The 57,671-nt window shown below is 37.1% G+C and carries 61 protein-coding genes and 1 riboswitch (1 of these 62 running past the window's edge); of the genes, 12 read left to right on the plus strand and 49 right to left on the minus strand.

Annotated elements, in window-relative coordinates; translation table 11 throughout:
• Window positions 1-485 (plus strand): hypothetical protein (locus ACFCYJ_RS02930; RefSeq protein WP_376070442.1); only part of this gene is annotated, 485 nt, incomplete at its 5' end.
• 306 nt (window positions 486-791) lie between these two features.
• On the opposite strand, the gene metA is transcribed toward ACFCYJ_RS02930, so the two are convergent.
• Entirely contained in the window at window positions 792-1,727 is a 936-nt protein-coding gene (gene metA / locus ACFCYJ_RS02935; RefSeq protein ID WP_376070445.1) for a homoserine O-acetyltransferase MetA, read from the minus strand.
• A 150-nt stretch (window positions 1,728-1,877) separates the two neighbouring features.
• Window positions 1,878-1,988, minus strand: a riboswitch (SAM riboswitch).
• 194 nt (window positions 1,989-2,182) lie between these two features.
• Between metA and ACFCYJ_RS02940 the strand changes: the two genes are divergently transcribed.
• Window positions 2,183-2,554 (plus strand): nucleotide excision repair endonuclease, encoded by a 372-nt coding sequence (locus tag ACFCYJ_RS02940; RefSeq protein ID WP_370044156.1) that lies wholly within the window; start codon window positions 2,183-2,185, stop codon window positions 2,552-2,554.
• 84 nt (window positions 2,555-2,638) lie between these two features.
• Here the strand turns inward: ACFCYJ_RS02940 and ACFCYJ_RS02945 are convergent, their stop codons facing one another.
• Window positions 2,639-3,421: a TrmB family transcriptional regulator gene (locus ACFCYJ_RS02945; RefSeq protein ID WP_376070448.1), complete on the minus strand. Its 783-nt coding sequence runs from the start codon at window positions 3,419-3,421 to the stop codon at window positions 2,639-2,641.
• A 126-nt stretch (window positions 3,422-3,547) separates the two neighbouring features.
• Here ACFCYJ_RS02945 and ACFCYJ_RS02950 point away from each other — a divergent pair, with 126 nt between their 5' ends.
• A complete protein-coding gene (locus ACFCYJ_RS02950; protein WP_376070450.1) occupies window positions 3,548-4,330 on the plus strand; it encodes a TSUP family transporter in 783 nt (260 codons plus the stop codon).
• A 231-nt stretch (window positions 4,331-4,561) separates the two neighbouring features.
• Here the strand turns inward: ACFCYJ_RS02950 and ACFCYJ_RS02955 are convergent, their stop codons facing one another.
• From ACFCYJ_RS02955 to ACFCYJ_RS03055, 21 genes are all read right to left on the minus strand, one after another.
• The gene (locus tag ACFCYJ_RS02955; protein ID WP_376070453.1) at window positions 4,562-4,684 is read right to left on the minus strand and encodes a hypothetical protein; all 123 of its coding nucleotides are present in this window, start codon (window positions 4,682-4,684) and stop codon (window positions 4,562-4,564) included.
• A gap of 390 nt (window positions 4,685-5,074) precedes the next feature.
• Window positions 5,075-5,218 (minus strand): hypothetical protein, encoded by a 144-nt coding sequence (locus ACFCYJ_RS02960; RefSeq protein WP_376070455.1) that lies wholly within the window; start codon window positions 5,216-5,218, stop codon window positions 5,075-5,077.
• A 77-nt stretch (window positions 5,219-5,295) separates the two neighbouring features.
• Window positions 5,296-6,741 carry a sodium/pantothenate symporter gene (gene panF, locus ACFCYJ_RS02965; protein ID WP_376070458.1) on the minus strand — a complete coding sequence of 482 codons (1,446 nt, stop codon included), beginning with the start codon at window positions 6,739-6,741 and terminating at the stop codon, window positions 5,296-5,298.
• Complete coding sequence (locus ACFCYJ_RS02970; protein ID WP_376070460.1) at window positions 6,741-7,004, minus strand: YhdT family protein; 264 nt, start codon at window positions 7,002-7,004, stop codon at window positions 6,741-6,743. The genes panF and ACFCYJ_RS02970 overlap by 1 nt, the downstream gene beginning before the upstream one ends.
• A 160-nt stretch (window positions 7,005-7,164) precedes the next feature.
• A complete protein-coding gene (locus tag ACFCYJ_RS02975) occupies window positions 7,165-7,506 on the minus strand; it encodes a GyrI-like domain-containing protein (RefSeq protein ID WP_376070626.1) in 342 nt (113 codons plus the stop codon).
• Window positions 7,507-7,641 (minus strand): hypothetical protein, encoded by a 135-nt coding sequence (locus ACFCYJ_RS02980; RefSeq protein ID WP_376070462.1) that lies wholly within the window; start codon window positions 7,639-7,641, stop codon window positions 7,507-7,509.
• 235 nt (window positions 7,642-7,876) lie between these two features.
• Window positions 7,877-8,401, minus strand: coding sequence for a P-loop nucleotide/nucleoside kinase family protein (locus ACFCYJ_RS02985; protein WP_376070465.1), 525 nt, complete (start codon window positions 8,399-8,401; stop codon window positions 7,877-7,879).
• A 265-nt stretch (window positions 8,402-8,666) separates the two neighbouring features.
• The gene (locus ACFCYJ_RS02990; RefSeq protein ID WP_376070468.1) at window positions 8,667-9,137 is read right to left on the minus strand and encodes a GNAT family N-acetyltransferase; all 471 of its coding nucleotides are present in this window, start codon (window positions 9,135-9,137) and stop codon (window positions 8,667-8,669) included.
• Between the two features lie 22 nt (window positions 9,138-9,159).
• On the minus strand, window positions 9,160-9,402 hold the full coding sequence (locus tag ACFCYJ_RS02995; protein ID WP_376070471.1) for a hypothetical protein: 243 nt from the start codon (window positions 9,400-9,402) through the stop codon (window positions 9,160-9,162).
• Between the two features lie 404 nt (window positions 9,403-9,806).
• Window positions 9,807-11,573 carry a methyl-accepting chemotaxis protein gene (locus ACFCYJ_RS03000; RefSeq protein WP_376070474.1) on the minus strand — a complete coding sequence of 589 codons (1,767 nt, stop codon included), beginning with the start codon at window positions 11,571-11,573 and terminating at the stop codon, window positions 9,807-9,809.
• Window positions 11,574-11,635: 62 nt separating this feature from the next.
• Window positions 11,636-11,803 carry a hypothetical protein gene (locus ACFCYJ_RS03005; protein WP_376070476.1) on the minus strand — a complete coding sequence of 56 codons (168 nt, stop codon included), beginning with the start codon at window positions 11,801-11,803 and terminating at the stop codon, window positions 11,636-11,638.
• Window positions 11,804-12,033: 230 nt separating this feature from the next.
• Window positions 12,034-12,396 carry a hypothetical protein gene (locus tag ACFCYJ_RS03010; RefSeq protein ID WP_376070479.1) on the minus strand — a complete coding sequence of 121 codons (363 nt, stop codon included), beginning with the start codon at window positions 12,394-12,396 and terminating at the stop codon, window positions 12,034-12,036.
• Window positions 12,397-12,636: 240 nt separating this feature from the next.
• Entirely contained in the window at window positions 12,637-14,103 is a 1,467-nt protein-coding gene (locus tag ACFCYJ_RS03015; RefSeq protein WP_376070482.1) for a class I adenylate-forming enzyme family protein, read from the minus strand.
• Window positions 14,104-14,119: 16 nt separating this feature from the next.
• Complete coding sequence (gene fabG / locus ACFCYJ_RS03020) at window positions 14,120-14,851, minus strand: 3-oxoacyl-ACP reductase FabG (protein ID WP_376070485.1); 732 nt, start codon at window positions 14,849-14,851, stop codon at window positions 14,120-14,122.
• Window positions 14,835-15,746, minus strand: coding sequence for an intracellular short-chain-length polyhydroxyalkanoate depolymerase (phaZ, locus tag ACFCYJ_RS03025; RefSeq protein ID WP_376070488.1), 912 nt, complete (start codon window positions 15,744-15,746; stop codon window positions 14,835-14,837). Before phaZ ends, fabG begins: the two co-directional genes overlap by 17 nt.
• A 12-nt stretch (window positions 15,747-15,758) precedes the next feature.
• Window positions 15,759-16,763: a 3-oxoacyl-ACP synthase gene (locus tag ACFCYJ_RS03030; RefSeq protein ID WP_376070490.1), complete on the minus strand. Its 1,005-nt coding sequence runs from the start codon at window positions 16,761-16,763 to the stop codon at window positions 15,759-15,761.
• 5 nt (window positions 16,764-16,768) lie between these two features.
• Window positions 16,769-17,779: a branched-chain amino acid ABC transporter permease gene (locus ACFCYJ_RS03035; protein WP_376070492.1), complete on the minus strand. Its 1,011-nt coding sequence runs from the start codon at window positions 17,777-17,779 to the stop codon at window positions 16,769-16,771.
• A complete protein-coding gene (locus ACFCYJ_RS03040; protein ID WP_376070495.1) occupies window positions 17,776-18,648 on the minus strand; it encodes a branched-chain amino acid ABC transporter permease in 873 nt (290 codons plus the stop codon). The genes ACFCYJ_RS03035 and ACFCYJ_RS03040 overlap by 4 nt, the downstream gene beginning before the upstream one ends.
• 15 nt (window positions 18,649-18,663) lie before the next feature.
• Window positions 18,664-19,371: an ABC transporter ATP-binding protein gene (locus tag ACFCYJ_RS03045; RefSeq protein WP_376070498.1), complete on the minus strand. Its 708-nt coding sequence runs from the start codon at window positions 19,369-19,371 to the stop codon at window positions 18,664-18,666.
• On the minus strand, window positions 19,346-20,122 hold the full coding sequence (locus tag ACFCYJ_RS03050; protein ID WP_376070500.1) for an ABC transporter ATP-binding protein: 777 nt from the start codon (window positions 20,120-20,122) through the stop codon (window positions 19,346-19,348). Before ACFCYJ_RS03050 ends, ACFCYJ_RS03045 begins: the two co-directional genes overlap by 26 nt.
• A gap of 91 nt (window positions 20,123-20,213) precedes the next feature.
• Window positions 20,214-21,455, minus strand: coding sequence for a substrate-binding domain-containing protein (locus ACFCYJ_RS03055; RefSeq protein WP_376070503.1), 1,242 nt, complete (start codon window positions 21,453-21,455; stop codon window positions 20,214-20,216).
• A 577-nt stretch (window positions 21,456-22,032) separates the two neighbouring features.
• On the opposite strand from ACFCYJ_RS03055, the gene ACFCYJ_RS03060 reads away from it, so the two are divergent.
• Window positions 22,033-23,022: an aldo/keto reductase family protein gene (locus tag ACFCYJ_RS03060; RefSeq protein ID WP_376070628.1), complete on the plus strand. Its 990-nt coding sequence runs from the start codon at window positions 22,033-22,035 to the stop codon at window positions 23,020-23,022.
• A gap of 36 nt (window positions 23,023-23,058) precedes the next feature.
• On the opposite strand, the gene ACFCYJ_RS03065 is transcribed toward ACFCYJ_RS03060, so the two are convergent.
• On the minus strand, window positions 23,059-23,958 hold the full coding sequence (locus ACFCYJ_RS03065; protein WP_376070631.1) for a LysR substrate-binding domain-containing protein: 900 nt from the start codon (window positions 23,956-23,958) through the stop codon (window positions 23,059-23,061).
• A gap of 697 nt (window positions 23,959-24,655) precedes the next feature.
• Here ACFCYJ_RS03065 and ACFCYJ_RS03070 point away from each other — a divergent pair.
• Together ACFCYJ_RS03070 and ACFCYJ_RS03075 are read left to right on the plus strand one after the other, a co-directional pair.
• Window positions 24,656-25,207, plus strand: a complete 552-nt coding sequence (locus tag ACFCYJ_RS03070; RefSeq protein WP_376070506.1) for a sigma-70 family RNA polymerase sigma factor — start codon at window positions 24,656-24,658, stop codon at window positions 25,205-25,207.
• Window positions 25,204-25,785 carry a hypothetical protein gene (locus ACFCYJ_RS03075; RefSeq protein ID WP_376070509.1) on the plus strand — a complete coding sequence of 194 codons (582 nt, stop codon included), beginning with the start codon at window positions 25,204-25,206 and terminating at the stop codon, window positions 25,783-25,785. The genes ACFCYJ_RS03070 and ACFCYJ_RS03075 overlap by 4 nt, the downstream gene beginning before the upstream one ends.
• A 94-nt stretch (window positions 25,786-25,879) precedes the next feature.
• Here ACFCYJ_RS03075 and ACFCYJ_RS03080 read toward each other — a convergent pair whose 3' ends face one another.
• From ACFCYJ_RS03080 to ACFCYJ_RS03110, 7 genes are all read right to left on the minus strand, one after another.
• The gene (locus tag ACFCYJ_RS03080; RefSeq protein ID WP_376070512.1) at window positions 25,880-26,698 is read right to left on the minus strand and encodes an alpha/beta fold hydrolase; all 819 of its coding nucleotides are present in this window, start codon (window positions 26,696-26,698) and stop codon (window positions 25,880-25,882) included.
• A 566-nt stretch (window positions 26,699-27,264) separates the two neighbouring features.
• Window positions 27,265-30,456 (minus strand): BTAD domain-containing putative transcriptional regulator, encoded by a 3,192-nt coding sequence (locus ACFCYJ_RS03085; protein ID WP_376070515.1) that lies wholly within the window; start codon window positions 30,454-30,456, stop codon window positions 27,265-27,267.
• Between the two features lie 255 nt (window positions 30,457-30,711).
• Window positions 30,712-30,993, minus strand: coding sequence for a GrpB family protein (locus ACFCYJ_RS03090; RefSeq protein WP_376070517.1), 282 nt, complete (start codon window positions 30,991-30,993; stop codon window positions 30,712-30,714).
• Between the two features lie 294 nt (window positions 30,994-31,287).
• A complete protein-coding gene (locus tag ACFCYJ_RS03095; RefSeq protein WP_376070520.1) occupies window positions 31,288-31,419 on the minus strand; it encodes a hypothetical protein in 132 nt (43 codons plus the stop codon).
• A gap of 213 nt (window positions 31,420-31,632) precedes the next feature.
• Window positions 31,633-32,568: an alpha/beta fold hydrolase gene (locus tag ACFCYJ_RS03100; protein WP_376070522.1), complete on the minus strand. Its 936-nt coding sequence runs from the start codon at window positions 32,566-32,568 to the stop codon at window positions 31,633-31,635.
• A gap of 195 nt (window positions 32,569-32,763) precedes the next feature.
• Window positions 32,764-33,726, minus strand: a complete 963-nt coding sequence (locus ACFCYJ_RS03105) for a hypothetical protein (RefSeq protein WP_376070524.1) — start codon at window positions 33,724-33,726, stop codon at window positions 32,764-32,766.
• Window positions 33,727-34,061: 335 nt separating this feature from the next.
• Window positions 34,062-35,042 carry a diaminopimelate dehydrogenase gene (locus ACFCYJ_RS03110; RefSeq protein WP_376070526.1) on the minus strand — a complete coding sequence of 327 codons (981 nt, stop codon included), beginning with the start codon at window positions 35,040-35,042 and terminating at the stop codon, window positions 34,062-34,064.
• A 473-nt stretch (window positions 35,043-35,515) separates the two neighbouring features.
• On the opposite strand from ACFCYJ_RS03110, the gene ACFCYJ_RS03115 reads away from it, so the two are divergent.
• The gene (locus ACFCYJ_RS03115; protein ID WP_376070529.1) at window positions 35,516-35,854 is read left to right on the plus strand and encodes a hypothetical protein; all 339 of its coding nucleotides are present in this window, start codon (window positions 35,516-35,518) and stop codon (window positions 35,852-35,854) included.
• On the opposite strand, the gene yeiL is transcribed toward ACFCYJ_RS03115, so the two are convergent.
• A complete protein-coding gene (gene yeiL / locus ACFCYJ_RS03120; RefSeq protein ID WP_376070532.1) occupies window positions 35,808-36,470 on the minus strand; it encodes a transcriptional regulator YeiL in 663 nt (220 codons plus the stop codon). The two genes, ACFCYJ_RS03115 and yeiL, sit on opposite strands and share 47 nt — an antisense overlap.
• A gap of 100 nt (window positions 36,471-36,570) precedes the next feature.
• Between yeiL and ACFCYJ_RS03125 the strand changes: the two genes are divergently transcribed.
• The gene (locus ACFCYJ_RS03125; RefSeq protein WP_376070535.1) at window positions 36,571-37,722 is read left to right on the plus strand and encodes an MFS transporter; all 1,152 of its coding nucleotides are present in this window, start codon (window positions 36,571-36,573) and stop codon (window positions 37,720-37,722) included.
• A 41-nt stretch (window positions 37,723-37,763) separates the two neighbouring features.
• Here the strand turns inward: ACFCYJ_RS03125 and ACFCYJ_RS03130 are convergent, their stop codons facing one another.
• A complete protein-coding gene (locus tag ACFCYJ_RS03130) occupies window positions 37,764-38,939 on the minus strand; it encodes an oxalate decarboxylase family bicupin (protein ID WP_376070634.1) in 1,176 nt (391 codons plus the stop codon).
• 175 nt (window positions 38,940-39,114) lie between these two features.
• On the opposite strand from ACFCYJ_RS03130, the gene ACFCYJ_RS03135 reads away from it, so the two are divergent.
• On the plus strand, window positions 39,115-39,723 hold the full coding sequence (locus tag ACFCYJ_RS03135) for a transglutaminase-like domain-containing protein (protein ID WP_376070538.1): 609 nt from the start codon (window positions 39,115-39,117) through the stop codon (window positions 39,721-39,723).
• Between the two features lie 262 nt (window positions 39,724-39,985).
• Here the strand turns inward: ACFCYJ_RS03135 and ACFCYJ_RS03140 are convergent, their stop codons facing one another.
• The 5 genes from ACFCYJ_RS03140 to ACFCYJ_RS03160 form a co-directional block, all read right to left on the minus strand.
• Window positions 39,986-40,267 carry a hypothetical protein gene (locus tag ACFCYJ_RS03140; protein ID WP_376070540.1) on the minus strand — a complete coding sequence of 94 codons (282 nt, stop codon included), beginning with the start codon at window positions 40,265-40,267 and terminating at the stop codon, window positions 39,986-39,988.
• A gap of 6 nt (window positions 40,268-40,273) precedes the next feature.
• Window positions 40,274-40,654, minus strand: a complete 381-nt coding sequence (locus ACFCYJ_RS03145; protein WP_376070543.1) for an SHOCT-like domain-containing protein — start codon at window positions 40,652-40,654, stop codon at window positions 40,274-40,276.
• Between the two features lie 13 nt (window positions 40,655-40,667).
• A complete protein-coding gene (locus tag ACFCYJ_RS03150) occupies window positions 40,668-41,033 on the minus strand; it encodes a DUF2089 domain-containing protein (protein WP_375350493.1) in 366 nt (121 codons plus the stop codon).
• 419 nt (window positions 41,034-41,452) lie between these two features.
• Complete coding sequence (locus ACFCYJ_RS03155) at window positions 41,453-42,139, minus strand: hypothetical protein (protein ID WP_376070545.1); 687 nt, start codon at window positions 42,137-42,139, stop codon at window positions 41,453-41,455.
• An 18-nt stretch (window positions 42,140-42,157) separates the two neighbouring features.
• Window positions 42,158-43,357 carry an MFS transporter gene (locus ACFCYJ_RS03160; RefSeq protein WP_376070547.1) on the minus strand — a complete coding sequence of 400 codons (1,200 nt, stop codon included), beginning with the start codon at window positions 43,355-43,357 and terminating at the stop codon, window positions 42,158-42,160.
• A gap of 152 nt (window positions 43,358-43,509) precedes the next feature.
• Here ACFCYJ_RS03160 and ACFCYJ_RS03165 point away from each other — a divergent pair, with 152 nt between their 5' ends.
• On the plus strand, window positions 43,510-43,851 hold the full coding sequence (locus tag ACFCYJ_RS03165) for a MerR family transcriptional regulator (protein ID WP_376070550.1): 342 nt from the start codon (window positions 43,510-43,512) through the stop codon (window positions 43,849-43,851).
• 286 nt (window positions 43,852-44,137) lie between these two features.
• Here the strand turns inward: ACFCYJ_RS03165 and ACFCYJ_RS03170 are convergent, their stop codons facing one another.
• From ACFCYJ_RS03170 to ACFCYJ_RS03220, 11 genes are all read right to left on the minus strand, one after another.
• Window positions 44,138-45,064, minus strand: coding sequence for a hydroxymethylglutaryl-CoA lyase (locus ACFCYJ_RS03170; protein WP_376070553.1), 927 nt, complete (start codon window positions 45,062-45,064; stop codon window positions 44,138-44,140).
• 14 nt (window positions 45,065-45,078) lie between these two features.
• On the minus strand, window positions 45,079-46,275 hold the full coding sequence (locus ACFCYJ_RS03175) for a CaiB/BaiF CoA transferase family protein (RefSeq protein WP_376070555.1): 1,197 nt from the start codon (window positions 46,273-46,275) through the stop codon (window positions 45,079-45,081).
• 540 nt (window positions 46,276-46,815) lie between these two features.
• Complete coding sequence (locus ACFCYJ_RS03180) at window positions 46,816-47,532, minus strand: IclR family transcriptional regulator (protein WP_376070557.1); 717 nt, start codon at window positions 47,530-47,532, stop codon at window positions 46,816-46,818.
• A 46-nt stretch (window positions 47,533-47,578) separates the two neighbouring features.
• On the minus strand, window positions 47,579-48,289 hold the full coding sequence (locus ACFCYJ_RS03185) for an ABC transporter ATP-binding protein (protein WP_376070559.1): 711 nt from the start codon (window positions 48,287-48,289) through the stop codon (window positions 47,579-47,581).
• Window positions 48,282-49,010 (minus strand): ABC transporter ATP-binding protein, encoded by a 729-nt coding sequence (locus tag ACFCYJ_RS03190; RefSeq protein WP_376070562.1) that lies wholly within the window; start codon window positions 49,008-49,010, stop codon window positions 48,282-48,284. The genes ACFCYJ_RS03185 and ACFCYJ_RS03190 overlap by 8 nt, the downstream gene beginning before the upstream one ends.
• On the minus strand, window positions 48,991-49,980 hold the full coding sequence (locus ACFCYJ_RS03195; protein ID WP_376070564.1) for a branched-chain amino acid ABC transporter permease: 990 nt from the start codon (window positions 49,978-49,980) through the stop codon (window positions 48,991-48,993). The genes ACFCYJ_RS03190 and ACFCYJ_RS03195 overlap by 20 nt, the downstream gene beginning before the upstream one ends.
• Window positions 49,977-50,849, minus strand: a complete 873-nt coding sequence (locus tag ACFCYJ_RS03200; RefSeq protein WP_376070567.1) for a branched-chain amino acid ABC transporter permease — start codon at window positions 50,847-50,849, stop codon at window positions 49,977-49,979. Before ACFCYJ_RS03200 ends, ACFCYJ_RS03195 begins: the two co-directional genes overlap by 4 nt.
• Window positions 50,850-50,948: 99 nt before the next feature.
• Entirely contained in the window at window positions 50,949-52,169 is a 1,221-nt protein-coding gene (locus ACFCYJ_RS03205; protein WP_376070569.1) for an ABC transporter substrate-binding protein, read from the minus strand.
• A gap of 30 nt (window positions 52,170-52,199) precedes the next feature.
• Window positions 52,200-53,579 (minus strand): dihydroorotase, encoded by a 1,380-nt coding sequence (locus ACFCYJ_RS03210; protein ID WP_376070572.1) that lies wholly within the window; start codon window positions 53,577-53,579, stop codon window positions 52,200-52,202.
• A 23-nt stretch (window positions 53,580-53,602) separates the two neighbouring features.
• Entirely contained in the window at window positions 53,603-54,286 is a 684-nt protein-coding gene (locus ACFCYJ_RS03215) for an isochorismatase family protein (RefSeq protein WP_376070575.1), read from the minus strand.
• Window positions 54,283-55,671 (minus strand): FAD-dependent oxidoreductase, encoded by a 1,389-nt coding sequence (locus ACFCYJ_RS03220; RefSeq protein WP_376070578.1) that lies wholly within the window; start codon window positions 55,669-55,671, stop codon window positions 54,283-54,285. The genes ACFCYJ_RS03215 and ACFCYJ_RS03220 overlap by 4 nt, the downstream gene beginning before the upstream one ends.
• A 457-nt stretch (window positions 55,672-56,128) precedes the next feature.
• On the opposite strand from ACFCYJ_RS03220, the gene ACFCYJ_RS03225 reads away from it, so the two are divergent.
• Together ACFCYJ_RS03225 and ACFCYJ_RS03230 are read left to right on the plus strand one after the other, a co-directional pair.
• On the plus strand, window positions 56,129-57,367 hold the full coding sequence (locus tag ACFCYJ_RS03225) for a 3-isopropylmalate dehydratase large subunit (RefSeq protein WP_376070580.1): 1,239 nt from the start codon (window positions 56,129-56,131) through the stop codon (window positions 57,365-57,367).
• Window positions 57,368-57,372: 5 nt separating this feature from the next.
• Window positions 57,373-57,671, plus strand: the 5' portion of a protein-coding gene (locus ACFCYJ_RS03230; protein ID WP_376070583.1) for a 3-isopropylmalate dehydratase small subunit. It continues 190 nt past the right edge of the window; the window shows 299 of its 489 coding nt (coding positions 1-299); the start codon lies at window positions 57,373-57,375; its stop codon lies beyond the right edge, outside the window.

Raw genomic sequence — 57,671 nt, forward strand, 5'->3', positions numbered from 1 at the left:
GTAGCAATGGCCAAAATTCTTCTCAGAGTCAAAATAGCATCAATGGTGGTAATGCTTCTCAAAATGAAAGTAGTAACAATGGCCAAAATTCTTCTCAGAGTCAACATAATAGCAGCAATGGTGGCAACGATTCTCAGAGTGATAGTTGTAGCAATGGCCAAAATTCTTCTCAGAGTCAAAATAGCAGCAATGGTGGTAATGCTTCTCAAAATGAAAGTAGTAACAATGGCCAAAATTCTTCTCAGGGTCAACATAGCAGTAATAGCGGAAATGCTTCTCAAAGTGAAAGTAACAATAACGAAAACGCTGTTCAAAATGAAAGTAGCAGTAATGCCGAAAAGCCTACACAAAGTGAAAATAGCAACAATGGCGGAAATGCTCCTAAAAGTATGAGTGACAACGATACCGGTAATACTACACAGAATGACAGCGATACCGGCAATACTCCAAATAGTGATAAGAATGGAAAATCGCCAGACAATTAACAGCAGTGTGGTTCATCACCAAAAGTTGTGCATGACATTTGTTGATTAGAGTGGAGACTGGGCGACTCCTCAGGGATCAGCGTCACGCGTCACAGATAAGACCCTGTAGCGAAGCGGAGCGGCTCATCGGACGCCCCAGGAAAGCGCCCAGTCGGAACATAGTAAAGTAAAAAATGATGACCCTAAAATATCAAGGTCATCATTTTTAATTGCTATTGAACATTAATCAATTATGCCTCGGCATAATTGCGTACGGAGTGCTAACGCAGCGGCAGCAACGGATGTTTGGACACCCACTGAAAGAAGTTAAATATGATATTCAATTTGATCAACGAAATCCCATTCGTATGGTGTTTCTTGGTAAACATAGTAGTTCAGCCAATTTGAGAATAATAAATGTGTATGGGCACGCCACGTATTAATCGGTTCATTTCCTGGATCATCATTTGGGAAGTAATTCACGGGTACCTCAATATCTAATCCTTTCGCAACATCACGACTATATTCATCCGCTAAAGTTGTCGCATCATATTCAAGATGGCCAGTAATCATAATGTTTTTATTATCCTTAGATTGCACAATGAAAACACCAGCATCTTCTGAATAAGATAGTAATCGTAAATCAGGATGGTTAAGTACTTCATCAATTGATACGGATGTATAACGTGAATGTGGTGCCGTAAATGAATCACTAAAGCCACGTACTAAATCCACCGTTAAATCCGTAATGACATGAGAGTATACACCTGAGCATTTAGCAGGAAGCTCAATTTTACCGATATCGTAATGATGGTATAACGCTGCCTGAGCACCCCAACATATATGTAAGACTGATGTTACGTTTGTTTTGGACCAATCCATAATTTCTGAAATTTCCTGCCAGTAGTTCACTTCTTCAAATGCCATTTTTTCTACTGGTGCACCCGTAATAATCATGCCATCATAGCGACGATGACGAATTTGATTAAACGTCGTATAAAATAATTGCAAATGTGATTTACTAACATTTTTCGATTCATGTGTAGCAGTATTTAAAAATGTAATATTCACCTGTAACGGTGTATTACCTAATAAACGTAGTAATTGCAGCTCTGTTTTTTCTTTTTCCGGCATTAAATTAAAAATTAAGATATTTAATGGACGAATTTGTTGAGTTTTCGCTCTGTCCTCTTCCATAACGAATATTTTTTCCTCACGTAAATGTTCTCCAGCTGGTAAGTTTTTTGGAATATTAATTGGCATCTTGCATTCCCCTCTCTAGTTAAAATCAATTGGGCCTTAGTCTCCATGCACAGGCCCTGCGCAAAGCTCATTAAGTCTTCTTTTTCGATGAAATTAAAAAATCCCCCTCATTCCATTTGAGATAGAATGAGAAGGATTTTTCCACGTTCACTCTTATCTCTCAAAGGACAAATCCTTTGCTGGAATTAGCACCTTTCTAACTTTTGTTAGAGGTTGCTGAAGCGTCATCGGGCCAAATCCCTCAACTTCTCATGATAAGATTATTTAATTAAAAAGAATTGTAACACGAACAATTAAGAATATCAATAATACATAGAATATTTTGTTATTAACCATGCATGTCATGATGTAATTTGTTTAACACTAATCTTGAAACTATGTCTACATATTTTATGGTAAACAAGCTGTAATTATGTTAACATATACCTTTAGTAACAGAGAGGAACGTGAATAGTTTGATTAAAATTGAATTTCCAAAACCAGATTTAGTAATTCGCCAACGCGAACAAGATTTAAAGCCAGGTGATGTACCAATCACACCGTACCATGGTTTTATTGATTTCCATAAAATCACACGTGAAAACGGTGGTATTTTCTTATTTTACAATGAAGAGAACGAACTATTATTTGTCGGTAAAGCTCGTAAAATTCGTCAACGTATTAAGAAGCATTTTGAGGACAATGTGTCACCGATGAAAAATCATCGTAATGAAATTTTCAAAATTGAAGTGTATGAAGTGGAAGATCCAATGGAACGTGAAATTTACGAAACATACGCGATCAATTCATTCCGCGCTAAATACAATGTTGATAAAGTTTTTTATTAAGATAAAAAATACTATTTAACAAAAAATAAGAGTCTGCTCACCATCTGTAATGTACATGATGGCGAGCAGATTCTTTTTAATATTTTACTCTACAAAAAATGCTTTACGTTCTTTCGTAATCCATTCCTCAAGCTCCATCTCATCGCGCTTTAACAGTCGATTAACAAGCACGTCATGCCATATATAATCCTCTAATAAATAGATATGAACAGGATCATTTGTAATAAAAGCCGTTTCTTGATTTGACGGTGAGTGACCATAAATCATCTCTTGACCATCTACAGACAGAATAAACCAATGGGGCGTGGAAGCTGTCCTCGTATATTGAGTAACGCGATGCTGGTCAATGGTTGCAACATTTTCATCCACATACAATGTAATACCATGAACCGGAATGTGCTGAGCGACCGCATGTATATCTTCTCGCAATTCTTCATACATATCTTCCCACATTGATAATAGTACTTTTTTCTCCGCTTTTTTTAATAACGACTGACAATAATTGACGATTGCCTCTTTTCCTTTTAACGTGACAACCTTATGCTCCGTTTCCTGCTCTTTTACCTCTAATTTTTCTAATTGATCACTTATCGACGTGAAATTCGATTGCCAACGTTGCTGAATTTGTTGTAAAAATACAGCGACAGGAATGGAAGAGTATGTCGTTTGATCTGCCGTTTCTTCTTTCAGTACTAACCCTTTTTCAACAAGTACATTAAGTATGTCATATATTCTTGCACGTGGGATACCGGAGTTTTTACTTACTTGATAGGCACTAACATGACTATTTTGTACGAGTGCCGTATAGGCCTTTGCTTCATATTCTGTGAATCCCAGCTCTTTTAATTGGGCGATTAATAATTCCATCGAATCCCTCCATTTCCTCTATTATAGTTGAAGGCCATGAAGATTAGCCAACGAAAAAAATTAGTCTTTACAGCTACGTAAAATTTAGTTACTATTTCAGTAGTAACTATCTAAAGAGGTGTAAACATGCTATTTGAAGTAGATTTAAATGTAGTCATATTATTAATATCTTTTGGATTTTTAGCCGCCTTTGTGGATGCGGTCGTTGGTGGTGGTGGCTTAATTGCATTACCTGCCCTTATGTTTGCCGGGTTAAATCCAGCAGCAGCCGTAGCAACCAATAAACTTGCTGGCACCATGGGATCTTTGACATCAACAATTTCCTTTTATCGTTCCGGTCAGCTAGAAATTCGTTCGGTACTCAAATACTTTCCGCTAGCGTTTATAGGATCCCTTTTCGGGGCATGGACAGTACATCTAATTAATCCTGAATTACTAAAACCACTCATGCTCATAATGCTTGCTGCTGTTGCAGTCTATACAATCTTTAAAAAAGATTGGGGTTCAGTAGCTGCGGTCAAAAATTTAAAATTTACACACTTAGTTTTATTCATGCTGTTGTTATTTAGCATTGGGTTTTATGATGGGTTTCTTGGTCCAGGAACTGGCTCATTTTTAATTTTTAGCTTTTTATTAGTCGGCTTCGATTTCTTAAAGGCTGCAGGAAATGCTAAATTTCTAAACTTCGCAAGTAATTTTGCTGGTCTTTTAATGTTCGCCTACTTAGGTCAAATTCATTATGTCTACGGTTTACTAATGGGTATAGCTCAAATTGCCGGTGCATTTGTAGGCTCACGTGTTGCGATTAAAAAAGGTAGCGGCTTTGTTCGCGTATTGTTTATTATTGTAACGATTACTTTGTTAACTAAGAATGCTTATGATTACATAAAAAACGCCGTAAATATCTAGCTCTACGGCGTTTTAGCTTGTCGACAAATTTTAGGCGTTCTATTCCTTTAATTCGGAGAGGCTTTATGATGATTCTTTCCGTCACTTCGAAGGTTTCATCCGTCGCTTCGGAGGTTCTTTCCGTCACTTCAAGTTCTATCCGTCGTTTCAGTGATTCTTTCCGTCACTTCGGAGATTTCTTCCGTCGCTTCAGAGGGGCTTTCCGTCGCTCCGGAGGGTCTATCCGTCACTTCAAGTTCTATCCGTCGTTTCAGTGATTCTTTCCGTCACTTCGGAGGTTTCTTCCGTCGCTTCAGCGATTCTTTCCGTCACTTCGAAGGTTTCTTCCGTCGCTTCGGAGGTTCTTTCCGTCACTTCAAGTTCTATCCGTCGTTTCAGTGATTCTTTCCGTCACTTCGGAGGTTTCATCCGTCGTTTCAGTGATTCTTTCCGTCACTACAAGTTCTATCCGTCGTTTCAGTGATTCTTTCCGTCACTTCAAGTTCTATCCGTCGTTTCAGTGATTCTTTCCGTCACTTCAAGTTCTATCCGTCGTTTCAGTGATTCTTTCCGTCACTTCGGAGGTTTCATCCGTCGTTTCAGTGATTCTTTCCGTCGCTTCGGAGATTCTTTCCGTCACTTCAAGTTCTACCCGTCGTTTCAGTGGTTCTTTCCGTCACTTCGGAGGTTTCTTCCGTCGCTTCAGCGATTCTTTCCGTCGCTTCAGCGATTCTTTCCGTCGCTCCGGAGGGTCTATCCGTCGCTTCAAGTTCTATCCGTCGTTTCAGTGATTCTTTCCGTCACTTCGGAGGTTTCTTCCGTCGCTTCAGTGGGTCTATCCGTCACTTTGAACTTTCTATCCACGATTTTAGTGATTCTATCCACAATTTTGGACAGTCTATCCATCATTTCGAACATTCTATGCGTTTTACTTATTGTCTACAGTAAAACACGCCGTAGATATTCACTCTACGGCGTTTTCAAATTTAAATAAATAACTTTTCATCTTTAAATTTATGACTCGTTAATAAACTAACAATAACAAATATCAATAAGGATGCGACAATTGGGATTGTCACAGTATGCATGCCAAAGACGGATGGATAAAAACGATCAATGATAATATACAAGGTTATCCCTGAAATCATTGACGCAATTGCCCCATATTTGTTGGCCTTTTTCCAATATAGCCCTAATACGACGGTCCAAATAAAGACTGCCTCTAGTCCGCCGAAAGCAAATAAATTAAGCCATACTAATAAATCTGGTGGATTTAGTGCAAAAACGACGACGACTAAACCGATCACTGCTGTAACAATAAAGCTTGCACGCTTAATTTCCGTATCATTAGCTGTTGGTTTTATATAATTTAAGTAAATATCTTTCACTACTGTTGAGCTAACAAGCATTAGGAGCGCGTTAACTGTAGACATCGTTGCTGCCATTGGTGCTGCTAAAACAACACCAGCTAAAAATGGCGGCAAAACCTTTAATGTCAGCAGCGGCATAACTTTATCACCAATCTCAATACCTGGCATCACTGGACGTGCAAAAACACCAATTAGATGCATCCCAAACATGATTGTCCCAATGGCAATAGTGCCAATGATAATGGCTAAATGCATGCTTCTGGAATCTTTATAGCTCATCGCACGAACTGCGATTTGTGGAAGCCCCACCACTCCAACACCAATCAAAATCCAAAATGTAGAAACGTATAATGGCGTTAATTCACCTTCTGCTCCAAATGGAGATATAAGATTCGGATTCTCAGCGACAAGTGAGGTCATAATATTATCGATTCCTCCACCAGCGATGATTGTCCCAATTAATAAAATGATTGTTCCGATCACCATAATTGAGCCTTGCACCGTATCCGTTAATGCAACAGCGCGGAAGCCCCCAATGATCACATAAACTAATACGGAAATTGCAAAAATAAAGAGTGCCGTTGTGTAGTTTAAGCCCGTTAATGATTCAATTAATCGAGCACCACCTACCCATTGTGCCATCATGGCAGAAAATAAAAAGATAATGATACTAATGGCTGATAAGATGACTATGGCATGACTTTTATAGCGCTCACGTAAAAAGTCTATTAACGTGATGGCTTGATAACGTCTTGCGATAATAGCAAATTTCTTCCCTAAAATCATTAAAACAAAATAACCTGCCGGAAGCTGAGCCATCGCTAGTAATACCCAACCAAGCCCTTTCGTATAAGCAACACCTGGACCACCAATAAAGCTACTTGCACTACCGTACGTAGCAATCATTGTCATCGCAAGGATGAAGCCGCCCATTTCACGCCCACCAAGGAAGTACTCCTGTAAAAATGAATTGGAAGAGCGTATATGCTTATTTGACCAGATACCAATACCAAAGATGATGACTAAAAATAATAGCAGTGGAACAATGACTTGCCAATGCATTATTGATCCACCTCCTCATCGTCAAATGGTACCTCTTTGAAGAAGAGTTTCATGACGAACCAGATTAAAATAATCATAAAGCCTGTCCCTGCAATACAGCTATAGAAAAACCATGCAGGGAAACCGAGTACATACGTATAGCTTGTTGGATCACCAGAGCCTAGTCCATAGGCAAAGCCGAACCAAATCGCAAAGTTAACGATAACAAGCCCGATACCGATAAGCGCCTCTCGATGCGCAATTTTATAACGTTGATCTTTCAAAATATAGTCCCCCTAACCTACTCTATTTTACTGATATGTTTGTATTATGGGAACCTTTGTGAAAAAAATAAATATCGGCACAACAATTTAATTTCAAAAACGATAAACAGAAATTTCCCCTTAATATTATGTTTGACGTTTAGACTCTCATTGACAGACTTTAATCAATGGTATCTAATAGCTCTACATCTAAATTTTCACTATCTTCCATGCTGTGAAATATTTCTAAGTGCCATTTATTTTTAAGTCTTTCATATTTATTTTCTTCAATCCACAAATGTAGATTCTTATAGGCATCCATTATTTTATGATTGGCCCCTTTATGTCTTAAAGTCGCATATCTTTGAGGTGGGATTGTTAGAGTGACCATATCATGTGGAATATCCTCGAACTCTTTTACTTCAACACAAACCCAGTATCCATCTTCTTCAACAAATTCATGTTCCACAACAAAAGCCCCAACTTGCTGTAAAGGATTTATTACATGTTTAATTTCGCTAATTCATTTATTTAACTGCAAAGACGTTTTAGGTATTTCGATTATATATTGATCATCCGAACATAAAACTCGAAAACCTACTAACTTTAGTTCCCCTACTTCTTTAATCCCTTTGTATTGCAATGTGTATTCTGTCATTTCCCCCCTCCTTATATCATTATTTTACAATTTCTACAATAAAAACAAATAATCCTCTTTTCAAAATTGAAAAAACGCCTAGATATCCAAGCGTTTTTCACCATCTTTATAATTTCTTTAATAAGCTTTGAAGCTCGTCTGCCTGTTGTGCCATTTCTTTGAACGAAATGGGCTTTGCATTAACGGAAGTAGACCTTCGGAAATATACCACCATTGAGAAAGGATAAACAGATAATCAATTATTTATATAATCCATTACTTCTTGTATATAATTTTCCAATGGTTGCCTTGTATTCACAGTGATACACCTATAGTTGGAGGGCTTTTTGCTATTTTGAAGTGTATGATTAAAAACTGCTTCTGATTTTATCTCTAATATTTGGCTAACCATTCTATCTCGATTTTTCAATCTATAATTTATCTCTTTGAAGTCATCAAGATAACACTCAATATATTTATATTTAGCATTATATTTTTCTGTTAGTAGTGTTCCTATATCGACCATTTCCTCATAAAAACAAGGACTATCAAATATTACGTTATGTCCTTGTGATAAATGAAAGTCAACTAAGGACCAATCAATATTATATGAAATCTTACCTAAAAGCTTTTCATCAATTGAAAACTCATCAATAGAATTTAATAGAGCTGATTTGACTATATCGTGGTCAATGATAATACTCCCCGTTCTTTTAGCAATCTCACGCGAAAGAGTGGATTTACCGGAACCAGGGAAACCTGCCATTTGTATAAAGAACAAGCTTCATCACCTATCTTCACTAAATTATTTGCACATCGCATAATCTATATAGCCCTAGGTCGAGCGGGAGTACTTTAATAAATACTCCTATACACGTGTTTGTATGATGTCTAATTGAAATTGCTTTTCTCTAGATTTGTTCTTGGTAGAAGTGGATTATGTCCCATATAGGTTAAAATCATTTTTATATTCTTCGATTAGGGTTATACCTATAATACCACTTGCTCCAAGTATCAATATTTTGTTCATCTAAGCTTACTCCTATTTAGCTGTATTTAAAGATACTAACGAAATAGTCTTCTTCAGGAAAATCACCTATATATTCTAATCCATTCCTTGAATAAAACTGTTTTAACTTTTCATTTCCAGCCCAACAATCTAAATACAGGGTTTTATCTAATCCTTTAGCCAAAAAACAAGCAAATTTTGTTATAGCAGAACCAATGTTTTTTCCTTGGAACTTCGGTAAAATGGCAATTTGAGATAGATACTTACTTTTATCATCAAAGGAAAATTCATTTATATTTTCTATATCATATATACAAAACGTTCCAATTATTTCTTCTTCTACTATTAAAACGTACAAAAAGTTATTCTTTAATTGGTTTATAATTTTATTATTATCCCAAGGATATTCCCATTGGTGTATTCCTTTTTGTTGTAAATTTAATGTAACCTCATTTAAAATATACAACAATTGCGATAAGTCATCGATTTTGGCTAATCTTATTTCCACTTTCAGCTCTCCTTTCATGGTTTTAGTTTTCATCAATGCTGAAAGAAGTTAATGGTTTTTCTGGTCGGTTAGGGCAATATTTGCAATTAGGGTCACTACATTTTGATTCAGTCCAACTATTACATTTAGGGCAAAAATAAGCATCAAAATCATCGTAATATACTAGATTAAACTTGCATTTAGAACAATATTTATCTTGTTCAATTTGACCATAAAATTCAAAGTTGTCTATTTTCACTTTTCCATACTTTTCTACTATTTTCATAAATGTACTCCTATATAAATATTTATGTATCAAATAACTATTTTAACATATATCATCCATTTAATTTTGAATATTCTCATTTTTTATTAATCTATCCTTCATCGTTAGTTGAATAGCAACAATCTTTTAGAAAACAGCCTATATCTTTTTTATTTAGGTGTTTAAGAAATAGACTTGAATGTACATTTAATAATTGATATGAATTACCGCAACATTAGATTGATGAACGAACAAATTGTTGTTGTAGTAAAAATAGAGACATCTGTGATAAAAAAGAGGATAGATAGAGCGAATTTATTTAAGCTCTTCTATCCTTTTTATAAAATTTTATGGGAGTGCTCGTTTGGAAAAAACTGTTCCCATTTTTGTACTTCAAATTGCTAGGATCAGCGTTTTCACCATCTTTAATATTGGAATTTCTTTAATAAGCTTTGAAGTTCGTCTGCCTGTTGTGCCATCTCTTTGGCTGAAGAAGCCATATTATCTATGAAAGCTAATTGCTCTTCCGCTGTTAACGTAACGTGTTCCGTACTTTCAGTTGCCTTGCTCGCAATACGTGCCATTGCTTCTGTTGAGGCAGTAACTTCTTCAACACTCGCAGACATCTGCTCCGTCACAGCAGAGATGTCATGCAACTGTGTACTTACCCCCTTAATCGACTGCATGATCTTGTGGAAAGCTAGCTTTGTATCATCGACGACATCCATACCTGCAGCAGCTTCTTTCGAGTTACTAGAAATAGCCGTAATAACATTAGCCGTATCATTTTGAATAGAATGAATAAGTGCTGCTATTTGATCAGCAGATTCCTTTGATTGTTCTGCTAATTTACGAACTTCATCTGCAACGACAGCAAAGCCTTTTCCTTGTTCACCAGCACGAGCCGCTTCAATGGCAGCGTTTAAAGCAAGCAAGTTCGTTTGATCGGCGATGCTTGTAATCACATCAACGATATTACCAATTTGCTGTGACTGATCACCTAATATTCGGACCTGCGCCTCTACATGGTCAGATGATTGATTAATAATTGTCATTTGATTCAATACACGATTCAAAGAGTCATTTCCTTGAGCAGCCTCATCACTCATTAAATCAGCAGCATCTGAAACCGTTGAAGCAGTTTCAGCAACTTGTTGAATGCCAATCGCCATTTCCTGCATGGCCGTTAAGCTATCACCTGTACTATGTAATGTTATTCTTGAACCATCTGCTAAATCTTGAAGTGTTGAAGTTAGCTGTCTCGTCATATCCGCCGTTTGCTGTGATTTAGATGTTAAGCCATCAGACGATACATCAACTTGTTTAGAGGATTGTGCTATTTGTTGCATTACTACCTTTAAGCTTGTCAGCATTTTATTAAAGGATTGCGCAAGCTCCCCTGCTTCATCCTTGGAATTAATTTGTAGCTGTTTTGTCAAATCTCCCTCTCCATCCGCAATGTCTCGAAGTTGAGCATTCATTTCACGAAGCGGCTTCACAAATGCTCTTGTGAACAGGAAGCTACCTAATATAGCAACGACAGCTCCGATGAACAATACAATGAGCAGCTTACCGATAAATGCAAAAATAATAGCATTCACCTCATCGATCGTTTCACCGACAAACCACATCCCAATGATGTCTCCATTTGCATCTTTAATGGGTGCATAGAGTGTTAAATATTTCGTTCCTACTACATCTGCCTCGCCTATAAAGGTTTCCCCTTTTTTCATTACATTTTCAACGACTTTTGGATCCGCATCTTTGCCAACTAAACGTTCTCCATTTAGCTTTAGATTGGTGATAAGTCCTTTTGAGCCTTGGAAAATGGTTACACCACCATCGATGCTTTCTCCAACCTCATCTACAAAGGCTTCCTGATCAACTATTTTTGTATCCCCTTTGTAAAGTTCCCCATCTTTTATAGTCCAATCTCCCTTAAACCGTTCATCTAGAAGCTTATAGCCGACCTTTGAAATATGGGTTACACTCTGCTCAAAATTGCTAAGCATAATTTGCTTCACTTGTATATGGGATACAAATCCAATCATCACGCTTAAAAATAGGATAACTCCAACTAAAAGCAAATTAAATTTGGTACTAATTTTAAAAGTGCGCAAATAATTCGTCTCTCCTTCCTCACATTCAACAGGAATATTATGTATAAAATGTAATCCATTTTTATTAAACATGATTCTATAAATAGTTTCAATACATTATCAATAAATTAACAATTTTTAATATAAATGAGCTGTTAGTGAGCAGTGGCTATGGCAAATACAATGAATTCACAACGTAGGGTCGATTTCCTTTCCGACTGAGCGCTTTGTAGCTGCCGCTTTGCTTTCGCTACAGAAAACATTTGTTGCTGACGCTTCGCTTTCGCGCAGAGCAGAGCTTCCTGGGGGCGTCCAGTCTCCACTCCAATCAACTTATCCGCATAATATACGTTTTAACACACCTCTCGCTGGCGAACTAAAATTCTACATTTTTTTGGGAAGAGTTAGAAATTCATATTAATATATCTTTGAGGGAGAATTTATTTTAATATTTGGTCCTCAAGCAGGAGGCAAATGACTGTTGGACAGGAATTGGCTAAAATTCGGTTAAAACTTTTCCTTAATCTTACGACGAAAGATTTAGTTAGCTAAGTTATTTATTACGGTCATCAATCGCTTGAACAGCTAGTTCCAACGCTTTAATTCTTCTTTCTAAAAGCGTTCTTTGGGGACTACCAACCTTTGACTTCATATATATGTTCTCAATTGATGGTAATAAACCAGCGAGAACATTGCGCGTTTCTGCTAAATCTTCCTGGTTATAATGTTGGGGGCTTTGATTCCAAACGTTTTCTAGCATTGCTAAGCCAATGCAAACAGCTTTGAGTCGTTTCTTTACTAAGGTAGTATTTGCGCCTTTCTGGGTCATCTGTGACAGGGCACTTTCGAGTTTTCTGATTGTCGATTGTAAAGATTTTATTGATTCCAATTTTTCTACATTTGTTACATTTTCCATAGGAGTACTTACCTTTCTTCGTTTCCGAATATAATATTCCTTGATACATGATAAGATTGTTAGCAATCTGATTTCACTCGCAATATTTTATCATACATACAAAGAGGATTCTCAACAATCTACCCCAATTAAATAGCTTCTTCGTTTGCCCCATCTTTAAAGGACTTCTTCGAATAGAGAATTAAGAAAACATTTCATTTTTAGAACCCAAAAAACGCCTGGATTTCCAAGCGTTCTTTGTTATTTCGCAGCTTTCGCATACATTTGTAATGCTTTTTTATCAATTTTTCCGACACTTGTTTTTGGCAATTCATCGATGACAATAATCTTTTTGGGGATTTTGTAGCGACCTAAATGCTTGCTACAAATTTCTTTGATTTCTTCTAATAAACTATCTTCCTGATTCTGACAAACGATAAAGGCTACCACGGTTTCTCCCCAATAATCATCAGCTACTCCAATCACTGCAACCTCTTGCACTAGTTGGTGACGCAAAATACATTGCTCTACCTCCTGGGGATACACATTTTCACCACCAGAAATAATCATCTCTTTACTGCGACCAACTATATAAAAGTCACCATCTTCATCCACCATGGCTAAGTCGCCTGTTTTCAACCAGCCTTCATGCATGATTTTTTCAGTCTCCTGCTGATTATTCCAGTAAAACCGAAACATATGCTTTCCTCTGACCAATAGCTCTCCCACTTCGTTTGGTGCACAGCTTTCTCCAGCGCTATTAATAATTTTAGCTTCATTGAACTGCATACTCTTCCCTACTGCGCCTTTTTTCATACAGGCGGCCTCTCGGGAAATATAAAAATTATTGGGCCCCGCTTCTGTTAAGCCATAGCCCTCTTTAAAAAATAGCCCCTTCTTAAAAAATGCATCATGTATTGGATACGGACATGGTGCCCCTCCTGATAAAAATACGTTCATGGACGGGAAGCTACTCTTCTTAAAGTAATCCGTTGTAATCATCGCTTGGTACATTGTTGGCACAAAAAGTGAAATCGTCGTTTTATACTGATTAATCGCCTGAAGAGCGTTTTCCGCCTCAAATTTATCACCAATCACCACAGTACCGCCAGCCATTAATAGCGGTATACAGAGGGCATTCAAACCTCCTGTATGAAACAACGGCATATAATTTAACGTACAATCGCTATCATTCAAGCCCCAGCTAATAATTGTATTAATCGCATTCCAATTCACAGAATTAAAGGATAAGACAACACCCTTTGCCTTGCCAGTTGTGCCCCCAGTATAAATCATTAACCAAGGATCATTCAGGTCTACTTCTCGAATGTTGAGAACAGTTTCTTCACTAGCTAAACGAAGCGAATGCATATTTTCTAAAGATACAGGACATTTCATTTCTTCATCGTAAAGCAGTAAAGAAGGCGTAGCATCCGTTAAAATATCATGTAATTCCTCCGTACTCATACGCCAATTCAATGGCACGTAGATCAGTCCTCTTAATCCGCAGGCGAATAAGACCGCAAAAAGCTGGATGTGATTTTTCGCAAATACAGCAACACGACTTCCCGCCCGCAAGTTTTGGTGCTCCAAAAAATGACTCCATTTTGTGATTTCCTCAGTTAATTGCTGATAAGTCCATTGTTCCTTAGTTTCTAGGTTCACCAATGCTAGACGTTTTGGTGTTAACGATGCACGTTTTAATATCCAGGATTGCTCTACAAACATCTTGAAAGCCCCCTTATCACATCATAATTGCTCCATCCACATGAAGCGTGTGACCGTGGACATAAGAAGCCTCATCAGATGCTAAAAATAAATAAGCATTGGCAATATCTCTAGGTGTTCCTAATCTTTGCAATGGCACGATGGAGCGCATTTGTGCCAGAACATTCTCTGGCATTTTTTTCACCATGTCTGTTTCTGTAAAGCCTGGTGCCACCGCATTCACGTTGATCCCTTTGCGCCCCAATTCCTTCGCCCAAGTTTTTGTCATGCCGACAATGGCGGCCTTTGTGGCAGCGTAATTCGTTTGGCCGACATTGCCATAGACACCGCTAACAGAAGATGTATTAATAATTTTGCCCCCACCTGCAGCAATCATATGTGGTATTACCTCTTGGGTACAATTGAAAACGCCAGTCAAATTCACATCAAGTACCTGATGAAACTGGTCTTCTGTCATTTTTGTTAACATTGCATCACGTGTAATACCTGCATTGTTCACTAAAATATCGACTCGGCCTATTTGCTCTATGACTGTTGCCACTAAGTTCTTGACGCTCTCTCTATCTGCAACGTCTACTTGCACAAATAATGCTTGATCCCCTAAATGCTGGGCAGCTGAAACACCAGCATCCTCATTAAAATCTGCAATGACAACGAATGCACCCTCTTCAATAAATCGTTCAGCAGCCGCATAGCCAATCCCGTTCGCAGCTCCTGTAATAATGGCAACTTTATTGTTTAAACGCATACTTTTTTCCCCCTATTTCTAAAAACGTTTCAATTTCAGAAGTCAGCTGTGGTAAATCATCAATTAATGGAGAATGACCACAGTCTTTTAAACTGACAAATTGTGCATTCGCACCTAAATCGAGCATTGTTTCGTCATTCATTCCTTCTGTTATAACGTAATCACGATCCCCTCTTAACACTAAAACCGGAATAGTGATCTGTTGCACCTCATGAGTACCTTTTGTGACCTCATGATCAACTGCACTTATATTAAAGACGTTTAACGCATGATAAACTTCAGCTAAATTTCTTTGCGTCAGCATATCCTCTACATAGTTCTGATAGTGTTCCGGGCTAGGCTGCTTATGGGTGTAAATTAGTGCGTTCCAGACGGACTGTAAGCCCTGTACATTTTTCGAATCATAGAAGCCTTGTACTAATTTTGTTTTAGATGTATCGACGAGTACTTCTTCATAGGTAAAAGCCCTTTTTAATGCTGCTTGATTGCCAGTACCTAAATCCGTGTAAAATGGATAGCCTCTCGTAGATGCCGAGGCTAGTAAAATGAGTTGCTGACAATAGCCAGGGTACTGAGCGACAAACTGCATACATACCGCTCCGCCCGTTGACCAGCCAATCATGTCAAACTGTTGCAATTGAATGGCATCCACAAAAAACTTCACATCATCGCTAAAATCTTTAATAGCGGAAATTGGTTTATGATAAGATGAACCACCAAAACCTCGTAAATCCATCGCATAAACTGTATATTTTTCATCCAACGCATCGATTAGAACGTCCCAATGCTTGGAGGATGTCATATTACCATGAATCAGTAATAAAACACGTTCCCCCCCTTGACGTTTGCGATAAGCAATCGTTTCTCCATTTGATAGCTCAACAGTTTTTAACATCGCATTTCCCCCTTATCCCCATCGAATCGTAATAGCTCCCCATACATAGCCAATCCCTGCACTAACAAGTGTGACGATGTCTCCATCGTGGATACGGCCTTCATCTAACGCCAGCTGCAATGATAATATTTGGTCAATCTGTCCGATATGACCATACTCTTGTAAGTATATAGACTGCTCCTGCTGTAAGCCGAGTTCAGATAAAATATAATCATGAGCAGACTTTTTCATGTGAAGCATTGCTAAATAGCCAATATCCCCCTCATTTAATCCACTTTTCGCCAAGGATGTTCGAATTACCTTCAAAAAATTGCTTAAAGATTTTTGCTCTAAGCGCTCCTTCATCCCGATTGGATCGATCACATCGAGCTGATACAAATGATTTTCTAAATCAAAAGGCGTCAAAGGTTTTTTTGTACCACCGACAGGAACGACTACATCCTCTGAGAACGAGCCATCCGTCATAATATCTACCTCTAATAAATGATTTTTGTCATAGTCTTTTTGTAAAAGGATAGCGCCACCACCAGCTGCTAAATTGTACATAAAGCGTGTTCGAGTATTACTGTAATCGATAAAATCAACGTTTCGATAGCCACCAGCTAGGAGTACGGTATGAATAGTATCATCCGACACCATTAAGCTTTTCGCTAGCTTTAGTGCCATAATGGTCGTGCCGCATCTTAATTGCACATCGAATGCCCAAGCATTTCCGGCTCCTAGCTCCTCCTGCATTTTTATAGAAGCAGTCCACAAGGGATACTCCTTATGCTCCTCTCCCATATAAATCACAACATCAATGTCCTTAGGGTCGATATGAGCCTTGCGTATAGCGTCCTGTGCCGCCCATATCCCCATTTGTACCGTATGATCGCCCTCACCGGGAATAGGCTTTTCATAAATACCCATTTTTTGCCGAATAATATCCTCTGGAATATTGGAAAGCGTCGCAATCTCTTTAGATGTCATTTTCGTTTGTGGAATATAGATTCCTGTACTTACAATGCCTACAGTCATTCAAATCACCCCTTTTCCTGCGGCAGGACAACCGATGATTGATCTTTTCCCTTGCGCTTTAATCGCCATTTCCAAAACATCATGCGCAGTGATCCAATAATTCCTTTTGGGAAAAAGATAACAGCTAAAATATAAAGAACCCCAAAGAAAATAATCCAACGTTCAAATATTGGATAATCACGAGCTAACCCTGAAAGTGCATGCTGTGCATATTCAATAACAGCCGATCCTAGTAATGGTCCGACCAATGTGCCAACACCGCCAATAATCGTCATTAATAATGCATCTAACGTAATGTCCATTGTCATCACACTCGTATTGACAAAACGGAGGGAGATAGCATATAAGGAGCCTGCTAAGCTTGCAACCGTTCCTGCGACAACGGATGCAATCACTTTATAGTACAAAGTGTTGTACCCTAATGATTTTGTTCGTTGTTCATTTTCCCGAACAGCAATTAAAATCCGACCAGTTGGCGAGTTCACGAAGCGATAAAGCGCAAGAAAAATAATGACTAAGCATGCAAGAACAAAGAAATAAAACGTCATCCGATCTCTAAATATTTCTGGTGCTCTAAACGTAAAACCATCATTTCCATATGTGACAGAACGCCATTTTTCTGCCACTACTAAAAATAGTCCTGAAAAAGCTAATGTCAGCATCGCAAAGAAATGACTTTTTAATCGAAGTGTCAGTAATCCTACTAAAAAGCTAATGAAGCCTGCTAGCAACATGCCGACTATGATCGATACTAAAAAGGTTGAAAGCGTTGGCTCCATTTGTTTCAGCATGACAGCCGTCGTATAGGCACCTAAGCCAAAAAACATAGCATGGCCGAACGACACAATACCTGTATAGCCAAGGAGAATGTCATAGCTCATCGCTAAAATACCGAAAATAAAGATTTGCGTTAATAAAATAATGATCGTCCTTGAATCATTGACGAAAGGGAGAAGCACTAAAATAGCTAACATGAGAAAAAAACATAGATGCTGCAATGAAAGCCTCATTTTCATGTGGATCTCTCCTTTCTCATAGCAAATAAACCTTGTGGACGGAAAATTAAAACAATGGCCATTAAAATCATATTGACCGCAAGCGATAGCACCGGCACATAATAAGCCATAAAGCTACCTGCTAAACCGACTAATATGGCTGCCAATAGCGAGCCCGAAAAACTACCCATTCCTCCGATTACGACAACGATAAAGCCTAAGATCGCATACTCCATGCCCATTTCCGCATAGATGACACCTGAATACGGAGCCATTAACATGCCACTAAGTGCTGCTAGTGCCGCACCAACCCTAAAGACATATAAAAATACTCGCTTTATATGAATGCCAAGTGCCTGTGCCATTTCTTTATCCTGTACACCAGCCCGAACGATGAGCCCGATCTTCGTCTTTTTTAGCATGTATTGGAAAATACCGAAAATGATAAAGCCTACTACAATAATAAATAATCGATATTTTATGATAATAACGTCTCCAATTTCCCAGCTACCTGTTAAGGTACTCGGCGTTTTCACTGCCACACCATTTGGACCAAAAACAACTTTAATCATCTCCTGCAAAACAAGCATCAGCCCTAATGTTATTAAAATTTGCTGAACATGATTGCCATAGACAGGTGTTATTATTAATTTTTCAGTAATGAGTCCGAGTAAAGCTCCTGTTACGATGGCACCTACAATCCCAACTAGAAAGCTCTCTGTAAACATATACGTAAAGATCCCAGCATAAGCCCCCCAAACAAATAAACCACCATGTGCAAAGTTCAAAACATCCATTAGTCCAAAAATTAACGTCAGACCTGCCGCCAGTAAAAAAATTAACATGCCAGTTGCCAGGCCATTAATGACTAAATTGACGAATAGCTCCAATAAAGTACACCACCTTTATCCGATTCCAAGATATTTTCTTTTTAGTTCTTCATGATGGATAAGATCCTGCATGTTGCCCGAGTGAACGGTTCTGCCATCATCAATCAATGTGTACGTATCGCCAATTCGGCTCGCCATCATAAAATTTTGCTCTACAAGTACGATGGATGTTTGCTTTTTCATTTCAACGATGGCCTCCATTACTTTCGCTACTACTATTGGCGCCAGTCCTTTAGAAGGCTCATCAATCAACATTAACTTACTATCGTTGATAAATGCCCGTGCCATGGACAGCATTTGTTTTTGACCACCTGAAAGATGTCCACCAGCCTTCTTCCAAAATTTCTTTAAATCAGGAAACAGCTCCAGCACATAATTTTGCCGCTCTAAAGTAGCTGTATCTTCTTTACGCATGGCTACTTTCATATTTTCCTCTACCGTTAAATCTGCAAAAATACCTTGGTTTTCAGGTACATAGCCTATTCCTAATTTTGCCACTTTATAGGTCGGGCTTTTTTTAATAGAATGTGAGCGATATTCTACCTCTCCCTTTGAGGCAGGTGTTAACCCCATAATCGTTTTTAGAGTAGTCGTTTTGCCCGCTCCATTTCTGCCGAGCAGTACACTTACTTGCCCTTCCATTGCCTCAAAATTGACCCCCTGCAAAATATGGTATTGCCCGATATAGGTGTGGACATCATTTAATTTCAGTAAGGTGTTCATCGTACAGACCTCCTAAATATGCATTTTGTACGGTTTCGTTTTTCATGATGTCCCCTGGTGTTTCATCTGCAAGAAGCTGGCCATTAAATAGCACCATAATCGAATCCGACAAATCTAGAATCATATCCATCTTGTGCTCGATGAGGAGAATGGTTTTATCCCCTTGATTTTTAATCGTGCGAATCACTTCTAAAATCGTTGGCACCTCCTCTAAAGACATGCCTGCCGTTGGTTCATCAAGTAAAAGGATTTCCGTATCAAGTGCTAACAGCATAGCAATTTCAAGCTTCCTCTTTTCCCCATGGGATAGCATTGTCGTAAAGGCATCTCTTTTATTGTCAAGCAATACAAGTGTTAATAGCTCCTCCGCTTTTTCTGTAATTGCCTTGTAGCTTTTATAATGGCGAAATAATTGATAACGAACTTTCTCCTTGGATTGCACAGCCAAACGGACATTTTCTAAAACGGTCAAGTTCGGAAAAACATTCGTAATTTGAAAAGAGCGCCCTAGCCCCATTCGTGTTCTTTCAATTGCTGATTTTTTCGCAAGTGATTGCCCCTTAAAATAAATATCTCCGGCAGTCGGCTTTAACTCTCCACTTAGCAAATTAAAGAAGGTTGTTTTTCCAGCTCCATTTGGTCCAATAATTGATTTCAAATGCTTTTCCGGCATATTAAAATTCACATGGTCGACAGCTGTGTGTCCACCAAAACGAATGGTTAAGTTTTCTGTTCGTAAAATGGGTTCCATCGTATTCTCCTTTCTAGTGCTTCCATCTCTCTTCACCCATTCTCATCTGAAAGTGGGTGAAGAGAGACAGAAAAATATCTGTCTCATAATTTCACTTATTCATGATCGGAGGTGCCGTTTCTTCAGGGCTAAGCTCACGAATTAGCACTGGTACTGGATAATCTACACCATCTTGTTTTTCTAGACGGATCGAATACATCGATTGTAATGCTTGATGGTCTTCTTTTCGGAAAGTCATCTTTCCTTTTGGCGTTTCAAATGACATCCCTTCCATAATGCCGATCAGTTTTTCTGCATCTGTATCACCATCTGATTTTTTCAGCGCATCTACAATTGAGATGGCTGCAGACATGCCTCCTGGCGTAAATAAATCTGGAACTTCATTGAAGCGTTTTTTATGTTCCTCAACTAACCATTTATTTACATCATTTTGTGGTAACGTATTGTAATAAACAGAGAACCCTTCCATGCCAATTAACGGATTCATAAATTTTAATGCAATAATATCTGGTGCACCCGTTGAAATTTTAATGCCTTTTTCTTGAATTTTTAAATCGGCAATTTGATTCCACGGTGAGTTTGCACCAGCCCATACAACAAATAAATAATCTGGTTTGGCATCAATTACTTTTTGCAAATTAGATGTAAAATCAGTTGCTGCTGGATCTGCATATTCCTCTAAAACAATTTCTGCGCCTAGCTTTTCCGCAGCTGTCTTAAACGCCTTTACCCCATCCCAGCCAAAAGAATAGTCCGGCGCAAACGTTGCGATCTTAACACCTTTTCCTGCGATCGCGGCCGCTGCTGCATAAGCATCCTGAGAAGAATTTCGACCTGTACGGAAAATATATTTATTAAATTCTGAGCCCGTAATACTATCCGCTACCGCAGGCTCCACCACCATAATCTTTTGATACTCTTCCGCAAGTGGTAAAACAGCAAGCGTATCACCTGAGCTAGAGGAACCTACTAAAAAATCAACCTTGTCATCTTCTAATAGCTTTGTCGCTTTTTGGACCGCAACCTCAGGCTTTGTTTCTGTATCTTCATAAACAATTTCTATTTTCTTACCGTTAACCTCCATCGTGCCGCCTGTAGCATAATCAATCCCTAATTCAAAGCCATTCTTTGTTTGTTTCCCATACGATTCCAGAGCACCCGTCAATGACGCAAGCACACCGATTTTAATAGTGCCGCCTTTCTCCGTAGTCTCCTTTGTATCATCCTCCGAAGCCTTACTACCAGTTGAACTATCCTTCGTCTCATCCGAATTACAAGCCACCATCAACATTGACAGCATTAATAAAAGCACAATTAACCCATGCTTCTTCATCCCATATCCCCTTTCATAATGAACTAAAAAGAAAGCGCTTTCGTTGCTATGTAAACACTATATAAAACTACAGTTACAAATTAGTTACAAGATAGTTGGGTCAGTTTACTGAGCCAACTATCTCTGCAGCGAAAGTGCAGCGGAGCGCAACGGCAGTCGCAAGATTTCTGCAGAGAAAGTGGAGTGAAGCGAAGCGCAACGGAAGTGTGGTTTTTCCGGGTATGAGAGGTTTATCGAAACAGTTTTGAGATTTATCGAAAACTTTTGATTGTTTATCTACCAACTTTTTTAATTTATCTACCAACTTTTTTAATTTATCTACCAACCTTCGAAAAATATCGCTATCTGTCCGCACTCAAAGGATATTTACTGCCCTTTTCTCGTCAAGTATGAGAGGACCCGGGATGAGAGATTTATCGGAACATTTTTGAAAATACAGTACAGTAGCATACCTCGTGGGGGCAACTTTTTTTACAATTTATATAAATTTCATATTAATTCATTAGTAATAATATATTATCCATATTGAAATCTGGTTTTTATAATGAAGATAGCACTTTTAAAAGGAGGGACTAGAATGGAGTTTAGTAAACTTGGTAATAGCGGATTAACAATAAGCAAGATTGCATACGGAAACTGGATAAATCATGGGGGTAAAGTAGATGAGGATACTGCAAAAGAGTGTGTTAAAGCAGCACTAGATGTCGGTATAACTACATTCGATACTGCTGATGTTTATTCAGAAACTAAAGCTGAAGAAGTACTCGGCAGGTCTTTACAAGGTATACGCCGGGAGAGCATTGAACTATGTACAAAGGTGTGCCATCCGACTGGGAATGGGCAAAACGATAAAGGTTTATCACGAAAACATATTCTAGAAAATTGTCATGCATCTTTGCGTCGGTTACAAACAGACTATATAGATGTCTATTATGCACACAGATTTGACCCAACCACTCCTCTTGAAGAAACGATGTTAGCTTTCGCAGATCTTGTCAGACAAGGTAAAGTGCTTTATATCGGTGTAAGTGAGTGGACAGCAGAACAAATTACACGTGGTGCTGCACTTTCACGAGAATTGAGTATTCCGTTCATCGCAAGCCAACCCCAGTATTCAATGTTGTGGAGAGTTATCGAAAGCGATATTATACCAACCTGTCAACGTGAGGGACTTGGGCAAGTAGTATGGTCGCCTTTAGCACAAGGTGTTCTCACTGGAAAATATCTACCCCAAAAACCAGTACCAGCCCAATCGCGTGCTAATTATCCGGCTGGTAAACCATTTTTTAATAAACTTGCACAACGTTGGATGAACGTCAATGTGCTCACTGCTATTCAGAAGCTTAAACCCATCGCACAAGAGATTGATCTTACACTCGCTCAACTCGCAGTAGCTTGGGTACTACAAAACCAGAATGTTTCCTCAGCAATTATCGGTGCCTCGAGCCCAGAACAGGTAAGAGAGAATGCGCTCGCTTCTGGTGTCAAACTAGACATTGAAATTATGAATCAGATTGACAAAGTATTAGAAGGTTTCGTTGAGTACGATCCAAGTAAAACAGGTTAATAATATTGTATTACCCATCCCCTTTAGGATGGGTTTTTATTTTTGGTGATCAAGTTGTAAAATCGAATACATCTCTCTAACAACTGTTAAGAAATGATCTACTACTGCAGATTTTTCATCTTGTCTCCAACCAACATATAAATTTACCTTTGGTGTAGTCTCTTGGATTTTTTTATAGATAACCCCAGGATGTTTATAACTTTCCACCGACGATGGAACGACAGAAACTCCCATTCCGGTTGCCACTAAATTAACAATCGTTTGCATTTGAATAGCTTCTTGAACAACATTTAAACTTACACCATGATCCCAAAAGTAGCTAATAATTAAATCATAAAAATTTGGACCCATATGACGCGGAAACAAAATAAATGGTTCATCAATTAACAATCGGAGTGGTATTTCGGGCAATGAGGCGAAAGGGTGATCTTGATGTAAAACCAATCTTAAAGATTCTTCCGAACAAACTTCAGAAGATAGTATCCCGTTGTTCTGTTTAGAACGAATAAATCCAATATGAATTTGTTTCTCATAAAGCGCTTTTAATTGCTGCTCCGTTGTCATTTCACGTAATATAAGATGGATTTTAGGAAAGCGTTCTCGAAATTCATTAAGAACTTCTATAACAATTTCTGTGGAATCGACAAAACCAATAATTAAGTTCCCTATTTTCCCTTCAGCTGCAAGTTGTGTTTCTTTTATAGTTCTTTCTAACTGAAGCAGTGTTTGTTGAGATCCTTCTAAAAATATCCTTCCAGCATCCGTAAGTTCAACCATTCTTTTCGTTCGATGAAAAAGTTGAACTCCCAATTCTTCTTCTAATTTACGAATTTCTTGGCTTAAAGGAGGTTGCGCCATCCTAAGTCGTTCTGCTGCACGACTAAAATTTAATTCTTCTGCAACCATTATGAAATATCGTATTTTCCTAATATCCATTTTCATCTATCCCTTCTACTAAAATCGATTCAGGACTTCTTTTAATATTGAACTCATTGGTGCCTTGTATTTTTTAGCCATGCTTTTTATGTTTTACGGCTCTTTGGTTTAAGGAGAGAAAGATATAAATTCGCCTGATTGATGAATTTATCCAGAATCAATACAAAAATTGAGAAAATAACATTGGTAGGCATAATCGGATATATTGCCATTCTACTAGCCTAGGTTTGTATGGTATTTGAAGTGATAATCCATATATCAGTAACGGTATGCCAAATAATCCCCCTAAAAGTCCACTTCTATGATGTTACTTTTTTATTAAATCCATAGGTTAAATTTAATTTTAACAGTTCAAAAATTTTTAGCATAGCATCTAAGTCCTTATAGATAAATTCTGTGTCATTTTCCTATTTTTTAGGATGAAAATTAAAGATCATACAAACTAGTTATCCTGTTATCAGCTTACTTTCACAAAAAATTGCAGCAAAAAATCAAACTCATACACTTCGGGTTTCTACAAAGTGAAGTCTAACAATTCCTCAAAAATCAAATCCAACTACATTTCCACGTTAGAAACTTTTTTATAAAAAAATAAAAGATACTTTTCAACCAAATCCAGAAAAAACTTTCCATTTATGTGCGAGTGTTCCATAAAAATTTCGTTATAGTATGTATAACGATCATAAGGAGTGACAAAATGAATGATTTTATCGAGCGCCTTCAACGACATGATGAAAATGCTCTTAAATATGTAGTTGAACACTATTTAGGATTTGTGAAGGCAATTACTTTGAAAATTTTAGACAAACCGTCAGATTACATGCTAGTAGAGGAATGTGTAAATGATGTATTCCTTCTAATATGGCAAAAAAGTATTTATTTCATCGGGGGCGAAGCGGATTTTAAAAAGTGGATTGGGATGATTACTAAATATAAAGCGATTGATATTTACCGAAAACAGCAAAAACAATTTGCCACACTGCCTATGGATAATATCCTGCCTCTTATCGCCTCAGATAATATTGAACAAGAACTGGATAAATTGTATGCGAAAGAACAATTGCTACTTGAAATAATGCATCTACCTGATTTAGATAGAGAATTATTTTTAATGAGGTATTATCTAGAATATTCAAATAGTGAAATAGCAGAAATTCTACATATTACAAAATCTGCAGTGGAAAGTCGTTTATATCGAGGAAAGAAGAAGCTTGCTAAAAATCCTAAATTAAAGGAGTGCTGGATATGAATAAGGAAAAAATTATCTTACAGTTAGATATAGAAGATATCGTACCAGTGGTGGTTTCAAAAAATGAAAAGCAAAAGGTAATTAACACCGTTTTACAAAAGAAACCAAAATCAAAGAAAATCCGTAAATGGGCAATTGCTTCAATTTTTGCTATTGGAATTAGCTCAGCTTGCTTAGTAAATTTTCCATCTCTGGCTTCTAAATTACCAATAAATGATTTAAAAATTCACAAAACTATGTTCTCAAAACAGCATGAATTTATCTTTAATCGAATTTCGATTTCAGGAAATTCAGCGTACATTTACTTTAGCTGTGATATGGACTTTGCTACCGAATTCATAACTTTAGACATAGTTGATAATTTAGAAAATCATTATGAAGATACAACAGAAACGACGACATCAAAAGTAACCGATGATTACTCAAATGGTCAAGCAATAATAAGTAACTTTAATGCTGATGCTTCCACAATTTTCATTACGCCAATAATTCGTACAATGGATAACGAGGGCAAAGTCACTAAAGAAAGACTTGAGACTATAAAAATTGATATAGATTCTAATGAGGAAAATACGTGAAAAGAAATTAGACAGAAAGAATCCCTTGAATTTATTGAGTAAGTGAATTCTTCAACAGATCAAGGGATTTCATTCTGTCATTTTATTCAAAATATCAATCGTTAAATTCCTTCACCCTATCTAACCATTCATGCATAAGGCTATTAAACAAAACAGCTTGTTCAATTTGCAAGTTATGCCCAGCCTTATCTAAAATTGTGAAGGCTACTCTTGGGAATTTATCTAAAACGGCAAAAGCGTCCTTATAGCCAACAATCGAATCTTGTTTACCTAGCAAGAAAAGACTTGGCTTGTCAAAAGTAAGTTCATCTACAGCAAAAGAAAAACCATAACTTTTCTGGACTTTTTCTAAAAACTCCATATCTGCGATTTCACAACCTGCTAACACTTCATTCGTATATCGATGACAATTATATTCATCTAAAACAACTAAATTTGAGCTGAAATCCTCTAGTTCCTCTTTCGTTATGGTCGATAAAAATTCTTTATCCGACAAGACAATACTTTGTTCTGGCACTGTTCGATCTTCTTTATCAGGAATAATCAATGGACAAATAAACGCAGCCCCTAAAATTTGTTCATGATACTTCCTCATGATTCCTCGCACTAAATATCCACCATAAGATTCTCCTACCAATAAATAACGTTCATTTGGTATTAAGGAATGAATAAGTTCTACTACGGCCTCTAACATTTCATCTGAGTTATTGATCATTTCATAGTCTGTCGTCTTGCCCATTCCTGGAAGGTCAATATAAATTCGTTTCCAGCCCTCCCTTTCTGCAAAAACAGGCTCCATACATCCCTTCATTAGTCTATGGTCTGGCGAATATCCATGGAGCATTACGATTGGTGTTCCAGTCCCAATTATTTCATAGTAAATATTCGCATTACTTACCTTACAAAATGACATAGTAGTTCCTCCAATATTATTATAAAAATTCAAGTGTGTTGATTAACTATTTTTATCCACCCTAATTAATTAGAAGGCACTGATTTCCGCTACGGGCTACTCGCTTTCCCGCGGGAGTCGAGTAGCCCTACGCTACAATCAGTTAAAATGGGAATATTTTAGCAAAATTGCAACAAAAAAATCCTTTTATCGCTCAATAATAAACCTATTTTTTTCCTAATCAACACGATTTATAAAAATTATTGATTAATATACATAAATGTTCATAAAAAAATTGTTATGGCTTTTTTCTTGTAGGAGCCGGTTGATTGGGGTGGAGACTGGCGACACCTTAGGGATTAGCGTCACAGATGCGACCCTGGAGCGAAGCGGGTAGGAAACGAAGGCTAAAAGCATCACGTCTTGTGATAACGCCTTCGTGACCAACATCCTGTCGCTGCCGCTACGTTGCACTACGCTTTCGCACAAAAAACACATGTTGCCTCGACGCCCCCAGGAAAGCGCCGAGTCTCCACTCCAATCCATAAGCTGTTATTACAAAAAAATGGTCATTATACCTATATACACTAGCCCATTATTAAATCATATACAACCATTGTCGATTCCATCGGTGTTGTATTTAGTTCATTTTTTAATTGCTGCACACATTTTTCATACCATTTTAACGCAAGAGAGCGATTTTGTAAATGATAGTAACTATACATTAACAACCGATAGCCTTCTTCCCATAATGCATCCTCACGAATCATTTTTTCTGCATAAAAAATGGCTTGCTTATAATTTTGCTGCCTCGTCGCATTTTGTGCTAATCTTTCAAGTACTTCAATATATAATGATTGGAGCTTTTCTCGATCCTGTATGAGCCAATCTAACTGCTTTTTTTCAGCATAAAGTGTATCCGTATAGCTTGATTCAGCAAGATACAACCATTCATTTGACAATTGTGGATCGAACTCCTCCATCCCTAATTCATAATAATAAAGAAAGCGTTCGACATCGATTTGCAGAAACTGAATATGCTGCAATTGATACATATTATTTTTGCGCTGAATGAAAAAACTATCCTGACGCGCATTTCTATTTGGCTCAAGAACCTTTAATAACGTATTTAAGACAACTTTAAAATCCCGATCTAGGGACTCAACATTCCGCTCTGGCCATAATGCCTGTGCAATCTCTTCCTTTGGCGTAAAGCGATTACGATGGCCATATAAATAGATGAAAAGCTCCTTCGATTTATCGCGCTGCCATTCTTTATCCTCAAGCTTCCGATGCTTTCTGATTAAATCTAAACTTCCTAAAAAATTCACCTGCATTTCCTCATGTGGATACACGATATTGTCTTCCACTTGAAAATAGCTAAGCATCGTCAAAATAGCGGCATTTTCCCCATCACATTTTCTACTAAATTGTAAAAGCTCATAAAAAATCATCCTATTTGGTGGACCAAGAATGGTCTTCCTTTGTAAAAAATAGTCATAGCCATTTGTGATGCATAACTGTGCAAACTGCTGAAAATAATGATTGAATTGTTGCGGTTTATTTTCTTTGAAGGCAATGACAGATTGAAAGAATAGTACATGCATCGTACCATTTTGATCGCCACAGTCGTGGAATAATTGCTGTGCCTTCATTAATAATTGTCGCGCTCGTTCATATTCTTGTTGAGAAAGAATGATTTTCACTTCAGCGATTAATATAAGAGAGGTCATCCAAGCGTCTTGTACTTGCTCCGTTTCCCGTAATCCAAGGGCTACATATTTTTTAGCAGAGACAATATCTCCTTGTGCATGTTTGACAATTGCTAGTCCCATGTACGGCTCGGCCTTTACACGAGATATATTGATAGTATTCATTAAAGTAAGGGCCTTCTCATAAGCACGACAGGCTCCTAGATAGTCAGGAAAATCGACTAATAATAAAGCATGTGCTTTGCGAATATAGCCAACAGCCTCAATAAAAACCGATTTTTCGCGTAATCCCCTACGAATCCCATGCTGAGCGGCATACCAGGCATCCTTTCCCAGTCCTAATAGTGCATAGACAAATGATGCTAATAGCTCACTCTCTCTATGTGTCGCGACAAGCTGTGGTGGTAATTCTAATCTCTTCGTTAGTAATTCCTTTGCTTCCAACAGTTGCCCTGTTCTTAACAATATTCGAACATCGACATTTGCTCTTTGTAGCACTTCCTCCGTTAAAGCAACCTCTTCGGTAAAAATTTGTGCGCCTTTCGCCTTTCCTAAATTCACTAGATTTTCAGCATACTGACGTTGCAATTCGAGAAGTTCCTCTTTGTTTAACGGCGTATGATTCGCTAACTCTAAGGCCGTTTTTAAATGCGGCTCTGCCAATGCTGGCTGGATCGTATCGAGGTAAATATGTGCTAAACCAGCTTGCGCTTTTGTCATAAAGAGATAATCATTCTTATTTTTTGCGATATTTGCACAATTTTTATAGGATTGCTTTGCTCTTTCATAATAAGCACGATAACGGTGGCATTCACCTTCAAAATAATACAATTTGTAATATTCAGATTTTTCAGCAGCTGTAAATCGGTTTATTTTTTCTAATAACCACTCAAATTGCCCAGCACGGACTAGACTTTCAGCATGATTTTGTAATAGCTCACCACAAAAATCTTGATCATTCGTTTTAAAAGCATGATGAAGAACAGCTTGTATATTGTATTGTTTTACATAATACAATGCTGCTTGTTTATGCAATGCAATATACTGTGAAACATTTTGTTGTTGCCACTTTAGCTCTAAAAATCGTCTGAACAAGGCATGAAAACGAAATAAACCATCCTTCGTAATAGGTTGAATAAATAAATGCCGCTGGACAAACAGTTTTAACGCCTGTGCAATTTCCGTACCATAAAATTGTGAAATAAGCGCCTCTGAGAAAGTGGGGAAAATCGCTAACTTTAATAATGCCTCTTGCTCAAATGCAGACATCTTAAAATAAACTTCCTCCGATAAATAGGTGAAAAGATCATTGGTAGAAATATTTAGCCAATGAGCTAATGTCTCATTGTTCCACTGCTCAGCTAATAAAGAAATACTAATGGCCCAGCCCTCTGTAATTTCCAAAACCTTAGCTATTTCATCTTCTGTTAAATGCACTTCTACATAATCCTCGAAAAAAACAGCAATCTCCTCTGAAGAAAATGCTAATTCTCCTTCTGCAATAACGAGTAATTTTTTTTGTAGCTTTAATTTTCTCGTAATATCCCAATTCGGTAACGTTCTAGAGGCGATGATAAAATGAACATTTGGTGGGGAAAACTCAATTATTTTTTCCATCACATAATTTATATGAAATTCATGGTCAACGAGATGGTAGTCGTCAATGACAATTAAAATCGGCCCTTCGATTTCACATAAACTATTGACAAACAGCTTGAACCATCGATTAAGTTCTTCTATTTTCGGAAAACGGGATAATTGATTCCATGCATCAAATTCTTGGCCGAAGCCCGGAACAATTCGTGTGATACTAAAAAATAAATGCCTTAAAAACGGCAATATATTATCATCTTCCTCCGACACACTATACCAAGAAAATTTGCTTGATTGTGCATGTAGAAATTGTGTAAGGATTGTTGTTTTGCCATACCCTGCCCCACTATGAATAAGTGTGCAAGTATGGTCTAGGCTTTTTTTTAATGTTCTCATTAAAGTAGCTCTACTAATACAATGATTGGACGGACTCGGTGGAATACATTTTGATTGAATAATAATGTCTGTCGTCATTTAGCGATAACCTCCCCATTCAATTGGTTATGTAAGGTTATAAGTCTTCAGAGTTAAAATCTTTTAAATAATGAGTTCATCTTTATAACGTGGGGATGATCTTGTGAACTCTTTACATTTAAGTATCGAATAAAAGCGAAAACTCAAGTATCGTAATTGTTGCTGAGACAAACCACGAGAGGCGTTTTCGCTTGGTACTCCAAGTTTATCATAACTTTTTTTCAAGTTTCCTTACCATCCGATGAATAATCAACATTATTTATCGTATTTCTTAAACTCATGAGTTTCCATTAGTCTTTGGAAAAAGATATTTTTGGCTTCCCTATAGGCATCCATTGATTTGGCTTCGTATTCTTTCTTCAATTTATCATATGCATCGCGATATTTATTATTTGCCAATAAAACTTCTCTAAATTTCCAAAAGAAATCAAACTCAGAATCAATTACAGTTAATTGAACTCCTAAAGGAGGATCACTTGTATCATCTTTAAATGCCCTAAATGTAGCTGTTTTGACACTTTCATCAATTTCTATCATATAAATTTGATAGTAGTTCTACTGCTATCGAAAATTGTTCAGCACTAACACGTACTTGGATGTCTAAATCACTTTAGTCACGCTATTAGGAATTGCTGAACTACCAAAATGCTGGATATCAGCCTCTGGTAGTAATTCTGTTAGTTTATTTTCGTGTATCCAAAAAGTTTTCTCAGCATTTCCATGAAATAGTTCACTATTAAAAAAATTTACTTTTTCCAGATAAACTCCCCCCAATCTATCCTTTTATACAAAGCAGCAACGTTACATTGTAAACTACTTTAGTAGATATTACTAAACTAATTCTATAGTAAACGTAGTAATTCGAATTGGTACTTTATCCTTTATTTTACCATCATAGCCCAATTTCACCCTATCGCCAATATGAAATGTTTCATCTGGATTCTTCGCAAGATTTACAATCACTACCTTTAGTTTTTAATTACATAAACCATTGTACGTGGCATTTCTCTCCTCAATTACACCTGTAAAAGTTACTTTTACTTTATATTAAAAAGAATCCATTTTGATAAGATTGATCAAAATGGATTCTGATTCATGTTTTGTTTTTTACCTTTGATCTACCGCCACTTAAAGGATGATAAATTACAGACGTTACAGAAATCAATAGCCTGTAAACTAACTCTGCTTTTTGATACTTATCAAAGACCGATTAAACTTGACTGACTCTTCCCACTGGGGAAAATGACTTGAGTTTTCGAACCAAATGAGTTTTTTGGGCGTTTTTATTGTATGATAGTAATCCTCTACTAATGAAGAAGAAACATGTCGATCATGACGCCCCTCAAAAAACGTAATAGGTACATCGAAACTCTTGTATTCACTAAAATCAATTTCCATGAGCTCTTGCCACAAATATTGTATAGATTGTAGACTCCCTTTTTCGCGATTGATTAAATCTTTAAATGTGTACTTTGATGAAAAAATGAAATCCCTTACCAATTGGTTGTAATTGCTTTTTCCATATAAAGAATGTCTGTATCGAACCACTAATTTAGTAACAAATAATAAATCGTTTAACCAATCTTTTTGAGTCAATGAAAGGTCAATAGTTCTCAATCGCTGAACAATCTTTTTTTGATTTCGTTCTTGACTTTCTTTCAGAACAAAATCATATTGACTCTTCAACCCTTTTTTCACGTTAACTACTTGACCACATCCAAAATAACTATGTACTAGCTGTGGATATTTTTTAATGAAAATTAAGCCTAGGACACTTCCCCACGAGTGCCCTAAAAGGTACACTTTTTCTTGTTTAAACGTTTCTAACAAATAATGAATTAAACTGTGTAGATCTTCTATATAAGTTTCAATAGATATTTGTTCATCTTCAGAAAATTTATAGTAGGATTTCCCAGCCCCTCTTTGTTCCCAGACTACAACATTAAACGTTTTTCCAAGTTCTGAGTTATATTTATAAATCAGTGGTAAAGCGGCATCCCCTGGACCACCATGCAAATAAACTAAAAGAGGTAGATTGTTATCTTCACCAAAAATAGAAATAAATTGTTTGGAAGAGCCTATTTCTATATACTTAGACAATTGAGTTTTCATTTTCTTCTCCTACCTTACGATCTATGATATATCTACCTCTTTAAAAAGCTCAATACTTGCATATCTATCTAGCATATCATTCTTATAAACTACTTATAACTTCATACGAGGCCTCTCTCTTTTTATATTACTTATATACCGTTATTACAAAAAGAATAAGAAGAACTCTGCTGTTAAGTGGATAAAGCTAGCATCCTATTCCAATAATTTTTTCCAATAGTCTGCAATACGATTAAATGTTTTTTCTGATTTATCTTGGATAAAGCCTTTAGCAGCTTCATCGACTTTGTCATATGGAGAGATTCCTTTTGTTGCAAACTCCAAATATTGCTTTTGGATTTGAGACATCAGTGCATCAACCTCTGATTGATTTTTGAGGGTGCTAAATTTTTCTTTATAGCTCTCTATCATCTCAGTAATTTCTGCTATAGTGTAATTTGTTTTGCCTAGCTTATTTGTAATGGTTAAATCTTTCTTCCGTTCAGCCTTTAAAGTTGATGTATCCATACCTCGCATCTCAAATACTTTAGCACGCCCTCTATAAAACTTTTCTTCTTGAGAAGCATGATTGATCACACGGCTTTCATTATGTTTAACATATTGATCGATTAAGTCATCAAAGCCCTGTTTCATATCACCTGTTAAATACTTTTCACTAAAAAATTTTAAAGCAGTTGTTGAAGCAGCAAGTTCCAACTGTGCTTCTGTAGAGCTTAATTCTTGCGCAATCGGCGTCCTACCAGCTTTAATATCCCTTCCTTTCATCTGGGATATATCCAAATTATCCAGACCGTCCGTTATGTCTACCAGCATATTTTCTATTTCATCAATTGTGCGTGTATCTTTACCTGTAAAAAAACCTGTGTCACTCAAGTATTGACTAAAGATAAGCCACTGATCCTGTGGGCGATATGAAAATATATCGGAAGGATCAGGATTTACCGATAGCATGTCCATTTCTGCTATTTCTTTCTCTGTCATAGCTTTTAAATACTTCACTTCATCAGATAGAGTGAGTGTATATGCTTTACCATCACGTTCTACTTCAATTTCATTTTTTCCGCCAAGAGCTTGCCCCTTTGTAGAGTTAGGATTGCTAATTGCCTCTTGTCTATGGTACTCCCTAGTAGCTCCTTTATATTGAAGATTAATTTGCACTCCAATCACCTCACCTTTTATTGCAATTTAGTTAAGAAAGCTTACTACTGTCTTTATCTCATTTACTCATTTAAATCTATATCGGATGGGAAAGGGTTTATTTAACAACAAATACAATTAATTACCATAAAAAACCCAATGATTTGTTGTATCGATGAGTCCGCTTTACGCAAAGTTAGCGATTATGCAGTCATTAATTTTGTCATCTCCAGCTTTTGATGATGCTTTCAATTATTGTCAGTTTACCTTTATAGTGATTTAACAAAATGACTTGCTAAAAATGAAAAATCCCGATTATCAACTATATGATAACCGGGTAGTTTAATAGGTTAAAATTATAAAAGTCCTTTACGTAATTCAGCAGCTGATTTTGGTGATAACAGACCGAATGGGATATCGAATACTGTTTTAGCACCTTTGTCTCCAGCTTGGTTTAAGCGATGGGCTGCACGTGCAAATGCTACTAGAACACTAGATGTGAAGTTTGGATTACTTTCAAGCTTTAATGAGAATTCAAGAATTTGTTTTTCGCTAGCGCCGCTTTCTCCACTACGAATAACGAATCCACCGTGTGGCATGCCTGTGTGGTTTGCTTTAAATTCTTCTTCAGAAATAAAGTTTACGGTTGTGTCATACTCATCAAAGTAGTTCGGCATCGTCACAATTTCTTGCTCAACTTTTGCAGCATCCGCACCTTCTTCAAGTACAACCCAGCATTCACGTGCATGTTTTTCACGTGTTGTCAGCTCAGGATTTTCACCGTTGCGAACACGTTCTACAGCCTCTTGAATTGGCAATGTGTATTGTACTGCATTTTTAACACCTTCAATGCGACGCACAGCATCTGAGTGTCCTTGACTTAAACCGTCTCCCCAGAAAGTATAAGTTGTGCCTACTGGTAGAACTGATTCCCCGAGTAAACGATTTAATGAGAATAAACCTGGATCCCAGCCAACTGAAATGACGGATACTTTACCAGATTTTTGTGCCGCTGCATCTACAGCCTCGAAAAACTCAGGAATTTTCGCATGAGTATCAAAGCTATCAATTGTATTAAACCATTGTGCAAAGTGTGGTCCTTGCTCTGGTAAATCTGTTGCTGAGCCACCACATAAAATCATTACATCAATGTCATTTTGGAATTTTTCAGCATCATCCACTAAATATACACTTGCATTACTTGCAATGTTTACAGTTGAAGGATCGCGACGTGTGAATACCGCTACTAATTCCATATCTGGATTTTGTGAAATAGCATACTCTACACCGCGCCCTAAATTTCCATAACCTACAATACCTACTCGAATTGCACTCATTAAAAATTCCTCCTTACGATTACGTGACTATGTGAAGTCCTTCACGTTAAATCTACTTACAATAATACGTTGTGTTAGGAAAATTCACAATAGTTTGAGTACGTGTTTTTCTCTTGAAATTATACAAGTTTTCTATGATTTCTATTCATAAATGGTATGAATACGGTTACATTTTACTTAACTTCTTTCAGCGGGTGTAAAACATCCGCTGAAAGAAGTTAAAGCCTCCGGCGGATGTCATGGAAATCGGAAAGGAGTTCAAGAGGATGTTAGCCTAAAATCATCGCATCCATGCGATAACAGCTAACTGACCTGCGTCGTGCAGGCCTAAGCACAAAGCCGATTCCGGACGCAATTATGCCGAGGCATAATTGATTTAGTAACCTTTAAGTTTTCGTTAAAGCCTTGTAAATTGAGACTATTCCGACCGTATGTCTTGTACAATAAAACTAACGACAAAGGGGGCATGTTGAATGAAAAGTAATTGTTATTCACCAAGCACAACAGTGGAACAAGGAGAATTATTTGCTTGTCCATTCCAAAATGCACAAAAATCTGCTAAAACTCACATTGAAACTGAGGTAAAGCACAAAAAGATTCCACCCAACACACACCAATATTTAAGGGTTATACCTTTTGGCGTTATAGAAGAAACCCTAACAATCTCCGTACAAAACCAAAGAGTCAATGAGGCTAACTTTTACCATAGCGGCAAGGAGATAGCGCGCTGGTTAGTTAAAAAAAGTGAATACAATAAGCGAGAGTTCACTGTATTTCCTGTGCCAATTCGGAAAGACGCTTTTCATTCATAATGTGGTAGCCATTCTTTCTCTTCTCTAAAATTTTTTCTTCGCAAAATTGTGCAAGTACATATAATAAATGTCGGTAAGAAACCCCTAAATATTCACAGATTTCGGTATGCTTTTCTTTATAAATACCTTGATCTGACGATAATTGGATAAAGGCAGCAAGTCGATTTTCAAGTGGATATGCTTGATTTTGTGTATATTTTGACGTCATTTTGGTCGCCTTTTCCCCTAAAAACACACAAATTTTACGTAAAAATAGTACATCCGTGAGTAACTTTTCTTTGCAGGACTGTGTAATCGAAAAACAAATCGTCTCAGTTACTGTCTGAATCCCCTTCGTATATCTCGCCTCATTAAGCAACTCAATTTCACCCATAAAACGCGGTGGCTCTGGGTATTCGATAAGCGAGACCTTGCCGTTTTTATGCGTCATATATATTTTCGCTTTTCCTTCAATCATGTAGTACAGCGTATCTGGAAATGATCCTTCTGTAAAAATCCATTCGCCTTTGTCAAACTTACATACTTCCAAATACGGGTCAATATCAAATGAGAAAAAATCATCAATTGGATATTTATCGAGATAGTATGAACGTTCCTCAGCTGTCAGTTTATGCATTTTTTACTCTCTCCTCCAAAAAAACATGAGATATCTCACATTATTGTAACGATGAACGTGCTATTATTCAACATAGTTAAATTGGAGGTACGTAAAATTTATGAACAATCAACGATGGCTTTCTCAAAATTTCTTTGCATTTTTCATTACATGGGGTATTTTCTTACCTTATTGGACTGGTTGGCTTGTAGATGCCAAACACCTTACTGTTTCAGAGGCTAGCGTTGTAATGGGCTGCGGTCTTTTAGCACGGGCAATTTCAAATCTCTTTTTCTTCCCGACGCTTGCAAAATATGTGAATAATAAACGACTCACTAGCATTCTAGCAATAGGTGCCCTAATCACAACTTTACTTTACATACTAAGCACGGGCTTTATCTCGCTTCTTATTGTTACCCTTTTATTTAGTGTTTTCTATCCAGCACTGCTACCTGCCGTTGAAAGTAGTGCGGCAACGCTCGTACAGCACGGAAATGTACACTATGGTAAAAGCCGTTCCTATGGTTCCCTTGGCTTTGTCATTGCAGTATTAATCATTAGTATGCTGACAGGTGCATTTGGCAATAACATTATCTTTTGGAGTATGGTGGCCGGCCTAATCGGTATGCTGTTGATGCAGCAAATGGCTACACCAAAAGAGTTACTCGTTGTACCGACAAAAGAACAACGTGCAAAATCATTGTCGATGAAAACATTATGGACGATTAAAGGTTTCCCTATTGTTTTATTAATTGTTATACTATTGCAAGGCGCACACGCTTCTTATTACAGCTACGGCTATATATATTTAGGTGACTTACATGTCGACCCATTCTACATGGGGATGATTATTAACATCGCCGTAATTTGCGAAATCTTATACTTTATGAAGGCTGATACACTATTTAAAAAATGGCGCTCATCTTCCTTATTACTTTTAGCAGCAAGTGGTTCATCATTACGTTGGCTACTTATTTACCTATTCCCGAATGTCTGGGTATTTATCGCTTCTCAAACATTACATGCATTATCTTTTGCTCTCGCGCATTACGCTTTTATCAGCTATTTAACAAAAACATTGCCGAAGGAGCAAATTCCAAATGCACAAGGCCTTTACTCTGCATTAGCAATGGGATTAAGTACAGCGATCCTTACATTTTTAGGCGGCTATTTATACGAGATTTCACCTGGACTATCATTTGCAGCAATGCTTATTTGTACTATTCCAGCAATCGGTATACTGCTTGCTACTAGAAATAAATATCAATATTAAAATAAGCAGGTGAGATTTTTCTCACCTGCTTTTCTATATGCTCACCTTGGATAATACGAAAACCCAGGATATTTCACGACCGGCCACTTTTCCTTTCTTAATACATGTAGCAGTTCAGGGCCAATATTTAAATTGCTTTGTATTAGCTCAGATGGTGTAAGGGCCATCCATTGATTTAACGAAACATCCTGAAATCTATCACTTTTAAACATTTCAAGGAACCATAATGTCTCAGTACCGGTATTCTCAATGTAGTGACCATTTGCAAATGGCACGTATCCGACATCTCCTGCACGATAATCGAATGTTCTCGCCACACCATTAGCTGCAAATACTGTCATACGCCCTTTTCCTTGTAGATAATATTGCCATTCGTCATTATTCGGGTGCCAATGCAGCTCTCTCATAGCACCAGGCTTAATCTCGACAAGTGCTGCTGCGATATTTTTAGAAATAGGAAAGTTTGTCGAATCTACAATTCTAACACTGCCACCTGGAGTTTTAATAGGAGTTTGTGCAAGCAGACGATGCTTGAAGGTTTGAGGAACCGTACCATATGGAGATTGTACTTTTTGTGTGTCTAGTGGTCCTGGAACTTGATCTTGATAAATATAGACTTGTTCTTTCGGGATATGTTGAAAAGCGCTCGTTGGAACACCAAAATTGGAGGACAGCACATCTTTAGGAGTATGCGCAAACCAATCAGATATTGAAAATGTACTAAGATCTGAAAAATGCCCATCGTCAAACACTAGTAAAAATTCGCAGCCATCTTCAAGTCCCTGTATGGAATGAGGAATTCCTGGTGGGAAATACCATAAATCGCCCGGTCCTACATCGGCTATAAAATTACGCCCATTTTGATCGACCGCTGTAATGCGTGCATGACCAAGAAGCATATACGACCATTCGGCCTGTTGATGCCAATGCAGCTCACGTACCCCACCAGGTGTCAAACTCATATTGACACCTGCCAATGTCGTAGCAATAGGCAGATCACGAGCGGTAATTTCTCGAGACCAACCGCCATGTTTTAAAACCATATGCGTATCAGAAAATGAAAATTTTAAATTTGGTACAAGCCCAGCATCCGTTTTAGGTGGGACAAGCATATCAGGATTTTCCAAATCCCTCATAATATCTCTCGGCCCTTTATCCACCCCACCTGCCCCATCTTTCCGAATAGGCTGTGGAACATAAGAATAGCCATCTGGCATGTTCTCCAATAGTTCACCTCTTCATAAAGAAATCGTTATATACATATGTATGGATTCATTACTAGAATTATTCTTTTCCATGTAGCTTGGTTGCGAGGATGGCAGTATATGAACCATCTTGTTTTATTGTATAATAATACCTATAATCAAATAAAAATACAAAGGGTGATGGTTTATGGAATTTATATTTGAATCTGAGGATTTAGAAGATTACTTACTTGAATTAGATGTGGTTAATTACTCTAACCGAATTATTAAAGAGAAAATTGAGGAACTATTTAACTCAACTCAAACAGAGGTTGAAAAAGCAAAGATTGCTTTTGAATTTGTTTCAGATGAAATATCACATTCTTGGGATATTCAAGGAGAAAAAGTTACTTGTCATGCATCAGACGTATTGAAGTATAAACAAGGTATTTGCTATGCAAAATCAAACCTGTTAGCAGCATTATTACGTTCGCAAGGTATTCCAACAGGTTTCTGTTATCAACGATTAATGTTGTTTGATACCCCAGAAAAAGGATACTTGGTTCATGCAATGAATGCTGTATATCTTAAATCCCATAAAAAGTGGATACGATTAGATGCTCGTGGAAATAAAACTGGTGTTAATGCTCAATTTTCAATAGATGAAGAAAAATTAGCTTTTCCAATTAACAAGGAACTTGGTGAAAAAGATTATTCTGTTATTTTTATAAAGCCAAACCCCAAAATCATTGCTGTATTAAAGAAGCATACGGATGTATTGGAAATGTATAAGCACTATTTACCTGAAAGTATATAACAGGGGTTGTAGTTAAATAACGCTTATTAAAATAATCTTCATATAAAAACTCCATTTTTATCAAAAATTTTTTAAATTGGAGTATTTTCTTGCAGTTGTTATCGAAGAGTTCTCAGGAGTAAGAAAGGCAGAAATTGAACAACCTTCTCTTTAAAGTAAAAACAATAAAAAGATGCAATAGAAATTGCATCTTTAAGAATTTATTTTCTTCAGTTGCAAGCGAGAAATTAGGCTTTTTTTCAACTGCTAGTCAGTGTTAATATTATAGTCTAACTTTAACCTCAGTGCCGTCCTTAGCTTTGACATCTACTAGTACGATTCCCTTATGATTTTTCAGTTCTTTGACGATAGGCCTTAGCGTTTTTTTCTCTATTAGCGGGAAGGTAAAGTCCAGTTTCTTTCTTTCGAAGTGCTCTTTTGTCCATTTGTTTAAATTTCGCTGGAAAAGTTTCGAAGACAAAATTGAAATAACAATGTTTAAAAGAGCATATGGCATTGGGATGTTAAGCCGAAAGCCTTTTGCTTTCACTTTTACATGCATCATAAGCAACTATTCAATAATGACCGAAACGGTATCCCCGTTTGCCGATTTAATATCAACAATTTGGCCATCTAATTCGTTTTCAATTGCTTCAATAATAAGGTTTATATCTATATCTTTAACGTATTTTTCCGCTTGAGGAACACTCGCTGCGATGCTGAGTCCAGCCATTAATACTACCTTGACAAGTTTTATAGGCAAATTGACCATGACGTTATCATTTTCGGCTGATACAACACGGACTTTTAAAGTTTTATCTAAATAATTAGTCGGTTTTTCATTACTTGTTTCTTCTTTTTCTTTTAATACTTGAATCAGTTCTGATCCCTGTTCTGCATCAATCTTACCTTCTTGAACCATTGTTAATACTCTTGCAATTTCCTCTTTCATAATAAAAACCTCCCTATTCGTCTTTTAAGAGCTTAATGGCTTCTTCTGGTGTGATTTCGCCATTTTCCAACATAGTAACAACTTTTTTCTCATCTACTTCATTTTTCTTCTTTTGCACATATCCAAGAGAAGAAATAATGTCTGTTAGTTTGCCTCGAACCGTTGGATACGAAATCCCCAGTTCCTTTTCCACTTCTTTGATATTCCCTCTGCAAGTTAAAAATACTTCCACAAAATGAAGCTGATCCTTTGATAAAGATGCCAGCTTAGATAATTCAAACTCATTTTCAATCGTTGTGTGACAATGAGAGCACTGTAACTTTGTAATTTTCAATGTTTTACTGCAAACAGGACAATTTGTGATAACTTTATAAGCCATAGTGATATCCCTTCCTTCTAGTTGATTTGATTATACAACAAGGAATTGAAAATGCAAATAATAAAAATTAAACTTTTAAATATTAAAAATAAATAATATCAATTTGTTGTTTAAAATAATTAATTAACCGTTTTCGCTATTTATGTAAATTATCTTATAGACTATATTTTAACCCCGTCCTAAATATAGAACGGGGTTATGCTTGTTTTAGTTTTTTAAAAATCCGCCGGAGGCTTTAGACCAACAAATGTCTTTTGTGCGAAAGCGCAGCGACAGCAACAGCACGATGTTGGTCACTCAGGCGTTTTCACAGGATGTAAAGTTCTTAGCCTGAGTTCCTCTATTTCAGCGGGTGTTTGGACACCCGCTGAAATAACTTTCGATTTTGTCTACCGTCTAATCTACAATAAAATAACTCCTTATAATTGACGTTCTAATAGCCAACTATCATGTAACCATTTTTCTGTTAACCGACCACCTTTCCATTTAATGTCTTGCTCAAATGCCATAATATTTCCATCAGGACCGACGATGACCCATGCCCATGAATCATTCTCTGGTACATAGCATTTATATTTCATGCCTGTAAGCGTTAAAGCTTCTTTATTTACTTTAATATCTTCATCATGAGGGCGAATCCACTGATTTTCTAATTGACCAAATAACCCACTTTGAATTTTGTTCAGAAACACTTGAACAATTTCCTCTGTTCTTTTTTCAGATGGAAGCTGTTGATTGGAAGCAAAACGTTGATCCATCCATGTAATTCCTATGATTTTGTGACTTTCTTGTTCGACTGTAAAGGAATAATGCTCTCCCCCTAGCCCATTATTGTCTAAATTTTCTTTTTCATAACGGAAAACGAAAACATCTACATCATTCTGTTCGCCACTACGAACTTCTTTGAAATGGTATCCTTCAGGAATATCTATCACCTCTAGAGCTTTATCTAGTGCAATTTGATATGTTTCTTCTTCATTTTTCAATTCATGTTGTTGCATTTTCTTCACCTCGTAATTAGATTTTTGATTAATAGCAAAAGTCACAACAATAACAGTAATGGCAGCAATGGCAACACTAGTAACTAAAATTCGAATACGTTTCAACCGTTTATTCCCCTCTTTCTAGTATCTTACTTTTTTAGGTTTAATGAAAAATGAGACAAACAGCCCTATTCCAATAAGTACAGCAAAAGTTTCAAATGTTAAAAAATAATTTCCTGTTTTCAAAAGACTCATAGCAATAATAGGAGCTAAAGTGGCACCGATGAACAAAATAAATGTGTAAAATGCTACAGCCATTCCACGGCTCTGTCCCCCTAACTGACCTACAACAGTAATCAGTGATGGTACCGTCATTGAAATTCCTGCGACAAAAACCACACTCATAATAACTAGAAAGGCCAAGTTCGAACTTATTCCAAGAATAGTAAGACCAATAACCGCAAGCAATAAACCGCTTCGTATTACATTGTAAATACCGAATTTCTCCACCAATTTTCCTGAAAATGGTGAGAGCAGCATTCCAAAAATCCCTACAGCTCGAACAGACAAAATTTGATTGTCATCTAAGTTGAAATTAGTTGTTAAATAATTTCCTAGTACTGTATACATTCCGACGAATGAGAGTAATAAAGTAACCGTTATGATATAACAATAAATTAAATATTTATTTGTAAAAATTGTTTTTAGTTGATGCATGGTGCTCATCAAATTTTCATTTTTATTAGTTCTCTCACCTTTTGGAATTAAAACAGCTACTAAAATCGCTGTTAAAAAATAGACTCCTCCAAGAATGTAAAATACACTTTGCCAGCCTAACCACTGACTTACTAAGCTACTAAACACCTGACCGATAATTCCAGCCATTAAAAAGCCAGAAGCAACAAATCCCGTAGCAGTTACTCTCCTTTCCTCTGGGAAAATATCTACAATGTAAGCCAATGCAACAGGCGCGAAAGTTGCTGCTAAGAACCCTTGCAATCCTCGGAGTACTATAAGAGAAGTTAAAGATTCTACAGTTCCCAATATCGGAGAAATAATTGTCAAACATATCAAACCTAATAAAATAATTTGCTTACGATCAAGTCGATCTGACAACTGACCGAAGATTAATAAGCCAATTGCATAACAAAGAGAAAATACACTACCAGTCCATGCTGCAGTAGCAGTAGTTTCATTGAAATTGTCAGCAAAAATCGATACTAATGGAATCGTTAAGTACAGGCTAGACACAACTACAAGACCACACCAAAATAAAATAAGTGTAATGAAGTTGTAATTATTTTTCCTACCATTGTCTTCAATAGTAGCGACCTTATTCATACAAAAAACCACCTTTATGATTTCATAAGTAATGTACATCACTAACATTGATTGTAACCTATTTACAATCAATGTCAATACCAAGCACCGCTAATTTGTAACCTTTCTACTTTTAATGTAAAATAGTTACGAACAGTATTGGAGGGATTCAAATGAGCGAAAAACATGAAATAGATCCTATGTTAGACTTTGATTTACTGAACAAATTAGTTGTTGGAATAGGAGAAGTTTCTAATATAACAGGAGTTCCTACTAGAAAAATTCGTTATTGGGAAGAAAAAGGTATTATTGATTCAGAAAATGAAGTGGAAGGTACTACTCGTAGATATAACTACTTAAATATCAAAAAAATTCTTTTAATTCAGGAGCTCATTGATGAAGGATTTACTCTCGATGCAGCCGCTAAAAAAGTTGAAAACCGCATGAAAAATATTAACGAAGTATTTTTAAAATTGGCAAATTCGTCGGCTGATAAAGAACAAGAAATCGAGTAATGTATTCTAATAATTTTCTAAGAATGAAAACAACATTAATGAAAAATCCCCATCGTGCTGATTTCACACAATAGGGATTTTTTTAGATTCTACTTAAACAACGTAATTTAAAATTTCTTTTATGTGTCTTTTTTGACAATCTCAAATAAGATTTTTAATCTTTCTAGACTTGTTTATACCGTAATCTGTTTGCATTTTTATATCCGCTAACCGTTCAATCACTGTTGTTGGACCGATCCAACAACTAATTCTAAGTCCAAGATTTTACTGGATAATTCATCTTTCACTACTTTCTTTGTCCGCCTGGAGAAATACTTAACTCAGAATTTTTCCCCGCTTTTACTAGAAAGCTACTAGCATAGTAAGGGAACCTTTGCTGTACTTCACGAGCTAGTGCTAATACAGCATCTAAATCGATATTGGTCGTAATGCCCATTTCCTCAAAGCTATGGATAATATCCTCTGTCGCAATATTTCCAGTTGCTAACGGTACATATGGACACCCTCCAAGGCCTGCAATGGAGCTATCGAAATCTCGAATACCTGCTTCATAGCCTGCAACCGCATTGGCAAAAGCCATCCCCCTAGTATTATGAAGGTGGAGGGAAAAGTGGAAATGAGGGAATTTTTCACGTAATGTTTTTACAATCTCCTTTATTGCGTAAGGATTAGCCATACCTGTTGTATCGGCCAAAGATATATCAGTAATACCTATTTCGTCATATTTCTCACACAGCATAATATGTCGTTCAATTGGTACATGCCCTTCGTATGGGCAACCAAATGCCACCGAAATAGAACCCGATGCCTTAATGCCCGCTTCCCTACAACTTCGTGAAATTCCAGGAAAATCTTTCATAGCATCTAGTGTTCTCGCATTAGCATTGTGTAGGCTATGAGAATCTGTTGATGATAGCATTAGCTTTACCTTGTTTACGCCTGCTTCAATAGCACGCTCTAACCCTTTTAAGTTCGGAATTAGTGCTCGGAAAATAACATCTCTGTCACGACGCATCCTTTTTAACACTTCACTCGCATCACTAAGTTGTGGTACAGCGTTAGGATGAACGAAAGAAGTAACTTCAATTTGTTTAAAGCCACAGTCTATTAAACGATTGATAATATTTACTTTATCATTTGTAGGAATGTTCTCTTTAATTATTTGAAATCCATCACGAGGACTGACTTCTGTAATCATTACTGGATCCAACATATTTCGATCAACTCCTAAATAATTTCTTTATTTTTCAAACTCTCGATTTCCTCATCTGTTAAGCCGATAATTTGTTTTAAAATGTATTCATTATGTTCGCCTAAATCAGGTCCCACATTTACGATAGCTCCCGGTGTTTCAGAGAATTTCGGCACAATCCCCGGCATTTTAATTTTACCTAAACGCGGATGATCAACCTCTACAATGTTCTCACGTGCTTGATATTGCTCATTATTGAAAATATCTTCAATGCTGATGATTGGGCTAATCGGCACACCAAATTCATCGAGCTTCTTTTGTAGCTCATCACGGTGATATGATTTCACCCATTCCGCTACAATTCCATTTGTTAAATTAAAGTTTTCAAGACGAACTTTGTTTGTATAGAAGCGCTCGTCTACTAACATATCCTCTCGGTTCATCGCAGAAGCAAGGCGTTCAAATGTACGATCTGAGCTTGTTACTAATACAACCCAATGTCCATCCTTCGTTTGAAATGTCCCTGCAGGACTAGAGTGCCCACTTAAGCCCGGTGATCGCTCTTTAATAACACCATTTTGGTCATAGTCAGCTACAAGGAATTCCATCATGCGGAACACAGATTCATATAGACCAATATCAACCATTTGCCCTTTTCCTTCCTTTGTATCACGGTAGAATAGCGCTGTGCTAGTTGCAAACGCAACATATACACCTGTAATGTAGTCTACTAATGAGAAAGATGGACTAATTGGCGGACGATCTGTATAGCCATGTAAATATGTAAAGCCACTAAATGCCGTTGCGGGCGTACCAAAGCCTGCTTTATGTGCATATGGTCCTGTTTGTCCGTAGCCACTTACACGCACGAGAATAATATCTGGATTTGCTTCTTTTAATATCTCGTAGCTAAGTCCCCATTTTTCTAATGTACCTGGTCTAAAATTTTCAATGATAACATCTGACTTAGTAATCAGTTTTTTTAATATCATTTGCCCCTCTTCGCCATGTAGATCAAGTGTTAAGGATTTTTTATTACGCGCAAGCGCTGGCCAGCGAAGTGGTTCATCTCCTTTAAACGGCCCCATACTACGTAGTGAATCTCCTCTATTAGGCATTTCAATTTTAATGACCTCCGCGCCAAAATCAGCTAATAACGTTGCCCCATATGGCGCTGCAATCATTGTTGATAAATCTAAAATTCGTACTCCCTTTAATGGCCCCATCCTCATTGAAATCCCTCCTCCTGCTAATTGATAGCATCATATTTTTAAGGTTATTGATACGTTTCATTGTTGGTTGCTCTTCTATGCTCGGTAAAGGAAATAATTCACAAATCGCTATATAAGACAGAATATTCAGATTATTTTCAGTAAAATAGTGTATTAATTCCCGGATGTTTAATGAACTGTTGAGTCATCAAGTATATTTAGCTAGATTTGCTCAATGATTGAAACCTTTGCTGCCATTTTGCGTGGACAGCAGGGTGTCCTTTACTTCACTGATTGCCTTCATCTAATTCAATTGCAACAGAAGTGACACCCATTAATAAATGCTGCTGTTAGTTTATTGATTTTTTTGTCGGATGCAATAAGTGTAAAATCACCTACAATTAATGCTTCAAATTGTTGTACATTTTTTCATGCATCCCAATAATAAGTGTACCAATTGTATCTAATTAAAATTTTTCCCGCTATCGTATTTTCTTCTATTAATTGAAATAAACGATTCATCATTTTCTTTACAATGGAACGCATGATGTAGACTAATTTCTATTCAAAATAGCCTACATATTTAGATATCATCTTTGCACTTTCAATACATTTCACTTTCAACAAAGCTGCTTTTTCTTCAGATATTCGTTGCAGTGGTCCGGCAATCGTAAGGCCTGCAATAATTGTGCCATTGATCCCTAGAATCGGTGCGGCAATTGCATATGTACCAACAATACGTTCTCCTTGTGTAAATGCATAGCCATCTTTACGAATTTGCTGAAGATCATTTAGAACTTTTTTTATATCAATGTCTTCTTCTAGCTGAACTTCCTTTAGAATGCTCATTTGCTCTGATTCTTCTAAAAACGCTAATAACACTTTACCGGAGGCACCTAAGTGAGCGGGCTTTCGTTCACCAACCCGTACAAAATTTCGAACATCTAATGGCGAATCAATTTTTTCTATACATACACGACTGATTCCATCGAGTATATTTAATTCTACTGTTTCTTGCGTTTCCAACATCACCTTACGCATTTCTGGTAAAGCAATATGACGGTAATCAAGATGATTTTGATAAATACTTCCTAATCTAAAAAATTGATATCCTAGTGAATATAAATGAGTCGCATCATTTTTGATGATATAACCATCCTGCTCAAGTGTATTTAAAATACGGAAAATTGTACTTTTAGGCATTTGTAATTTTTGTTGGATTTCTTTAATCGATAATTCCGGTTTATCTAATGAAAATAAAGATAAAATTTCCATCATTTTTTCAATTGCTTTTATCAATGTGTCACCTACTCGTATTTGGGTTTTATTTTGTAATACCTAAATAAGATGCTTTTAGCATTTCATCATTTAGAAGTTCTTGTGCAGTTCCACTCATTACTACTTCACCGTTTTCAATAACATAGCCACGATTAGCAAGTTGCAATGCCTGATTTACGTTTTGTTCAACTAACAAAATCGTAACACCATTCTTTTTAATTTCTGAAATAATATCAAAAACTTGTTTTGTTAATAAAGGTGATAATCCAATAGAAGGCTCATCTAAAATCAATAACTTAGGTTCAGCCATTAAAGCGCGACCAATTGCTAGCATTTGCTGTTGTCCACCACTCATTGTACCAGCAATTTGAGTTGTTCGTTCTTCTAAAATTGGAAACAACTCATAACAATATTCCAAATTCTTTTTTAAATTGGTACGTGCTTTCCTAGTATAAGCTCCCATTTCTAAATTTTCCAGCACTGTCATATCTGAGAATAGCTTTCGATCTTCTGGAACCTGTACTAAACCAGCTTTGACAATATATTCAGCTGATTTTTTATTAAGAATTTGATTATCAAAATGGATGACTCCCGACTTCACTGGGATCAAACCTGAAATGGCACGTAATGTTGTTGTCTTCCCCGCTCCATTTGTTCCTAAAATACTTACAACTTCACCCTGTTGGATTTCAAAACTTAAATTACGTAAAATATTCAGACTGCCATATCCCGCGTTTAAATTTTCAACTTTAAGCATCAGTGACAACCTCCCCACCTAAGTATGCTTCAACAACACGTGGGTCTTTCGTTACTTCTTTTGGTGCACCCTCTGCAATTTTTTCTCCAAGGTGCATAACGACTACTCGGTCTGATAATGTCATAACAGCTGACATTAAATGCTCAATAAAGAAAATCGTCACACCGCTATTACGAATATCTTTGATTAGGTCTATAAACTCATTTACTTCCGTTGGATTTAATCCAGACATCACTTCATCTAAAAACAATATCTTTGGCTTTGTTGCTAATGCGCGTGCTACCTCAACCTTCTTTTGCTCAGCAAATGTTAAATCCTTCATGCGATCATATGCTTTATGTGCCATGCCCATATATTCAAGCTGCTGCACCGCAACTTCACTTGCTTCTTTGTATGTACCCACCTTATTAAAGGCACCTACAATTACATTTTCTAGTAAAGTTAAGTTACCGAATGGTTGTACAATTTGGAACGTCCGTGCAATACCTCGCTCACACATATACTCCGGTTTTAAACCATGAATAGACTCACCATTTAATAATATTATTCCCTTTGTAGGTGTATGGTAGCCACAAATAGAATGGAAAAGCGTAGTTTTACCAGCGCCATTGGGACCTATTAATCCAAGGATTTCGCCTTCATTTAGTTGCAAACTAACATTATTGACGGCTACTAAGCCTGAGAACCTTTTTTCAACATTTTCAAGCTTTAGCAATGTCATTCACTTTCCCCTCCTTCTTTAATTTTCGCAAACGTATTTTTTCTTGGAACCAACCAACTAAACCTTCTGGTAGATATAAAATTACTAATACTAAAATTAAACCGTATACCATCAAATGAACCCCAGCAAAGCCACCAAAAAAGTGAGATGTTAATTCACCAAGCGGTACGATAATTAATGCACCCATGAATGGTCCTAATATAGTTCCCATCCCTCCTAAAATGGCTGGTAGAATAATAGATACGGATACATCGTTTCCAAATGTTGTTGGTGGGTCTATGTACAATAGATATTGCGCATAAAATGTACCGCCCACTGACGTAAGTGCACCACTAATTGCTATTGCCATCATTTTATTTTTAAAGGTATTTACCCCCAGTGATTGGGCTGCATCTTCGTTTTCACGAATGGCAATCAAATTGAAGCCTAAACGTGATTTACCGATGAAATAAGTTAAGAGTGTTACGAAAATCGTTAAAACTAAAATCACATAGTAATACGTCATACGAGATTCAAATTGGAACATAAGCGGATTACTCCCGATTGGTAATAATATCCCCATAGTTTTATTGAAGAAATCCATATTTTGTACGGTGATTCGTAAAATTTCAGCAAATGCAAGTGTCCCTAACGAGAAATATGCGCCACGTAGCTTATACCGAAATGATAGGAAGCCAATTAATAAAGCAATTAATATCGCCACAATTGCACCTATAACCATTCCAATCCAAGGCGAAATATTATACTTTATTAGTAAAATTGCCGATGCGTATGCACCTGTTCCAAAGAATATGGCATGACCGAATGAAAATTGCCCTGCATAGCCACTTAAAATATTCCATGCCTGACTCACTAAAGCATAGTACAAAATCAAAATTCCCAAATGAATGAAGTATTGGTTGTCAGTAAAAAGTGGAAAAAGAGCAATACCCATAACGGCAATCAAGTATAAAATATATGATTTTTTCATCGCACTTTACCTCCAAACAGACCGTTCGGCTTCAGTAATAGAATGAGAATAAAGATTAGGTATGTCATTAAATCCTTTAAACTACCCGGTAATAATACGCCACCTAATGCCTCACTGACTCCTATTAAAATTCCACCTATTAAAGCGCCTAAGAAATTACCTAATCCCCCTAACACCACAACTACGAAAGCTTTTAATATAAAGCTAGCTCCTACTGTCGGTGATGTGTAGAAGAATGGTGTAATTAATGTACCAGCAACCCCCGCTAATGCTGCACCAATACCAAAAGCAATATAATTTATTCGCTTAATATTAACCCCAACAAGTGATGCACCCTGGCCGTTAATTGACGTTGCACGAATTGCACGCCCAATAAATGTCTTTTTTAAGAAAAAGAAAAGACCGACTGCTAAAACTGCTGTGCAAATAAAGGCAATGAACTTTGTCGTATGAATATTTAAATTAAAAAGAGAAATTGTTGCAGGTAGTCCATCAACAGTTACACTTCGGAAATCAGGCTTAAATATAACTAACGCTAAGTTTTCAATAAATAATGAAATCCCGAGCGTAACTAATAACTGATTGTGGTCTGGAGCATCTGCCATACGTTGAAGTACACCACGTTGTAATCCAGCCCCAATAAAAAATAATGCAATCGCGCTTAATGGTAATGATAGATATGGATTTAATCCCATTAAATCAAAGCACCAATATGTTACATACATTCCAACCATCATCAAAGCGCCTTGTGCAAAGTTGATGATTTTCATAACGCCGAAAATCAGCGTTAAACCTATTGCTACAAGCCCGTAAATCCCTCCCATTAAAATGCCATCAATCAATGATTGAAAAAACAAGTCTGCACTCATGCTACATTCCCCCCTTTGTTCAATTCATCCCTAAATAAAAGGGCGAACGCTTTTCTCGAGTTGTTGTTTACAAGCGTACGCCATATCGAACACTGGTTACTATTTACTTGGATATACTGGTTTAACTTCTAAGTACTCAGCTGGTCCAACTACCTTTGTTGCGCCATCAATAATTTGGTTTAATACTGCTTTTGCATTTATATTTTGACCCTTTTTATCAAACTGAATTGCTTCTTGAGGCAAAATATGATCTTCTAAGTTTGTTTCTGTTAATGCTTTTCGGATTGCTTCTCGATCTGTTGATCCCGCACGTTCAATAGCATCAAGTAATACTGTTGTCGCCATAAAAGAGTACGCTGCGTTTGGTCCCATTTCACGACCATATGCTTCTTTATATTTTGCTTTTATGTCCTTTGCTAGATCACTATGTGGATTAATTGTGTAGTTAACATCCATTAATAAATTATTAATCGATTGATAGTCCGTGATAAATTTCGCATTACTAAATGCACCGTTAGCTACCCCTATAATTGCACGAGGTGTATAGCTAGAATTTTGAATACCCTCTATCAACATGACGCCATCGCGAAGATATGTTGTTGTCAAAACGATATCTGGCTTACTAGCAGAAATTTTATTGATTGTCGATGATAAATCAGCTGTTGAAGAAGCGTGTGGTAAAACCTCTAAAATTTCTAAACCATAGTTTGCAGCGTTGTCCTTGATGACCTTTGCAATACTAGTTCCGAATACACTATCTTCATGTACGATGACAGCAGTAGATAGCTTTTCTGTTGCATTTTCATTTAAATCTTTAAAGTACTCTAAAAAATCTATGGAAAATGAACTTGCTGCTGGTTGTAAACGGAAAGTATACTTGAAACCACGTTCTGTTATTTCATCCGCTGCACCAATATCTACGATAAATGGCAAGCGTGAACGCTCTGCTTCTTGAGTGGCTGGTAACGCTACACCACTTGAGTAAGCACCAACAATGCCTACTACACCTGCACGATCAAGTTTTTGTACTTCCGAAACCCCTTTTTCTGGTGAACCTTCATGATCTGCCTCTATTAATTCAATTGTTTTATTCCCCAATGATTGGATACCGCCTGCATCGTTTTTTTCTTTAATTGCTAATTTCACTGCATCTTTCATTTCTTGCCCCTCCAGTGCTAAGCCTCCGCTCAATGGATGAAGTGAACCAATTTTAATCGATTCTCCTTTACTACTATCACCTGATGTTGAAGCGTCACTGTTACAAGCTACTAAAACAATAGTTAAGAAACTTAGCATGAACACAGCTAACCACTTTTTCATATAACACTACTCCTCTCATTTTTAAAAGATTTATATTGATCGATGCACAAATTTACCTCTTCCATTTTCTTTGGTAGTCTTACCATTAACTACAATAATTTCTCCTCTACTTACTGTAAAAGCTGGCCAACCAACTAACTCCCATCCGTCATATAATGAAAAGTCACAATTTTCAGAAATATCTTTCGCCACCAATACTTTTTTCGTATGAAAATCGACAATCGCAAAATCAGCATCCGCCCCAATTTCAATACGTCCCTTCGAAGGAAGATTGTAAGATTCCGCTATTGATAATGACATAATATCAGCAATACGCTCTAACGGAATATCTCGTTTAACATAACCCTCTGTTAGCATTAATGGTAATAAACCACCTGTACTTGGGAAGCCAAATAACGTCTCCCACGTATCACCAGATTCACCTAGTTTTTTTTCTAAACTACTCGGCACATGATCAGTCCCAATAGCATTAATAAGCCCTTTTCGAATACCATCCCATAGTTTTTCACCGTCACCTCGTTTATGAATTGGCGGTCCTACTTTCGCTTTAATGCCTACTTCATGCTCATCGTGAAGTAATAAATAGTGTGGGCAAGTTTCTACCTTGACATTGCCCTCGGTTAGCCACTTTGACTGTTCCAGCACCTCAACACTATCACCCGAAGTTAAGTGCACAATATATAGATTCCCATCATAAACTTTGTTCAAATAAAGTGAACTGAGTAAAGATTCTGCTTCTGCATACCCAGGGCTTGTCTTGCTCCATGTTGATAGCCCTTCATTTTCACCACCCGCTTGAAGTTGTGTTGTTAATTTACGATTTATATCCATGTTTTCGCAATGTATAGCCAATAAAAGCTTCGGTGATACTTCTTTGAACTTTGCCAAAATACGACCCAAATCATACGCTGATAAATCTATACCATCTGTAATGTTGAACTTATCGTTTAACTGACGCTCATAATTGCGGAAGAATTTAAAGGATGTAATGCCTTCCCTGTCTACTAGTTCTTCTAATTCATCTAAGTGCTGTTCTTTCAAAATACCCAAACTATATGTGAAATCAATGTACGTCCATTTTCCGACGTCTTTTTTCACGTTTGGAAACCACTCTAAATAACTTACTGGCTGACGGTCAAAGTTAACGACCGTTGTAATACCAGAAATGGCATGTTGCTTCGTATCTAAAAAATCTTCTTCTATTGAATTGTAAATTCCTAAGTGCTGATGGGCATCAATTACACCTGGTAAAATATGAAGTCCAGTTGCATCTATGACCTCTTTTGCTTCTGCAACTTCTTCGGAATCTAGAATGGCAACAATTTTTTCATCTTTCACACCGATATTCGCTTTTCTCACACCAACGCGTGGAAAGACAACTTCACCGTTTTTAATTAATAAATCAAACATTACTTCACCCCTTTCGTTTCTTTTTAAACGCTTTTCATATAAGACTCGATATATGTTGATGGCACAACATCACAATATTTCATCCATAAGTCCAGTAAAGCTGCTTTATGTGAAAGTTCAATTCGATCAAATACAGCATCTTCTACAATTGCAACATTGAAGTTATACGTCACTGCATCAACCGCGGTTGCCCGAACACAGCCACTAGTAGAACCACCCACAATAATTAATGTATCAATTTTCAATTTAACTAAGTAGCTAATAATAGGTGTGCCAAAGAAAGCACTTGCATAGCTTTTATCCACCACGATATCACGATCAGTTGGCTTTAAGCACTCAACGATTTCCGATGCAGGATTACCATCTAAATATTTTGTTTGGTCTCTCTTCGCCTTTGTCGAAAATGAATCAAATTGAATCGTTTTCTTCTGTACATTACGTGTATATAACACAGGAATTCCCTGAGAATCTGCTAGCGCTTTTAATTGCTCAATTTTACGAATTCCCTTCCACGCAACGTCGCCGCCTCCACTTGGCCATTCATCTAATTGATCTTCAATCGGTACGTCGGCACCAATGTAATTGTGTTGTGCATCAATAATGATAAGAATAGGTTTTTTTCCTAAACCGCGACTTTGACCATAGCCCCCTTTTTTAATGACAATTTTATCGATTTCTTTTAACGCTGACTCCCAAATTCTTGTCATAATATTGCCCTCCTTTTCTCTTCAGTTAATGACTCCACAATATGTAGCCCAGCAATGCGCCCGAATCCTAATGCTGTAAGCAATCCATTGCTCGACAAATAACCAAAAGCATGATTGCCTGAAATACCGACAGCACTGCCTCCAACAGCATAAACATTTGGAATTACACATCCATTTGTATCCAGGACCTGTGCATGTTGATTAATGAGTAACCCTCCTTGTGTATGAAATAATGCTGGAATGACTTTAATTGCATAAAATGGTGCTTCAAGATTTTCATCAAAAACTTTGCGCCCAAAAGCATCTGCTTGTCCATCTTGTTGATGTCGATAATTCATAAATGTAAACGATAGTCGTTCGACATCAACTTGAATTTCCTGTGCTAAAGCTTCAACAGTTTCAGCTGTTTTATACGCTTCCATCTCCGCTAATCGCTTATAATCTTCAATGGGTAAAAGGTTCCTATGAATGCGCTCATCATAAATAATGTAGCCGTATTGTTCCGGTTGCTTTAATACTTCACATGTAAACTCTGAATAGCCCTGTGTTTCATTAGCAAATCGTTCACCTAATCTATTTATATAAAATCCCCCCATCATGATCGTACCCCAGGTTACAAGAAGACCCGTATTTTCATTGATCCCCGCATGACCTTGATAAGCAGTTAAACTCTTAGTAGCAGCACCTGCGGCAATCCCTGCTTCCATTCCTTCTCCTGTGTTCGCCTCATAGCCAAAATATGCTGCAACAGCAATTTCTGGGATATGCTGCTTTACAAGCTCTTTATTACCACCAAAACCATTTGTAGCAATGACAACTTTTTTTCCTTTAATGTATTGAGTGCCTTCTGATGAGGACACTTCAATGCCTATCACATGGCCGTTATCATCTTGAATGAGTTTCTCCAAAGATGATTGAAGGAGCAGATAAATATTTTCAAGTCTATTAACATTTCTCTTAAGCTTCTTCATTAACTCTAATCCTGAACGGCTTGGTGGCGCGTGCATGCGCAGTGCACTGTGACCAGGATATTTAAATTCCAAAACGACAGACATTTCGATTTGCAAAGAGTCATTTATCCATTCCACCATCTCCCCTGATACTGTTGCTAAAGCCCTCACCAGAGCTGGATCACTTTCATTATGGTTTTTCATCAAAATATCTGCTGTCATTTTTTCAACAGAATCATCAATGCCTAATTGACGTTGAAACCCCGTACTACAAGCCGGAATCATGCCAGCACTTGCCGCAGTATTGCCAAGTAAATGCTTTGTTTTTTCAAATAATGCTATTTCTAACCCCGCTTGTGCACATGTTAGTGCAGCGATCAAACCGCCTCCACCTCCACCCGCGATGATTACATCTACTTCTGAATCCCATTCCATGGAAACTCACTCCCTATCATTCGAACTTTCTCTAAATAAAAAATTTAATGCTTAATTGCTCACACCCCCCTCATTAAAAACTGCACGTAAATGCCATTCAACTTTCTGAATAACTTATTTATCTAAAAATTCAGTAATTTCATCACCTGTTTGCGCCCTCAATATATTTGTTTGCTATATTGAATCCATCATACATAGCCAATTTTATGTTCCACATTGTGAAACGCGTTTACTTTTTCTTATTTCCACCATAATTCCTCCTTAAACTTTTTTCAAGCTTTTTTTATTTTTTCTACTTCACACACTATTTCACTTCAAAAATCAGTTTTTCTTATTTATCTGAATTTTTTAAAAATTCATTGACAAACATCTATTGTTGCATTTAAATTCTATTTAGGATGAACCAAAATAGGAAACGCGTTTCATATAGTGGAACGATGAATAGGAGGTACTTTTTTTGAGACAAACAATTATTGAGAAAATTGTATCGCTTCACGCAAATAAAGTAGTCTTTGCTAGCGAACTCACAGTTGTAAATGTGGATTTTTTAATGGCATCAGATACAACTGCACCCTTAGCCATCAATGCATTCAAAAATATGGGGGGAGTTCAAATATTCGATGCCTCTAAAATGGCATTAGTAATTGATCATGCTTCACCTGCACCAAATCAGCGTATTGCTTCACTGCATGACATGATGCGTGAATTCGCCAATGAGCATAATGTTAAACTTTACGATGTAGGAGACGGAATTTGCCATCAATTGATGATTGAAAATGAACATGCCAAGCCTGGTCAATTAATTCTTGGTGCCGATTCTCATACTTGTACATATGGGGCGATCGGAGCATTTTCTACAGGGGTAGGTTCAACGGACTTAGCCGGAGCAATGTTAACAGGTCAAACTTGGATTAAAGTACCGGAAACCATTCTTATTAACATCAATGGGTCGTTACAACCTGGCGTATCAGCAAAGGATATCGTACTGTATGTTGTTGGGATCGTGGGAATACAAGGGGCGACATATGATGCCATTGAGTATGCTGGCTCCACAATGGTCGGTTTATCATTAGATAGCAGAATGACAATTGCGAGTATGTCAATTGAGATGGGAGCAAAGGCTGGTTTTATTCATACAACTGGGTTACAACTACCCTATGCTTTTGAACACGTTTTGCCTGATGAAAATGCAACATACAAGTGTGTAATTGACATTGATGCAAGCCAAATTACGAGTCAAGTTGCTGTACCACATTCTCCTGATAATGTTAAATCAATCGATGAAATTGAAGAAATCGAAATTAACCAAGCATTTATCGGAAGCTGTACAAATGGCCGTTTAGAAGACTTACAAGCGGCTGCTAATATATTAAAAGGCAAGCATATTCATCCAAGCGTACGTCTAATTATTGCCCCAGCCTCACGTAAAGTTTTTTTAGATGCTGTAAAAGATGGCACAGTAGAAATTCTAACAAATGCCGGTGCCACATTCTTGCCATCAGGATGCGGCCCATGTGTAGGCACGCATTTAGGAGTTCCGGGAAATAATGAAGTTATTGTTTCATCAACAAATCGTAATTTTCAAGGGCGGATGGGCAATCGCGAGTCAAATATATACCTTGGATCCCCTGCATTTGTAGCAACAGCTGCATTGCATGGCAAAATTAAAAATCCGCAACTAATATACGAGGGGTGACCACCATGAAAATTATTGGAAAATCCCATGTTTATGGCGATAATATCGATACAGATCGTATTATTCCAGGGAAATATACAAAAACATTAAATTTACAATCACTAGCTGATCATGTACTGGAAGATTTAGATCCAGAGTTCAGTAAAAAAGTAGCAGAGGGTGATATTGTTGTTGCAGGAGAAAACTTTGGTTGTGGTTCATCACGCGAGCAAGCACCACTTGCATTAAAAAAGGCTGGTGTTTCATTGATCATTGCAAAATCCTTTGCCCGTATTTTCTTTAGAAATGCCATAAACATCGGCTT

Source organism: Lysinibacillus sp. NPDC056232 (genome assembly GCF_042267565.1).
Lineage (GTDB): Bacteria > Bacillota > Bacilli > Bacillales_A > Planococcaceae > Lysinibacillus.

Coding starts and splice junctions, on each gene's coding strand:
- metA (WP_376070445.1), bottom strand. CDS start 1,727: ATGCCAATTAATATTCCAAAAAACTTACCAGCTGGAGAACATTTACGT.
- ACFCYJ_RS02945 (WP_376070448.1), bottom strand. CDS start 3,421: ATGGAATTATTAATCGCCCAATTAAAAGAGCTGGGATTCACAGAATAT.
- ACFCYJ_RS02950 (WP_376070450.1), top strand. CDS start 3,548: ATGCTATTTGAAGTAGATTTAAATGTAGTCATATTATTAATATCTTTT.
- ACFCYJ_RS02960 (WP_376070455.1), bottom strand. CDS start 5,218: ATGATGGATAGACTGTCCAAAATTGTGGATAGAATCACTAAAATCGTG.
- panF (WP_376070458.1), bottom strand. CDS start 6,741: ATGCATTGGCAAGTCATTGTTCCACTGCTATTATTTTTAGTCATCATC.
- ACFCYJ_RS02980 (WP_376070462.1), bottom strand. CDS start 7,641: ATGACAGAATACACATTGCAATACAAAGGGATTAAAGAAGTAGGGGAA.
- ACFCYJ_RS02995 (WP_376070471.1), bottom strand. CDS start 9,402: ATGAAAATAGTAGAAAAGTATGGAAAAGTGAAAATAGACAACTTTGAA.
- ACFCYJ_RS03000 (WP_376070474.1), bottom strand. CDS start 11,573: ATGTTTAATAAAAATGGATTACATTTTATACATAATATTCCTGTTGAA.
- ACFCYJ_RS03010 (WP_376070479.1), bottom strand. CDS start 12,396: ATGGAAAATGTAACAAATGTAGAAAAATTGGAATCAATAAAATCTTTA.
- ACFCYJ_RS03015 (WP_376070482.1), bottom strand. CDS start 14,103: ATGTTTGTAGAGCAATCCTGGATATTAAAACGTGCATCGTTAACACCA.
- fabG (WP_376070485.1), bottom strand. CDS start 14,851: ATGCGTTTAAACAATAAAGTTGCCATTATTACAGGAGCTGCGAACGGG.
- phaZ (WP_376070488.1), bottom strand. CDS start 15,746: ATGTTAAAAACTGTTGAGCTATCAAATGGAGAAACGATTGCTTATCGC.
- ACFCYJ_RS03030 (WP_376070490.1), bottom strand. CDS start 16,763: ATGACTGTAGGCATTGTAAGTACAGGAATCTATATTCCACAAACGAAA.
- ACFCYJ_RS03035 (WP_376070492.1), bottom strand. CDS start 17,779: ATGAAAATGAGGCTTTCATTGCAGCATCTATGTTTTTTTCTCATGTTA.
- ACFCYJ_RS03045 (WP_376070498.1), bottom strand. CDS start 19,371: ATGAACACCTTACTGAAATTAAATGATGTCCACACCTATATCGGGCAA.
- ACFCYJ_RS03050 (WP_376070500.1), bottom strand. CDS start 20,122: ATGGAACCCATTTTACGAACAGAAAACTTAACCATTCGTTTTGGTGGA.
- ACFCYJ_RS03055 (WP_376070503.1), bottom strand. CDS start 21,455: ATGAAGAAGCATGGGTTAATTGTGCTTTTATTAATGCTGTCAATGTTG.
- ACFCYJ_RS03060 (WP_376070628.1), top strand. CDS start 22,033: ATGGAGTTTAGTAAACTTGGTAATAGCGGATTAACAATAAGCAAGATT.
- ACFCYJ_RS03065 (WP_376070631.1), bottom strand. CDS start 23,958: ATGGATATTAGGAAAATACGATATTTCATAATGGTTGCAGAAGAATTA.
- ACFCYJ_RS03070 (WP_376070506.1), top strand. CDS start 24,656: ATGAATGATTTTATCGAGCGCCTTCAACGACATGATGAAAATGCTCTT.
- ACFCYJ_RS03075 (WP_376070509.1), top strand. CDS start 25,204: ATGAATAAGGAAAAAATTATCTTACAGTTAGATATAGAAGATATCGTA.
- ACFCYJ_RS03080 (WP_376070512.1), bottom strand. CDS start 26,698: ATGTCATTTTGTAAGGTAAGTAATGCGAATATTTACTATGAAATAATT.
- ACFCYJ_RS03085 (WP_376070515.1), bottom strand. CDS start 30,456: ATGACGACAGACATTATTATTCAATCAAAATGTATTCCACCGAGTCCG.
- ACFCYJ_RS03090 (WP_376070517.1), bottom strand. CDS start 30,993: ATGATAGAAATTGATGAAAGTGTCAAAACAGCTACATTTAGGGCATTT.
- ACFCYJ_RS03100 (WP_376070522.1), bottom strand. CDS start 32,568: ATGAAAACTCAATTGTCTAAGTATATAGAAATAGGCTCTTCCAAACAA.
- ACFCYJ_RS03110 (WP_376070526.1), bottom strand. CDS start 35,042: ATGAGTGCAATTCGAGTAGGTATTGTAGGTTATGGAAATTTAGGGCGC.
- ACFCYJ_RS03115 (WP_376070529.1), top strand. CDS start 35,516: ATGAAAAGTAATTGTTATTCACCAAGCACAACAGTGGAACAAGGAGAA.
- yeiL (WP_376070532.1), bottom strand. CDS start 36,470: ATGCATAAACTGACAGCTGAGGAACGTTCATACTATCTCGATAAATAT.
- ACFCYJ_RS03125 (WP_376070535.1), top strand. CDS start 36,571: ATGAACAATCAACGATGGCTTTCTCAAAATTTCTTTGCATTTTTCATT.
- ACFCYJ_RS03130 (WP_376070634.1), bottom strand. CDS start 38,939: ATGCCAGATGGCTATTCTTATGTTCCACAGCCTATTCGGAAAGATGGG.
- ACFCYJ_RS03135 (WP_376070538.1), top strand. CDS start 39,115: ATGGAATTTATATTTGAATCTGAGGATTTAGAAGATTACTTACTTGAA.
- ACFCYJ_RS03140 (WP_376070540.1), bottom strand. CDS start 40,267: ATGATGCATGTAAAAGTGAAAGCAAAAGGCTTTCGGCTTAACATCCCA.
- ACFCYJ_RS03145 (WP_376070543.1), bottom strand. CDS start 40,654: ATGAAAGAGGAAATTGCAAGAGTATTAACAATGGTTCAAGAAGGTAAG.
- ACFCYJ_RS03150 (WP_375350493.1), bottom strand. CDS start 41,033: ATGGCTTATAAAGTTATCACAAATTGTCCTGTTTGCAGTAAAACATTG.
- ACFCYJ_RS03160 (WP_376070547.1), bottom strand. CDS start 43,357: ATGAATAAGGTCGCTACTATTGAAGACAATGGTAGGAAAAATAATTAC.
- ACFCYJ_RS03165 (WP_376070550.1), top strand. CDS start 43,510: ATGAGCGAAAAACATGAAATAGATCCTATGTTAGACTTTGATTTACTG.
- ACFCYJ_RS03170 (WP_376070553.1), bottom strand. CDS start 45,064: ATGTTGGATCCAGTAATGATTACAGAAGTCAGTCCTCGTGATGGATTT.
- ACFCYJ_RS03175 (WP_376070555.1), bottom strand. CDS start 46,275: ATGAGGATGGGGCCATTAAAGGGAGTACGAATTTTAGATTTATCAACA.
- ACFCYJ_RS03180 (WP_376070557.1), bottom strand. CDS start 47,532: ATGATGGAAATTTTATCTTTATTTTCATTAGATAAACCGGAATTATCG.
- ACFCYJ_RS03185 (WP_376070559.1), bottom strand. CDS start 48,289: ATGCTTAAAGTTGAAAATTTAAACGCGGGATATGGCAGTCTGAATATT.
- ACFCYJ_RS03190 (WP_376070562.1), bottom strand. CDS start 49,010: ATGACATTGCTAAAGCTTGAAAATGTTGAAAAAAGGTTCTCAGGCTTA.
- ACFCYJ_RS03195 (WP_376070564.1), bottom strand. CDS start 49,980: ATGAAAAAATCATATATTTTATACTTGATTGCCGTTATGGGTATTGCT.
- ACFCYJ_RS03200 (WP_376070567.1), bottom strand. CDS start 50,849: ATGAGTGCAGACTTGTTTTTTCAATCATTGATTGATGGCATTTTAATG.
- ACFCYJ_RS03205 (WP_376070569.1), bottom strand. CDS start 52,169: ATGAAAAAGTGGTTAGCTGTGTTCATGCTAAGTTTCTTAACTATTGTT.
- ACFCYJ_RS03210 (WP_376070572.1), bottom strand. CDS start 53,579: ATGTTTGATTTATTAATTAAAAACGGTGAAGTTGTCTTTCCACGCGTT.
- ACFCYJ_RS03215 (WP_376070575.1), bottom strand. CDS start 54,286: ATGACAAGAATTTGGGAGTCAGCGTTAAAAGAAATCGATAAAATTGTC.
- ACFCYJ_RS03220 (WP_376070578.1), bottom strand. CDS start 55,671: ATGGAATGGGATTCAGAAGTAGATGTAATCATCGCGGGTGGAGGTGGA.